Below are 57,671 nucleotides of genomic sequence, written 5' to 3' on the forward strand. Positions count from 1 at the left end.
TGTTCGCGAACGCGCGGCGCCTCGCCGAACGTCTCACGGCACGGCTGAACGAGATCTACTCCGAGCGGATCGGCGTCGACCTTCCGAGTCCCGCGGTCCCCGCCGCCATGATGGCGCAGGCGGGGGCGACTGCGGGCGCCGACCCGGTGCTGGCCAAGGCGCACCACGGTTCGGTGTCGAAGGAGCAGCGAGCCCAGGTCGAGGACGAGCTGAAGTCCGGCGTGCTGCGCTGCGTCGTGGCCACCAGCAGCCTCGAGCTCGGCATCGACATGGGTGCTGTCGACCTCGTCATCCAGGTCGAGTCGCCGCCTTCGGCCGCGTCGGGGCTGCAGCGCGTCGGCCGCGCCGGGCACCAGGTCGGCGAGATCAGCAAGGCGGCGCTGTTTCCGAAGCACCGGGGCGACGTGCTGCACACGGCGGTGGTCACCGAGCGCATGCTGGGCGGCAAGATCGAGGCCATCGCAGTGCCGCAGAACCCGCTCGACATCCTCGCGCAGCAGACCGTCGCCGCCTGCGCGCTCGGCCCCGTCGACGTCGAGGGCTGGTTCGAGACCGTCAAGAGATCCGCGCCGTTCCGTTCGCTGCCGCGCTCGGCCTACGAGGCGACACTCGATCTGCTCGCGGGCCGGTTTCCGTCCGACGCGTTCGCCGAGCTGCGACCCCGCGTGGTGTGGGACCGCGATCACGGCACCCTCACCGGGCGGCCGGGTGCGCAGCGCATCGCGGTCACGAGCGGCGGCACGATCCCCGACCGCGGCCTGTTCGGCGTCTTCGTCGCCGGAGAGACGACCGGTGCGCGGGTCGGCGAGCTCGACGAGGAGATGGTCTACGAGTCGCGCGTGGGCGACGTGTTCACGCTCGGCACGACCAGCTGGCGGATCGTCGAGATCACCCACGACCGGGTCAACGTCCTGCCCGCGTACGGGCAGCCGGGCAAGCTCCCGTTCTGGCACGGCGACGGCCTGGGGCGTCCGGCCGAGCTCGGCGAGGCGCTCGGCAGGTTCTCGCGCGAGATAGCGGCATCCACCCCCGACACAGCCCGCGACCGCTTGCGCGAGTCGGGGCTCGACGACAACGCGATCGAGAATCTGCTCGCGTACCTCGCCGAGCAGCGCGAGGCGACCGGCAGCCTGCCGACCGACAAGACCCTCACCGTCGAGCGGTCGCGCGACGAGGTCGGCGACTGGCGCGTCATCCTGCATTCCCCGTACGGCATGCACGTGCATGCGCCGTGGGCGCTGGCCGTGAACGCCCGGGTGCGCGAGCGCCTCGGGGTCGAGGGATCGGCGGTGGCCAGCGACGACGGGATCATCGTGCGGGTACCGGATGCCGAGGCTGAGCCCCCCGGCGCCGAGCTGTTCGTGTTCGACCCCGACGAGATCGACCAGCTCGTCACGAGCGAGGTCGGCGGCTCAGCGCTGTTCGCCTCGCGGTTCCGCGAATGCGCGGCGCGGGCGCTGCTGCTGCCCCGCCTCAACCCCAACAAGCGGTCGCCGCTGTGGCAGCAGCGGCAGAAGTCGGCGCAGCTGCTCGAGGTGGCACGCGAGCACCCGACGTTCCCGATCATCCTCGAGACGCTGCGCGAAGTGCTGCAGGACGTCTACGACCTTCCCGCGCTGCTGCGCATCACCCGGGCGATCGGCGACCGGCGGATCCGCCTCGTCGAGACGACCACGAGCCAGCCGTCGCCGTTCGCCCGCGACCTGCTGTTCGGATATGTCGGCGCATTCATGTACGAGGGCGACTCGCCGCTCGCGGAGCGCCGGGCGGCCGCGCTGTCGGTCGATCCGGCTCTGCTGAGCGAGCTGCTCGGCAAGGTCGAGATGCGCGAGCTGCTCGACGCCGATGTGATCGCCCAGCTCGAGCGCGAGGTGCAGCGCCTCGACCCCACCCGCAAGGTGAAGGGCGTCGAAGGCGTCGCCGACCTGCTGCGTCTGCTCGGGCCGCTCAGCATCGAGGAGGTCGCGGAGCGGCTGGCGGAGGACCGTGCCACGGACGTTGCCGCCGAGACGCGGAGCGAGGCGGCCGGCGCAGGAGCGCGGAGCGACGCCGCCGGCGACGAGGCGTCGAAGGGTGACGCCGGAGCGCGGAACCACGCCGCCGCGACGCTGCTCGGCGAACTGGTCGAGACCCGCCGGGCCGTGCGCGTCACGATCGCAGGGGCCGAACGGGTCGCGGCGATCGAAGACGCCGGACGCCTGCGTGACGCGCTGGGCATCGCGCTGCCGGTGGGCATTCCGACGGCGTTCCTCGAGCCGCTCGCCGATCCGCTCGGCGACCTCGTCGCCCGCTACGCACGCACGCACGGGCCGTTCCGGACGACCGCGGTCGCCGAGCGACTGGGCATCGGCGCGGCCGTCGCACGCCAGACCCTGCAGCGGCTCGAGGCGACCGGACGCCTGGCCAGCGGCTACTTCCTTCCCGACGCCCTGCCCGGTCCGATCGGTGGCGACGACCTCGAATGGTGCGACAGCGAGGTGCTGCGCCGCATCCGGCTGCGGTCCCTCGCGGCTATCCGCGGCAGCGTCGAGCCGGTCTCGCCCGAGGCGTTCGCCCGGTTCCTACCGGTCTGGCAGCATCTCGAGCGTCCGCTGGAGGGCATCGACGGGGTGCTCGCGGTCATCGAGCAGTTGGCCGGTGTGCCGCTGCCGGCCAGCGCGTGGGAGTCGTTGATCCTGCCGAGCCGCGTCGCCGGCTATACGCCCGCGCTGCTGGACGAGCTGACCTCCAGCGGCGAAGTGGTCTGGTCGGGCCACGGATCGCTGCCGGGTCGCGATGGGTGGATCGCCCTGCACCCTGCCGATGCGGCATCCCTCACCCTTGCCTTCCCCGAAGATGACGCCGACGAGCCCCAGAGCCCGCTGGAGCAGCGCATCCTCGATGCACTCGCGGGAGGCGGCGCGTTCTTCGCCGCCCAGCTGGTGCCGATGGCCGGGGCTGAGAACGAGCAGTCCGTCGTCGAGGCGCTGTGGAACCTGACGTGGACCGGACGGGTCACCAACGACACGTTCGCGCCCGTGCGTACGCTCCTGACCGGCGGCTCCCAGGCGCACCGCGTGGCGCGCCGGACTCCGCGGACACGGATGTTCCGGGGAATGCCGCTGGCCACGACCCCGCGTGCCGCCCCGCCCCGCCCGCCGATGGTCGGCGGTCGCTGGTCGCTGCTGCCCGCCCGCGACCCCGATGCGCTGGTGCGCGCCGCGGCCGCGGCGAGCCTGCTGCTCGAGAGGTACGGCGTCGTCACCCGCGGGTCGGTGCAATCCGAGGGGCTGCCGGGCGGCTTCGCGCAGGCCTACCGGGTGCTCGCCGGGTTCGAAGACGCCGGGCACTGCCGCCGCGGCTACTTCATCGAGAAGCTCGGCGCCGCCCAGTTCGCGACCTCCGCCACCGTCGACCGGCTCCGCGGGTTCGCCGGCCTGTCCGACCCCGTGCCGTTGAAGGCCATCACCCTCGCGGCCACCGACCCCGCCAACCCCTACGGGGCAGCACTGGGGTGGCCCGCGCTCGAAGGGGTCTCGCACCGGCCGGGGCGCAAGGCGGGAGGCCTCGTCGTGCTCGTCGACGGCACCCTCGTGCTGTACCTCGAGCGCGGCGGTCGGTCGGCACTCGCGTTCACCGAGAACGAGGAGATGCTCGCCGCCGCCGCCCGCAGCCTCGTCGACACCGCCCGTGCGCGACGCCTCGACACCCTCACGATCGAGAAGGTCGGCGGCGAGTTCGTCTACAACACCACCGTCGGACGAGCGCTGCGCACGGCGGGCTTCGTCGAGTCCACGCGGGGACTCACCCTGCGCAAGGTGACGGCCGGGTCGCGTGCCTGAGGGCGACACCGTCTTCCGCACCGCGCAGCGGCTGCACGCGGCACTGGCCGGCGACGAGGTCACCCGGTTCGACATCCGGGTGCCCGGCAGTGCCACCGCCGACCTCACCGGCATCCACGTGCGTGAGGTCGTCGCGCGCGGCAAGCACCTGCTGATGCGCATCGGCGAGAGCACCCTGCACTCGCACCTGAAGATGGAGGGCGAGTGGCACGTCTATCGCGCGGACCAGCGGTGGCGCAAGCCCGGGTTCGCCGCGCGCGCGATCGTAGGCACGCGCCGAGTGGATGCCGTGGGCTTCGACCTCGCGCTGGTCGAGGTCTTGCCGACAGGCGACGAAGAGCGCGTCGTCGGGCACCTCGGCCCTGACCTGCTCGGACCGGACTGGGACGCCGCCGAAGCCGCGCGCCGGCTGGGCGCCGACGACCGGGCGATCCACGTCGCGGTGCAGGACCAGCGCAACCTCGCCGGCCTCGGCAACGAGTACGCGAACGAACTGCTCTTCGTCCGCGGCATCCTGCCGACCACTCCCGCGTCGGAGGTCGATGCCGTCGCGCTCGTGGACACTGCGTCGCGGATGATCGGGGCGAACCGCGATCGCCCGCAGCGGACCTTCACCGGTGACACCCGCCGGGGCCGGCAGAACTGGGTGTACCGTCGCGCCGGCAAGCCGTGCCTGCGGTGCGGCACGCTCATCGAGGGGTCGCAGCTCGGCGCGAGCCCGACCGCCGAGCGCATCGTGTTCTGGTGCCCGACCTGCCAGCGCTGAGGTCTTCTGCGCTGGGGCCCCGTAACCGAGCGCGCTGGATGCCGCGTCCCGAGACGCGAGACCTCCGACACAGTTGGCGCTCCGGCCTGGAATGACGCGGACGTTCCCGGCGTACGCGCCAAGTGTGTGCTGATCAGATCGGTAAAACGCGTGTCAGACAGGGGTGGGCAACTCCCACGCGCGCGTCAGCGCCCGATGTAGCGCCCCGGGCGGTGGTTGAGTGCCAGCACGAGGTTCAGCAGCACCGCGCCGGCGGCGCTCATCAGCACGTTCGGCCACGGGACGACCAGCAGGGCGAGCAGGATGATCACGACGTCGAACATCATCAGCGTCCACCCGGCGCGGAACCCTGTGCGCTCCTGGATCACGAGCCCCACCACGTGGATGCCGCCCACGCTCGAGCGGTGCCGGAACAGGATCAGCATGCCGATTCCGGCGAGTAGGTTGCCGGCCAGCGTGCCGTACAGCGGCTGCAGCTCGGCGATCACGAAGTACTGCTCGTGCAGGACCGAGAATCCCGAGACCAGCGCGATCGAGATGACCGTGCGAATCGTGAAGTTCCAGCCCTTCTTCCACACCGCCAGCACCGCGAACGGGATGTTGATCACCGCGAACAGCACCCAGAACGGCCACCCGGTCGCGTAGCCGAGCAGCAGCGAGAGTCCGGCCGTGCCGCCGGTGACCGCCTCCGAGGCGTTCAGCAGATGAAGGCCGAGGGATGCCGCGAAGGTGCCGGTCAGGATCCCGAGCACATCATCGGCGAGCGTGTGCGGCGCCGCCCGCTCTTCGAAGACGAGTGATGACGACGCCTCGGATCCGCTCTCGGACTCGGGTTCGGGCTCGGGGTCGGGCTCGGGTGAAGACACCGCGCCATCTTCGCAGAACGACCCGCACCGGGCCACGTCCATGCCGGGGAATGAATGACGAGGAAGCCGCGTTGTCACTGTTTCAGGGAGGAAAAGTGGGCAAGAACTACATCGACATCGAAGACGACCACGGCGACGTGCTGCGCTACCGCAAGCACGCCAATGGCCGCGGCCTGATCGCGCACGGAGCCAAGGTGCATGCCACCGCGCTCGTCGAGCAAGGTGCGTATGTCGAACCCGGCGTACAGGTCGCCGCGGGAGCCCACATCGGCCGCGGCGTCTGGATCGAGCCGGATGCCGTGATCGGACCCAACGCCGAGATCGCCCCTCACGCCCACATCGGCCCGGGTGCCGCGATCGGACCGAAGGCCAAGATCGGCGTCCGCGCGTACATCGGCGCCCACGCGAAGGTCGCCGGCGGGTCGCTCATCGGCGACGATGTGAGTGTTCCCGAGGGCGAGCGCATCGCGACCGACCGCCGCGGGCTGCGCCTGGCCGCCTGACCCGCCCGAGTGATGCGCAACGCGCTCACGTAGGGTGCCTCGGTGAGTATGCACGGAGCGCCGGTGACCGCGAACCGAGCGCCGGTGAGTATGCACGGAGCGCCGGTGACCGCGCGGGCGGGGGCCGGAGCGCGCGGACGACCCCGGCTACGCTGAACCCATGGCGGGCCGAGCGAAGCAGGGAAAGTCGCGCGACGCGCACGGCGGCCGTGGCGCGGGGAGCAGGTCGGCACCTGGCGCAGCCAAGAAGCCGGCCCCCGGCACCGCCGGCAAGGGAAAGAAACCGGCATCCGCCGCCGCCAAGAAGACGTCCGACGCGAAGGCACCGGCATCCACGCACCGGACGAAGAACGCTCCGGTGCCACCCGCGCCGCCGGCCGGACCCTTTCGCCTCGGGGCGATCGCCGGCGCGACGCCGGGCAAGTGGATCGACACGTGGCATGAGCGGATGCCGGGTGTGGAGCTGCGGCTGATCCCCCTGGCCGGCCACGAGCAGGCCGATGCCCTCATCGCCGACGAGGTGGATGCCGCTCTCGTGCGCCTGCCCGTCGACCCGGACGGGCTGCACACGATCGTGCTGTACGACGAGGTGCCGGTCGTGGTGTGTTCCGCGGACTCCCATCTGACGGCCGCCGATGAACTCGTGCTCGCAGACCTCGCGGGCGAGATCGTGATCACCCCCCGCGACGACGTGCTGCACACCGACGTTGCGGGGGCGCTGGCGCCGAAGTTCGACGCCCCCGAGACGACCGAGGACGCCGTGGCGACGGTTGCGGCGGGTGTCGGCGTCGTGATCGTGCCCATGTCGCTCGCCCGCCTGCATCACCGCAAGGATGTCGCGCACCGTCCGCTCACCGATGGTCCCCTGTCGACGGTCGCGCTGGCGTGGCCGAGCGCACGGTCGAACGCACACGTGGAGGCGTTCATCGGCATCGTGCGCGGACGCACGGCGAACTCGTCGCGGGCCTGACGACCACGGCGCGGGCGTGATGCCGGCCTGACACGGTCCGGCCGGTCCCCGGGCTCCTCCCCAGAAGCCCGGGACCGTGACCCCTCCCCAGAGGTCCGGACCGGGGCCGGTGGCGTCCCCACGATCCACCGACCCCTTCGGACCGGCCTGCACCCCCCGGTGGCCGTCCGCAGTAGAACAGCGGCCACACTGCCCCAGCCAGGCGACCCCCAATAACGTGACCTCCCACCCGATCTTCCGAGTGGAGTGCCGTTCTATGTGTCAAGAGCGCACCCCGGGCAGGGTGATACATGCCAGATGAAGAACTTCTCAGAATCCGGCGCCGTGCACCTGGAACGGGGCGACGATCCCGGTGCGCTCGGTCGCGTCGGCGAGCGCCTCGGCGGGAGATGTTCCCGCGGCAAGGCCTTCGTGCATCGCCCCCAGCAGCTCGCAGGCATCGTCGTCGGCGACGACAACGGGCGCGGCGATGACGCAGCGCGCGCCGGCGTGCAACCACGCCCGTGTCATGCCGATCGCCTCTTCACCCCACCGCACCGCGGATCGGCCGACCTCGCACGCCGACAGCACGACGGTGGTGGGCACGCGCGGCATGCGATCGATGTCGTAGCCGAACAGCACGCCGTCGGCCAGTTCGAGACCCGAGAAGAGCGGGTTGTCGGCGGTGTGGCGACCGTGGGCTGAGATGTGCAGGACATCGACCGCGCCGACCATGCCGGTGACGCCGTCGATCGTCGAGTCGGCTCCGTGCCGGATCTCCGGCTGGGTCCTCTGCCAGGCGGATGCTGCGGTCGTGACTTCCTCGATGCCGCGGGCTACGCGCGGGCCGACCGCGAAGCCTGCTGTGCGGAGCGTGAGAGGTGTGCGCCGGCGCGCCCAGCGCGACGCCGAGACAGCGTGGGTGGTGACTCGGCCCCGCAGATCCGGCAGCATGCTCCATGGCACGCCGGCGAGGACGCCGGGGGTCGTGATCAGCAGCCGCCGGGCGGCCGTGCGAGCGGTGACCGGCTCGAGGAGGAGACGCGACAGCGACGCGAGGCGGGCGTCGAGCGAGCGGCGGATGACGTCGGCCATCGGTCCGGAGCGCACCGATGCCGAGAGGTCGAGGTCCGAGCGGAGCCCGGGCAGGAGCGTGTGCGCCTCGGACCAGCCCGGCAGGTCCACCACCTCGGCGCACCCCGCGCCGGCGACCACGCATCGCATTCCGTGCGGACTGAACACGAACGACAGGGCGGCCGTGTCGGCGTCGAGCAGCCGCTGCAGCCCGGACAGGTCGACGCGGTCTCCCCCGTCGGGAGCGTCGGTCGCCGCGACGCTCGCCCACTGCCGCTCGCGCACGAGTTCGCCCAGCTCGGCAGCGCGCGGATCGCTGAGCCATGAGTCGGCGGGCAGTTCGGCGCGCAGCGTGCGCAGCTCGGCGAGCCGCCGGGCGAGCTCGGGGTCGGGCGGTGGGCGCAGCGGCACCACCTGCTGGCTGAGCAGACGCGCCCGCTCGGACCACTCGAACATCGCGGCGGGATCGCCGGTGTCGACCGCGGCGGCCAGTCCCGCGCCGAGCAGGCCGTTGCCGTGCATCGCGAGAGAGGTCTGCAGGTCGAGACTGCCGAACGAATGCGACCACGTGGTGAGTTCATCGAGGCCGCGGGCGGCGGCACGGCGCGCCTGGGTGGGGGTCGCGGCACGTGCGGCGCGGACCTCGTAAGCCAGCAGACGCACCTCGAGCGGGGCAGATCGCCGCAGCCGTGGGAGCGGTGTGCCATCGTCGCGGCCGTGGCGCACCCGCCACAGGATGTGGGTCAGGCGCAGTGCCATCGCATCGCCCCAGAGTCCGTGGCCATCGAGCTCGGCGGCCAGGCCCCCGACGGTGTCGGCGTCGGGCACGCGTCGCGCGGCGGGGGTCACGCGACCCGAGCGGTCGACTGTCCCTCCCGCCAGCAGCGCCCGGGCCCGGATGCCGGCGGCGCGTGCGCGCCACAACGCGCCTTCCAGCTGCGAGAACCGCCGTTCGGCCGCCGCAGCGACCTTCGCGGCACGTGCAGGGTCGTGACGCAGCAGGGACCGGGCCAAGTTGAGCTCGGACTCGGCCTGGGCCTGCCGCATCCGCCGCGCGCCGAAGACGTGGATGGCCGCCTCCAGCAGGCGCTCGGCCTCGGTGGTGAGCCCGGCGTCGCGCAGCACCTCGGCACGGTCGACGTCGCCTATCGCGGTGTGGACGTCGGACTCGCCGGCCATGACCTTGCGCGCGCTGACCATGTGCCCGAGTGCCCCGACCAGGTCGCCCTCGAGCAGCAGGATGTAGCCGAGATTGTGCTCGGCGACCGCGGCGGAGTCGGGGTCGGCATCTTCCTCGTAGTCGGCGATCGCGCGGTCGAGATCGCCGCGGGCGGCCGCGAGCTCGCCCAGCTGCATGTGGGCGACGCTGCGGTTCAGGTACATGCGGGCCCGACGACCCGAGGACTCGGGCATGGCGTCGATGCCACTGGTGAGGCTGCTGACCGCCCCGGAGGGATTGCCTCGGTTCAGTGCGATCAGTCCCAGCTGGCCTTGGAGGATGGCCGTCGTCTGAGCGGAGATGCCGTCGAGTGCGAGTGCGTCGCGGCACAGCGATTCGGCGCTGTCGGGTGCGCCGTCGTGTGAGGCGAGGAAGGCCCGCGTTCCCGCGATGCGCGCCCGGAGGTCAGGGTCGACGGCCCGCGCAGCGCCGGACGTGAGCGCACGCCGGGCGGCGCCGAAGCGTCCGGCGTTGACGTGCTCGAGGCCACGAGTGTAGAGCTCCTCGGCCGATAGGGTCACCCATACAGCATGCCGTGCCGCGCGACCCGATGGGCGCATCACTGCTCACCGGTTCTCCGCGGTGCCTTCGTGGCCGCGGAGACCGCTGCAGCGGACTGGTCGACTCAGACGGCCGGGAGCACCTCCTCCGCCACCGCCGCCGTCACCGCGGCGTCGACCTCGTCGACGTTCGAGATGATCGCGCGGCCCTCTTCGACGTGCGGGCGCAGGCGCGCGGCGACCCGTCCGGCGACCAGCGGCGCGGCGAACGAGGTGCCGCTCCACACCGCGAACCCGCCGCGGTAGTCGTCGGGGTCGATCGTCTGCCGCAGCAGGCCGTATTCATCGTGCCGGGCTGTGGCCTGCACGCCGCCCAGGAAGTCGGGCATCGTGCTGACGATCCCCGCCCCGGTCGCGTAAGTCCCCACCCACGGGCCGACGTTCGAGAACAGCGCCGTCGAGCGGCGACTCGGATTGAGTGCGCCGACCGACAGGTGCCGCGCGTAGTCGTCGGGTTCGATGCCGTTCCCGGAGTCGGGCCATGCCCACAGCGAAGCCGGGAACGCGGGCCGGTCGATGGCGTCGTTTCCGGCCGAAGCGACCACGACGGTGCCCAGCGCACGCAGCGCCGTGAGCAGGTCGTGCAGATGCTTGCTGTAAAGGCCGTCCTCGGGCGTCTCGTGGTAGTAGCTGAGCGACAGACTCAGCACATCCACGGCCCGGCCGTCGTCCCGTCCCGAGCGGTAGCGGAAGACGAGGATCGCGAGGTCCTCGAGAATCTGCAGCAGGGAGGACTCGGTGACGATGCCGAGGCCATCGGCCACCCGGATCGCGAGCAGATCGGCATCCGGTGCCACCTGACGCACGATGCCGGCGATGAACGTGCCGTGCCCGGCCACCGGATCGATCTCACCGTCGAGCGGACCGTACAAGTCGGGGTAGAGCTCCGGGTTGGCGTCGTCGGTGAGCCCCAGTGGCCGGCCGTCGAGTTCGACGTGACGATCGACGATGTCGTCGGGCAGCCAGTCATGCACACCCGCACCGGTGTCGAGGATCGCCACCACCGGACGACGCTCGCCCTTGCGCAGCGGTGTGCGCAGGGGCGCGGGCCCCACCCACGCCACCGGCTGCCGTCCGCCGCACCCGGCCTGGCCGTACTCGCTGACCGGGTTCGACTTCGTGTAGGGATTGGACTTCGTATACGGGTTGGACTTCGTATACGGGTTGCTCTGGGTGAAGGGGTTCGTCTGCGTGAACGGGTTCACCCCGATCGGGTCGATCGACACGATGTGGTCGAGCCCGATGCGGTCGACGCCGGCCTTGCGGAGTGCGGTGCCCACATCTTCTCGGCGCAGACCACGGATGTCGGATCCGAGCGCTTCGCGCCGTATGCGCTGCAGGACCCGCCACGCGTCGGGCAGTGCCGGCGACTCCGTCGACGCCGAGTCCTCGGGGATCAGCTCGACGCGCAGCACGGGAGCGGCGCCGGGCACGATGTCCTGGTCGAGCTCGGACTCGTCCTTGGGGTCGAGTCGGGCGCCGCTCAGCCGCTCACGTTCGATGCCCCAGCCGAACGACCGCGCCGCCTCCTTGATGCGCTCGACGTTGTCGTGCAGGCGCACGGCGCTGTGCGTGCCGTCCTCGCCCGCTCCCGAGACGAGCAGCCGGTTCGGCACATAGGCCGTCGGGAACACCCGCATCGGGCCGAGCGGATCGGTATCGGGATCGAGCACCACCCCGGTGGTGACCGAGCCACGTGCCCGGTCCTTCCACGACCATCCCTCCGGCTGCGGCATCGCCTTCCCGCCACCCACTACGGCCATCGTCTTCTCCCCTTTCGGCCGCGCGGTGCGGCCTGTCCGTCATCGCGCGCCCGTCAGGGCGTCGGCGTCACACTTCGAAGTGCGGTGTCACCAGATCGCCGGCGGCACCGGCATCCGTCGTCGCATCGAGCACGACACGCAACCGCACGAGCCCCTTGGCGACATCCTCGAACGCGAACCGTCCACCGTCGCAGACCACCGTCTGCTCGCCGTCTTCGCGGATGAGCACGACCGACGTCGCCGGTCCGTCCACCCAGCCGTCGATGCGATGGCCCCCGGCCTCGCTCTCGGTGAGATGGATCAGCACGTTCGTGGTGCCGTCGCTGAACTGCAGCGTGAGCGTGTCGGCATCGCCGCGGACGGCGGCACCGGCATCCACCTCGACCAGCGTCAGCAGGGCGTACTCCTGGGCGAGATCGTCCGCGGCGACGGCGGCGACCATGCGGTCGACCAGGTCGACGGGCAGCGGATCGACCGTCTCCCAGGTGTGCCGCAGGGCACGGAACAGTGCGGCGTCCGATGCCGGACTCTCAGCGATCATCAGTCTCGTCCTTCCAGCCTTCAGCGGCGAGCGCGGTGCGCAGCTTGCCGAGGCAGCGCCCTCGGGTCGGCCCGATCGACCCGACCGGCATGGCCAGGTCCGTCGCGATCCGGGCATAGTCCGGACGTTCTTCGAACGCGATCACCCGCAGCAGCCGGCGGCAGCGTTCGTCGAGGGTTCCGACGGCCCCCCACAGGCGCCGGTCGCGGTCGGCCAGTTCGGCCCGCGATTCGGCGGAGTCGTCCGTCGGCAGATGCGGTTCGAGGGACTCGTGCTCGACGGGGATGGCGCGCTGGTGGGCGCGCGCGACGCGCCACGCCTCGCGGCGCGCGCACGTGGTCAGCCAGCCGGCGACCGCACGCTCTTCGGTGATCGAATCGTGGCGGCGCACCAGGGTGAGCCAGGTCGTCTGGACGACGTCCTCGGCGAGCCCCCGCTCGAGTCCGTACGCGCGCACGACATGCCAGAGCACCGGCGTCAGCAGCCGCACGAGGGCGTCCATGGCGCGCGTGTCACCCTCGCGCCAACGCGCGAAGTGGTCGGCCGCCTGCACCCAGATCGAGGCATCGCCGACGCCCCCGTCGTCGCCCTGGTCGTCCCGGAGCGGCGCAGGGTCGGCTTCTGTCATAACGCCCATTGTGGCCACAGTTGAAGGAGTACTGCCACCTGGGGCCTGATACATCGTTCTCCGGAGAATGTGACACCGGCTCCCGCGCCGGAATCGGGACCCCGACGTAGACTCAGCGCATGGCCCCGCTCGTCTACGTCTGCGCACGTCCGCAACCAGATGCCGCAGCCGCCGAGTACGAGTCGTTCCGCACCAGCGCACGCGTCGGCACCGACGAGATGGAGCGCCTGGACCTCGTCCACGACGACCTGCCCGATGACGCCTTCGAGCGCTGGCGCGGCTTCGTCGTGGGCGGCAGCCCGTTCAACGCGACCGACCCCGAGTCGACCAAGACCGGCGATCAGCTGCGGCTGGAAGCCTCACTCGCGCGCATCGCACGGGCGGCGGCGGCCGCCGAGACGGCGGCGCTGTTCACGTGCTTCGGTATCGGCGTGGCCGCGCGGGCGCTCGGCGGCGAGGTGAGCCGCGGGTATCCCGAGAACACCGGGCCGACCACGATCACGCTGACGGCCGAAGCCGACCGCGACCCGGTGTTCGGCGGGCTGGCGCACACGTTCTCCGCTCTGACCGCGCACAAGGAGGGCACCGCCCGGCTGCCCGACGGGGCTGTACTGCTGGCCACCAACGAGGCATGCCCCGTGCAGGCGTTCCGCATCGGCGACCGGCTGTACGCCACCCAGTTCCACCCCGAGCCGACCGCGCAGGCGTTCGTCGACCGCATGGCGGTGTACCGCAACGACGGCTATTTCGACGCGGGGCACTTCGATCAGATCTCGGGGCGCGTGCTCGCGGCATCCCTCAGCGAACCTGCTCGGATTCTGCAGGCGTTCGCGCGGAACTTCTGAACCCGGTGGAGTGGATGCCGGTGATGCGCATCACCAGCGGCACGACGACCACGATCGCCGCGGCGATCCATGCGGTCACGGCGACAGGCGTCGAGTCGGGTTCGTCGGTTGTGCGTGCGACGCCGATCCACACGAGCCCCCACGCCATCGCCAGTCCGGGGGCGAGCCGGCCGCGGGTGCCCCACGCGATCGCGACGCCGAGGAGGGCGACAACTACGAGCACGGCGATGCCCCACGCGTCGGACGCCGCCTCGGACTGCGCGGGCACGACCTCGGCGGCCAGCCACGCCGTCACATTCGCGACCGTCGCCAGTGACACCCAGCCCAGGTGCAGGCCGACGGTGGCGTCCGCGAAGACGATGTCGGTCCAGCGCCCGGAAGGGTGCACCACCAGGATGCGGATCGTCACGGACAGCGCCGCCACCAGCAGCACGATCACGACGACGGTGGCCGGCAGGTTCAAGAACTGCGCGGCCAGCAGCCAGCACCCGTTGAGGACGGCCGTCACGGCGATCCACCAGCCGGCCGCGCGCTGACGCTCACGGGCGCGCTGGCCGGGGAGCGCCTGCCACACTGCGTAGGCGATCATGAGCACGTAGATGAGGCTCCAGATGCTGAACGCCTGACGGCCGGGCGAGAGCACGGTGGAGTCGGCGTCGAGCGCACCGCCCTGCAGCTCACGGACGTTCGTGCCGCCGAACAGGCCCACCCCCACCATGGCGGCGATGATCATGAACACGACCGCCGCGATGACGACGATCTGACGGGCAAGGTCGCGCGGTTCAGCTCTCATGGTCTCCGACGGTATCGGCGCGACGGGTGGGCTTGCAGGGGGTTGACACGCCGCGGCGGGTGCGACACGCGGTGCCTCCCGCCGCCGAGGTGGCCGTTCCCCCTCTTTGCCGAGATGGCCGTTCCCACGCCGAGATGGCCGTTCCCCCTCTTTGCCGAGATGGCCGTTCCCACGCCGAGATGGCCGTTCCCACGCCGAGGTGGCCGGCCACCTCGCGGCAAGAGTGGCCACCTCGCGGTAGGAGCGGCCACCTCGCGGTAAGAGCGGCCACCTCGCGGTAAGAGCGGCCACCTCGCGGTAAGAGCGGCCACCTCGCGGTAAGAGTGGCCACCTGGGCGCAAGAGCGGCCACCTCGCGGTAGGAGTGGCCACCTCGGCGCAAGAGTGGCCACCTCGGCGCCCGGGCGGCTCAGCGGGGCGGGCCGGTGACCAGGGCCGCGTCGGGCGGAATGACCCAGGTGCCGCCGACCCGGCCGGGCTCGGCGGTCGCGATCCAGACCTCCTCGCCGGGGCGCGCTGCGACGTGCCACGGCTCGGCCGACAGATTCACGAGCACGCGCGCGGCGCCGCGGTCGAGTTCGAAGCGCCGCCCGCCGGGGGCCTCTGCGGCTGCCGCCCCCCGCTGCCCATGGCGCGGGTCGGTCAGCTCGGGGCGTTCCCGGCGCAGCGCCGCGAGCCGGCGGTGGAGGTCGAGCAGTCGCGCGTGGTCCCCGGCATCCACTTCGTCCCAGTCCAGCTTCGATCGCTCGAACGTCGCCGGGTCGTTCGGGTCGGGGACGAGCGATCCATCCCATCCCATGCGCGCGAACTCCGCCTTGCGGCCGTTCGCGGTCGCGGCGGCCAGCTCGGGCTCGGGATGCGAGGTGAAGAACTGCCAGGGGGTGGATGCGCCCCATTCCTCGCCCATGAAGAGCATCGGCGTGCCCGGAGCGGTGAGGGTGAGGACGGCCGCGATCGCGAGACGGTCGTAGGACAGGGTCGCGCTCAGCCGGTCGCCGGCGGCGCGGTTACCGATCTGGTCGTGGTCCTGGGCGAAGGTGATCAGCTGCCAGCTGGGCACCTCGGGCGGCAGAGGGATGCCGTGGTCGCGGCCCCGGAAGGACGAGCGGGTGCCATCGTGGAAGAACCCGCCGGTCCACACCTTGGGCAGCGCCACGAGTTCGGCGAAGTCGGCGTAGTAGCCGGCCGTCTCGCCGGTGAGCGCGACGTGGACGGCGTGGTGCCAGTCGTCCGACCACTGCGCGGTCAGGCCGTAGCCGCCGGCGGTGCGCGGCAGGATCATGACCGGGTCGTTGAGGTCGCTCTCGGCGATGAGGGTGAGCGGGCGCCCGAGGTGCGCGCTGAGCGCGTCGACGCGTTCGGCGAGCTCGGCCAGGATGTGCTGCGGCTGATCTCCGGACTCGTGCAGGGCGTGGACGGCGTCGAGGCGCAGGCCGTCGACGTGGAAGTCGCCCAGCCACATCAGCGCGTTGTCCACGATGTAGTCGCGGACGGCGCGCTCGTCGAGGTTCACGCTGTCACCCCAGGTGTTGCGGTGCCCGTCGCGCAGGTAGGGGCCGAACTCGGGCAGGTAGTTGCCGGACGGGCCGAGGTGGTTGTAGACGACGTCCTGGATGACGGCGAGGCCACGGCCATGGGCGGCATCGACGAAACGCCGGTAGGCGGCCGGGCCGCCGTACGGTTCGTGCACGGCGTACCAGAGGACGCCGTCATAGCCCCAGTTGTGGGTGCCGTTGAAGGCGTTGACCGGCAGCAGCTCGACGTGTGTGACGCCGAGGTCGACGAGGTGGTCGAGCCTGCCGATGGCGGCGTCGAGGGTGCCCTCGGGGGTGAACGTGCCGATGTGGAGCTCGTAGATGAGGCCCCCGGCGAGCGGGCGACCGTGCCACTGCGCGTCGGTCCAGGCGAAGGATGCCGGATCGACATGCGCGGAGGGGCCGTGGACACCCGCAGGCTGACGGCGCGACCGGGGGTCGGGGCGCAGCTGGTCTGCCTCGCCGAGCACGAACCCGTACTCGTCGCCGTCGGCGAGCGCGACGGGTGATCGCCACCATCCGTCGTCTCCCGTCGCCGTCAGGTCGGCGTCGGGCAGGTCTGGTCGGCGCAGCCGCACGCGCGTGGCATAGGGAGCCCACACCTCGATCATCGGACTCCTTCGGTCAGCAGCGCCACGGGGTAGAGGGACAGCAGGTCGGCCAGCGGGATCTCCGATCCGGTGAACGTGCGGCCGGTCAGCGCATCGACCGTCGGCCCGGCATGTCGCAGCAGCACGGTGTCACCCCAGCCGCCGCGAGCCGCCAGGCCCACCGGCAGGCGAGTCGCCACGGTCAGCGCCCCGCCCCGGTCGAACGCCACCGCGTGGGCGGCAGCCTCACCGACGACCGTCATCGGGGTGTACCGGGTGAACAGCCCCGGCCGGTCGCGGCGCAGCCGCAGCGCGCGCGAGGTGACGAGCAGCTTCGCGGCGCCGGTGTCATCCACCGGGGGCAGCGTGCCGCCGTCGAGGTCGGCGAGCAGGCGTCGCCGCCGCGCGAAGTCCACGGGACGCCGGTTGTCGGGGTCGACGAGCGAGAAGTCCCACAGCTCGCTGCCCTGGTACACGTCGGGCACGCCCGGACCGGTCAGCTGCAGCAGCTTCGCCGCGAGCGAGTTCGACCAGCCGGCCGCCCGGATGTCGCCGGCGAACCCGTTCACGATCGCCACCGCCCGGCCGTGCGCGGCGACGACCACGTCGTGCACGCACTCTTCGAACTCGGCGTCGGGCGCTGCCCACCCGGTGCGCTCGCCCGCCTCGCGCGCGGCCTTGATCGCGTAGGCGTGCAGCCGCCCGGGCGCCGCCGGCCACGCCCCGACGATCGCCTGCCAGAGCAGGCTGTCGAAGGGCCCGTGCCCGGTCGAGGCGATCTCGCGCAGCTGCCCGAGCACGTCGGCCCACCGGCCCGGCACCTCGGCGAGCACGTGCAGCCGGGCGCGGACGTCCTCGCTGCGCTTCGTGTCGTGGGTCGTGAGCGCGGTCATCGCCGCAGGCCACGCGGACTGCCGTCGTGAGAACGCGGCGTGCAGACCGGCGACGTCGAGCGCGAACTCGGACGGGTCGCCGCCGACCTCGTTCAGCGACGTGAGTCGTGTCGATCGGTAGAACGCGGCATCCTCCACGCCCTTCGCCATCACCGGGCCGGTCGTCTGCATGAACCGGCGGGAGAACTCGAGCCCGCCGTCGGCGACCAGCCGCGCGAGCGTGGTCAGCGCATCGGCGAGATCGGGCCGCCGGGCGGTGGCGTCGGCCACCGCGTGGGCGATGTGCTGGTGCCCGGCGGGCAGATACGAGCGGTAGACGGGGAAGGATGCCAGCAGCTCCGCCAGCGCGTCAGCGGCGACACCACCGCCCAGCCCGTCGCGCACAACTGGTGGCAGGCACCGCACGAGTCGCGCGACCTCCGCCGCCTGCGCCGTGGTGGCGACCTCGCGCTTGGTCTCGTGGATGAGGTTCTGCCACCCGGGGAAGACCGGCAGCCCGGTCTCGCGCCGCAGCGCCGCGTCGAGCTCGTCCAGCCGCGCCGCGCCGTCCGGGTCGACGAGCACGCGATCGATCTCGGCGAGCGCGTCGTACCCGGTCGTGCCCTCGGTGGCCCACCACCCCGGCAGCTCTTCACCGCGCTCGAGGATCTTCTCGACCACGACATACGGCGCATCGCCGGGCACCGCCGCTTCGAGCTCCGCCAGGTATCCGCCCGGGTCGGCCAGCCCGTCGGGGTGGTCGATCCGCACCCCGTCGACGAGCCCCTCGCGGAACCAGCGCAGGACCTCGGCGTGGCTCGCCGCTAACACGACCGGGTCTTCGACCCGGACGCCGGCGAGCGTGGTGATCGTGAAGAACCGGCGGTAGTTCAGCACGGCCGCCTCGTCCTGCCAGAACGCGAGCCGCCAGTGCTGACGTTCCAGCACGTCGTGCACGACGGCCGGGTCATCGGTCGATGCGGCCGGCGCCGTCCCCTCCGCGAGCGGCAGCACGAGGTCGTAGTAGCGGGCATGCCCGAACGGCGCAGCGGCGTCCACCCCCGCATCGATCCCCGGCGGCACCACCCGCACTTCGCGCGCGGCGAGGACGTCGTCCAGCGGCATCCCGAGCACCGGCATCCCGATCCCCCCGCCGCCGAAGTCCCAGTCGATGTCGAACGTCCGCGCCCACCGCGACGCGCGACCGCGGGTGAGCACGTCCCACCACCACGGGTTCTCCATCGGGACCGCTACGCCGACGTGGTTCGGCACGATGTCGACCAGCACACCCAGGCCCGCTCGCCGGGCCGCGGCCGCGAACCGCGCCAGCGCCTCGGGCCCGCCGCGCGCGGCATCCACGCGTGTCGGGTCGACGACGTCGTAGCCGTGCTCCGACCCGGTCGCCGCCTGCAGGATCGGCGACAGGTAGGCCCAGCCGACGCCGAGATCGCTCAGGTAGCCGGCGAGGTGAGCGGCGGCATCCAGATCGAACCCTGGACGGATCTGCAATCGGTACGTGGATGCCGGTCGGCCGGCCATCGGTCCTCCTCCATGCCCCGCGCGTCAACGCCGCGCGTCACGCTCCGCCGGGCAGCGTGGGCGTGATCGTGTCGACCGGTCCGGTGCGTGCGGCCAGTGACGCGGCGACCGAGTGGTCGACCTCGGGCTCGTTCTCCTCGTGGTCGCGCAGGACCACGAGCGACTTGGCCGCCAGCGTGAGGATCTCGCCGCCGGCGAACGGCTCGTGGTCGGTGTCCTCGCCGGAGGTGTCGATGATGACCTCCCAGCGCGGGCTCGGCTCCACGCCGGGGATGGTGAAGTCCACGGCATCCGTCCCCGCGTTGAAGAGGATCACGAAGTGCCGGTCGTGGATCTCCTGCCCGCGCCGGTCACGCTCGCGGATGCCGTCGCCGTTGAGGAAGACCCCGATCGCGCGCCCGAAACCGGAGTCCCAGTCCTCGGGTTGCATCGCGGTGCCGTCGGGGCGGATCCAGCCGATGTCGGGCACCGGCGCGCCCTCGTCGCGCCGCACCGGACGACCGTCGAAGAAGCGGCTGCGCCGGAATGTGGGATGGTCGCGGCGCAGCCCCGCGACTGCGGCGGTGAACTCGATCAAGGGCTTGTCGGCGCTGTCCCAGTGCACCCAGGTCAGCTCGTTGTCCTGCGCGTAACCGTTGTTGTTGCCCTGCTGCGTGCGGCCGAGCTCGTCGCCGTGCGACAGCATCGGCACGCCCTGGCTCAGCAGCAGCGTCGCGAGGAAGTTGCGCTGCTGCCGCGCGCGCACCGTGAGGATCTCGGGGTCGTCGGTGGGTCCTTCGACGCCGTGGTTGTCGGAGCGGTTGTGCGACTCGCCGTCGCGGCCCTCCTCGCCGTTCGCGTCGTTGTGCTTCTCGTTGTACGAGACGAGGTCGCGCAGCGTGAATCCGTCGTGGGCGGTCACGAAGTTGACGGATGCCACGGGACGTCGCCCGGAGTGCTCGTACAGGTCGGCGGAGCCCGTGATGCGCGACGCGAATTCGCCCAGCGTCGCGGGCTCGCCGCGCCACAGGTCGCGGACGGTGTCACGGTACTTCCCGTTCCACTCCGCCCACTGCGGTGGGAAGTTGCCGACCTGGTAGCCGCCGGGGCCGATGTCCCACGGCTCGGCGATGAGCTTGACCTGCGAGACCACCGGGTCCTGCTGCACGAGCTCGAAGAACGTGGCGAGGCGATCGACCTCGTAGAACTCTCGGGCGAGGGTGGCGGCCAGGTCGAAGCGGAACCCGTCGACGTGCATGTCGAGCACCCAGTAGCGCAGCGAGTCCATGATCAGCTGGAGCGTGTGCGGGCTGCCGACGTTGAGGCTGTTGCCGGTGCCGGTGTAGTCGGTGTAGTACCGCTTGTCGTCGTCTTCGAGCCGGTAGTAGGCGATGTTGTCGATGCCCTTCATCGACAGCATCGGGCCGAGGTGGTTGCCTTCGGCGGTGTGGTTGTAGACGACGTCGAGGATGACCTCGATCCCGGCGGCGTGCAGCGAGCGCACCATGCCCTTGAACTCGTGCACCTGCTGGCCGCGGCGGGTGCCCATCGCGTAGGTGTTCTGCGGGGCGAGGAAGGCGATCGTGTTGTAGCCCCAGTAGTTCGACAGCCCCTTCTCCTGCAGGGTCGAATCGTTGATGAACTGGTGCACCGGCATGAGCTCGATCGCGGTGACGCCGAGCTTCCGGAGGTGCTCGATGATCACCGGATGCCCGATCGCGCTGTACGTGCCGCGGATCTCTTCGGGGATGTCGGGGTGCAACTGGGTGAGCCCCTTCACGTGCGCCTCGTAGATGAGGGTCTCCGACAGCGGCGTCTTCGGCGCACGATCGCCCGCCCAGTCGAAGTACGGGTTGACGACCACGCCCTTCATCATGTGCGCGGCCGAGTCGTCGTCGTTGCGCGTGTCGGGGTCGCCGAACTGGTAGCCGAAGACCTCCTGGCCCCACTCCACTTGCCCGTCGACGGCCTTCGCGTACGGGTCGAGGAGCAGCTTGTTCGGATTGAACCGCAGCCCCTGGGCGGGGTCGTGCGGCCCGTGCACCCGGTAGCCGTAGCGCTGCCCGGGCTGAACCGTCGGCAGGTACGCGTGCCACACGTACGCGTCGACGTCGCGCAGGTCGACCCGTGTCTCGACGCCGTCGCCGTCGAACAGGCACAGCTCGACGCGCTCGGCTCCCTCGCTGAACAGCGCGAAGTTGGTGCCGTTGCCGTCGAAAGTCGCACCCAGCGGGTACGCGGTTCCCGGCCATTCCAGCATGCGGACCTCCCGTGCTCTGGAGTCAGACTACTGCCCGCCGCCGTCAGCGAAGGGCGAGCTGCTCGTCCAGGTAGTCGGCCAGCGGACGGGTGCCGCCGGCGGTGTTCCAGCGCACGTGCGGCACCCCGGCGACGATCAGGAGGGGGTCGGATGCCGCTGCGGCAGCCACCGCGGACAGGTCGAGTTCCCGCCACCCGACGTGGACCGTCTCACCCTCGGCGAACCCGCCCCGGTGTGCGGCGGCGGCACGATCGGAGCGTTCGCGCTGCGACTGGGCCGTGAACCCGCGGATCGCATCGTGCCGCGCCCGCAGCACCTCGCCGGTGGCGAAGACCTGCTCGTCGCCGATCAGCAGCACCCCGAGATGCCAGGCCTCGCCGACCGGGACGATGCGCGGCGCCCGCCCGATGCCGAACACGCGCCGCGACTCGACGAGCTCGCCCAGCCGCACGCGCGGCGACCCCGCCAGCCGCGTGCGTGCGGCAGCGATGAGAGTCGAGGCACCGGCATCCATCACCGGACCATTGTCCGGCTCACGCGTGGTCGTCGGCGAGTTCCGCCGACGTCGAGCGTTCGCCGCGCAGCGACATCGCGATGAGGGGGAACAGCAGCACCGACAGCATGCCGGCACCGACGAGCACCGATGCGGCGGCGCTGGAGAGCAGCCCCTCGTCGACGCCGATGGCGGTGACGGCGACGATGATCGGCAGGCCGGTCGCGCCCAGGAGCATGATCGACAGCCGGTCGCGGCCGGTCGACCCTTCGGGGGCGGCGAGCATCGAGGGCAGGCCGCGGACCACCAGCAGCACGATCAAGACGACCGGGACCATCGCGAGCAGGATCGGGTCGTCCAGCAGCGACTTCAGATCGAACGTGACGCCGGTGTAGATGAAGAACAGCGGCACGAGGAAGCCGAACGCGAGCGCCTCGACCTTACTCTCGACCACCTCCTGCGCATCGGCGTCGGCGTCGCGCATGAGCAGGCGCCAGACGATGCCGGCCGCGAATGCGCCGAGCAGGATGTCGAGGTCGAGCACGGCGCTGAGCCCCACGAGGGCGATGAGGATCAGCATCACGACCCGGACGGCGAACTGCCCGGAGGTGTGCAGCGTCGCGGTCACGAACGCGTGCAGGCGGCCCTGCGGTGCCTTGAGCGCGTACCAGATCGCGGCGGCGGCGATCACGAGGAAACCGGCGAGCACGAGGGTTGCGACGCCGGGGTTGCGCCCGCCCAGCAGCACCGAGATGGCCACCAGCGGACCGAACTCGCCGACCGCGCCCAGGGCGCCGACGGCGCGGCCGAATGGAGTGCGCATCTCGCCGGCGTCGCGCAGAATCGGCAGGAGCGTGCCGAGCGCGGTGGATGCCAGGGCGACGCCGATGACGATCGCTCCTTCGCCCGGGACGAGGACCCAGCCCAGCGCCGTGCCGGCCACGATGCTGATGAGCCAGCCGCCGATCGCGCGGCCGCCGGTGCGTCCCCGCAGGGCGGAGAACTCGATCTCGGTGCCGGCCACGAAGAACAGCATCGCCAGGCCGAGCTCTGAGAGCAGGTCGATGAACTCGGAGGGCTGCGCCCAGCCCAGCAGGCTCGGGCCGACGACGATGCCCAGCACGAGCTCGAACACCACGACCGGAATGCGCAACCACGGGCCGATCGCGCGGGCCGCCAGCGGAGCGAGCACGGCCAGCAGCGGGATCAGTACGAACGTGCTGGAGAAGTGTTCCACGCCGAAAGACTAGACCGCGGGCGGTGCGGCGCGCGGGCGGTGCGGCGCGCGGGTTGGTGCGGCGCGCGGGTTGGTGCGGGCGGTGCGGCGCACGGGCGGTGCGGGCGGTGCGGCGCGCGGGCGGTGCGGCGCGCGGGCGGTGCGGGTCGCGGGTTCGCCGGCACCTCGGCCCGGCGGGCGTCAGGACGTGGCGAGGACGCGAGCGGCCTGGCGCGCGGCGCCCAGCGCCACGTACTCGGCCGGCGCGGGCACCTCGACCGGAACGCCCAGCACCTGCGGGGCGATCTCCCGGACGGCATCGGACTGCGCGCCGCCGCCGATCAGCAGCGCACGCTCGATCGGCACACCGAGCTCGCGCACCGCGTCGAGCCCCGCGGCGAGTCCGGACAGCATGCCCTCGACGGCCGCGCGGGCGAGATTCTCTCGGGTGGTGGATGCCAGGGTCATGCCGGTCAGCTCGGCCGTGGCGTCGGGCAGGTTCGGGGTGCGTTCGCCCTCGAAGTACGGGACGAGCGTCAGCCCGCCGGCACCGGGCTGCGCGGCGAGCGCGAGCCGGCTGAGTTCGGTATGGCCGACGCCGAGCAGGCGACCGATCGCGTCGAGCACGCGGGCGGCGTTGAGGGTCGCGACGAGCGGAAGGAAGTGGCCGTCGGCCGACGCGAAGCCCGCGACGCTGCCGGTCGGGTCGATCGTGCGGTGCTCGCTGACGGCGAAGACGGTGCCGCTCGTGCCGATCGACACGACGACGTCACCGGGGCCCGCGCCCACTCCCAGGGCGGCGGCGGCGTTGTCGCCCGCGCCAGGACCGACGCGGCGTCCGGCCTCGTCGAGCACGAACTCGTCGGGGCCGAGCACGCGCGGGAGACCCGCATCGTGGCCGAGCGCGGCGATCAGCAGATCGCGGTCGTAGTCGCCGGTCTCGGGGTTCCAGTACCCGGTGCCCGAGGCGTCGGACCGGTCGGTCACCAGCTCGTCGAGGCCCGGGCTCTCTGCGCCGCCGGGCGCCACCGGGCCGAACCCGCGCATCCGCCAGGTGAGCCAGTCGTGCGGCAGCGCGACGGCCGCGACGCGCGCCGCATTCTCGGGCTCGTTGTCGCGCAGCCAGCGCAGTTTGGTGATGGTGAAGGATGCCACGGGCACGACGCCGCTGCGCTGCGCGAGCTGCTCCGCACCGAACTCGGCGATGAGGTCGGCCGCCGCACCGGCCGAGCGGGTGTCGTTCCACAGCAGCGCGTCACGGATGACCCGGCCGTCGACGTCGAGCGCCACCATGCCGTGCTGCTGACCCCCGATCGCCCACGCGTCCACGTCGTCGAGGCCACCGGCATCCACGATCGCGTCTTGCAGCGCCGTCCACCATGCTTCGGGGTCGACCGAGGTGCCGTCGGGGTGCGTGGCACGGCCGGTGCGCACGATCTCGCCGGTCTCGGCGTCGTAGACGACGACCTTGCACGACTGCGTCGACGAGTCGACGCCCATCACGAGTGCCATGCCGGCATCCTCTCTCTCATTCCTCCACGCCCCTCCCCCCGCGCCCCTCCCCCGCGCCCCTCCCCCCACGATCCTTCCCCGCGAGAGAACAACGGGCGGACGAGAGAACGGTTGTTACCCGTTCTCTCGGCCGCGAGTTGTTCTCTCGCCGACGAGGGCGGCCGACGAGGGTGGGCGACGACGGCGGGCGACGTGGGGGGCGGCGGCGATGTCAGCGGGTCGGGTCAGCCGCGGGCGCCGAGCAGGTGCTCGGTGGCCAGCTGCTGCAGCCGCACGAAGCCGAAGCCCTTGCCGCCGAAGTAGGCGTTCGGATCGAAGTCCTCGTACGCCGACCGGTCGGCGAGGAAGTCGTCGTAGCTCTCGCCCTCGGCCAGGGTCGGGGTCGACAGCTCGTCGACGCGGGCGGCTGCCAGGGCCTCCTGCACCTCGGGGTCGGCGCGGAACGCCGCGGCCCGCTCCTTGAGCAGCAGGTAGGTGCGCATGTTGGCGGCGGCCGAGTCCCAGACACCCTTCTCGTCCTCGGTGCGGCTGGGCTTGTAGTCGAAGTGGCGGGGGCCCTCGTAGGCCGGAACGCCGCCGGGGCCGCCGTTCTCGAGCAGGTCGACGAGGGCGAACGCGTTGTGCAGGTCGCCGTGGCCGAACACGAGGTCCTGGTCGTACTTGATGCCGCGCTGACCGTTGAGGTCGATGTGGAAGAGCTTGCCGTGGTACAGCGCCTGCGCGATGCCGGCGGCGAAGTTCAGGCCCGCCATCTGCTCGTGGCCGACCTCGGGGTTCAGGCCCACCAGTTCGGGGCGCTCGAGCGAGTCGATGAACGCGATCGCGTGGCCGAGCGTGGGCAGCAGGATGTCGCCGCGGGGCTCGTTGGGCTTCGGCTCGATCGCGAAGCGGATGTCGTAGCCGCGGTCGGTGACGTAGTCGCCGAGCAGGTTCACGGCCTCGCGGTAGCGTTCGAGAGCGGCGCGGATGTCCTTGGCCGAGTCGTACTCGGCGCCTTCGCGGCCACCCCACATGACGAAGGTCTTGGCACCGAGCTCGGCGCCGAGGTCGAGCTGGCGGAACACCTTGCGCAGCGCGAACCGGCGCACATCGCGGTCGTTCGAGGTGAAGCCGCCGTCCTTGAAGACCGGGGCCGAGAAGAGGTTCGTGGTGACCATCGGCACGATCAGGCCGGTGTCGGCCAGCGCGCCTTTGAGGCGGTCGATCTGCGTCTGGCGCTGGGCATCGGTCGAGCCGAAGGCGAACAGGTCGTCGTCGTGGAAGGTGAGGCCGTAGGCGCCGAGCTCTGCGAGCTTCTCGACGGCGTGCACGACGTCGAGCGCGGGGCGGGTAGGGCCGCCGAACGGGTCGGCGCCGTTGTAGCCGACGGTCCAGAGGCCGAACGAGAACTTGTCTGCGGGGGTGGGGGTGGGCATGACGCTCCTTAACGCGGGCTCCGGAGAATTGTTGTTGGACACAACCTATATCATCCGCGGCGATCCGTCCACTCTGGAATCTCGCTCAGGGAGCGACTCGCAGTGTGACGTGATCGACGTCGACCACACCGTCGCCGACCGCCATGACACCGATCCAGCTGCCCACGAACATGCTCGGCCGCCCCGACGCCAGCGGGCGCAGATCGACCTCGCCGAGGTGGGTGTCGCCGATCGTGAGACGAGCCGTCAGCCCGTCGACGTCGATCGCGAGGTCGATCCCTTCCGTATGGATGCCGGAGACCTCACCCACGGTCATCTCGACCCCGTCGTCGGCGAGCACGGCTCTGCCCACCCCGCGGCGATCGACCGTGAGCTCGAGGTAGGCGGACTCGGAGGTGCGCAGGAGGAGCCCCCCGCGCACGGCACCGGCGAGTTCGATGCGCGCGGCCGCGTGCGTCCGGTGATCGGGCAGGCGGCGGCCGAGAAACGCGAGCGGCCCCAGACCCGAAGGCTCGGTCGGCGTCGCGGTCAGCCGCACGTACCCGGGGCGCGCCACGGTGTCGGCGAACGTGTCGGGCAGGATGCGTGGCGCCGTCCATGCCGGGTCGAGGACGGGTGCGTCGAAGTCGTCGCGGTACTCGGTCGGAGCCGGCTGCTGGTCGGGCACCCCCTCGGCCGCCATGGCCGGCTCCACCCGCCCGGACCCGGGAGCGAACAGGGGCTGCCGGTGTTCCCACTCGACCGGCACGAGATGCGTCTGCCGGCCGAGCAGGCCGTTCTCTCCGTCGATCGTCTGGATGCCGAGCATCGTCGACCACCAGCGCCCGTCCGGCGCTTCGACCAGGTCGGCGTGCCCGACGTCGGCGATGGGCACACGGTCGCCGAGGTCGCGGTGGGTGAGCCGCGGGTTGCCCGGGTCGCCGACGTAGGGGCCGGCGATGTCGTCAGCGTAGGCGACGCAGACCGCGTGATTGCGATTGGTGCCACCCTCGGCGGCCACGAGCATCCACCCGCCGCCCGGCCGCGCGATGATGTGCGGCCCCTCGGCCCAGACGGCGCGGGCGGACGCACCGCGCCAGATCTCGCGCACCTCGCCGATGGGCGCGAGGGTCGCGGGGTCGAGCTCGGTCAGCCAGATGTCGGTCTGCCCGGGCCAGAGGCCGGGCTGCGCGAGCCGGTTGCCGCACAGCCAGACCCGGTCGCCGTCGAACGTCAGCGACGGGTCGATGCCGTCGAAGCCCTCGAACCATGTCGGCTCCGACCACGGCCCCTCCGGCTCGGTCGCGGTGACGACGAAGTGCCCCGCCCGGCCGGGCCACGACGGCTCTCCGTCGACGACCGGCGACACCACGGTGCACACGACGTAGAACGTGCCGTCGTGGTGGCGGATGGTCGGCGCGTAGAGGCCCTTCGACGAGGGGATGCCGGACAGGTCGAGCTGACCGGGACGGTGGATAGCGTGCCCGATCGGCACCCAGTCGACGAGGTTCGTCGAGCGGTGGATCGGCAGTCCGGGAAGGTACTCGAACGTCGACGTGACGAGGTAGTAGTAGTCCCCGACGCGGCAGATGCTCGGGTCGGGGTGGCAGCCGGGCAGGATCGGGTTGCGATAGCGGTACGACGCGGCGCCCGTGGTGACCGAGCCATTCTCGGACTGGACGCTCAGCGGCGACTTCCCTGCGGGACGGCCCGCGTGGGAAGCGGCCGGCGCGCGGTTCGTCGAAGACATCGAACCGTTCGAGCAGCGCAAGCTCCTGCTCCTGAACGGCGGGCACCTGCAGCTCGCCTTCCACGGCCTGACGCGCGGGCTCGCCACGATCGCCGACGCCGTCGCCGATCCGGTGTGCCGGCGTGCGCTCGAGCAGTTCTGGGACGAGGCCGTCCGCACCGTCGGACCGGAGGTGGATGCCGTGCCGTACTGCGCGGCACTGCTCGACCGGTTCCGCAATCCGCGGATCGCGCATCGGCTCGACCAGATCGCCGTGGACACCGTGACGAAGCTCCGGCTGAGGGTGCTTCCGGTCGTTCGACGCGAGCTGACGGCGGGGCGGGATGCCGGGGGTGCGCTCTCGGTGATCCGCGCGTGGCGGCAGGTCCTCGAGCAGGGAGTGCTGGCCGATGGACCCGCGACAGCCGCGCCCGAGGAGGCACTGACGTCGCTCGTCTCGGGTGTCTCCGGCGAGCATGCCGCAGTGATCCGCGGCGCGGCGAGCCGGATGCCGTCAACATCGACGGCCTGACCGCGCACCTGCGTACACTTGCTCGAAAGTTCTCGAGGAGCGTCTGCAAGACGGGATCGAAAGTATCGTCGTGCTGGACGAAACTCGTGCCATAATCAGGACGTCGCGCTGAACCGGCGCGCCGACACCAGCCCCACGGAGTCACTGCATGACGCCCACGACCAGGGTCACCCTTGCCGAGATCGCGGCGGAAGCCGGCGTCTCGCTCGCCACGATGTCGAAGGTCCTCAACGGCCGCACCGACGTCGCACCGGCGACTCGCGCGCGGCTCGAGGAGCACCTGAACCGCCACGGCTACACGCGGCGCAACTCTGCACAGCGCTCGGAAACGCTCGAACTCGTCTTCCACGAGCTCGAGTCGAGCTGGTCGATGGAGGTCATCGCGGGCGTCGAGACTGCGGTGCACGCCGCAGGCCTGTCGGTCGTGCTGACCGTCAGCGGCGACCGGCACGCCCCCTCGCCCGACTGGATCGACGGCGTGCTGCGGCGACGCCCTGTCGGCGTCGTGCTCGTGTTCTCGGACCTCGCCCGCGCACATCGCGAGAAGCTGCGTTCCCGCGGCGTCCCCTTCGCGATCGTCGACCCGGCCGGAGACCCGGCGCCGGATGTGCCGTCGGTGGGCTCGGCGAACTGGTCGGGCGGCGTCATGGCGACCCGCCACCTCATCGAACTCGGACACCGTCGCATCGCGGCCATCACGGGGCCGGAGGACATGATGTGCTCGCTCGCGCGAGTGGACGGCTACCGCTCGGCGATGAACGCGGCGAACCTCCCGATCGATCCGCGCTGGATCCGCTTCGGCGACTTCCACCCCACCGGCGGCGAGACGCACGGCCGCGACCTGCTAGCCGGACCCGACCGCCCGACGGCGATCTTCGCAGGCAGCGACCTGCAGGCGCTCGGGGTCATCGCCGCGGCGCGGGCGGCCGGCCTGAGCGTGCCGGGGGACCTCTCGGTGGTCGGGTACGACGACATCGCGCTCGCACGATGGCTGAGCCCGCAGCTCACGACGGTGCACCAGCCGCTGCGCCGCATGGGCGAGGAAGCCGCGCGACTGGTGCTCCGGCTCGCGGAGGGCGAGACCGTCGACACGCTCCGGATGGATCTCGCCACACACCTCGTGGTTCGCGGCAGCACCGCACCCGTTCCCGCCTGATCCCCGCGCACCTCGGACGTCGTCTCCGGTGCACGGTGGCCACCTCGAGCGCTCCGTGGCCACCTCGAGTTGCATGTGGCCGCCTCGAGTTACATGTGGCCACCTCGAGTTGCGCGTGGCCACCTCGAGTTGCATGTGGCCACCTCGAGTGCGCGATGGCCACCTCGAGTGCGCTCGAGAGGCGGTCACGCGCGCGGGCGAAACTTGCGGCTGAGTTTCGTAACAGTTGCGTAACGGCCTACGTCGTTGTCAACGTTTTCAGATTAGTTTTCGAAGACGACAAATACTCGCGCAAAGGAGCGCCTCCGTGAGAACCCGAACGTCCCGCGTCCTCTCCGCCCTCATCGCCGCGACGGCGCTCGCACTCGCTCCGGTCGTGGCGCCGGCCGCCGTCGCAGCACCGGCGCCTTCTGAGCCGCCCGTTCCCGAGGGGCACGCCGTCGTCTCGTGGAGCGATTTCGAGGGCGCCGGCGTCGACCCGTGGACGGTGCGAGGCTCCGGCACGCTCGCCCTCGACGCCGATGCGCACTCCGGTGCGCAGGCGCTGAAGATCACCGGGCGTACGGCGAGCTGGAACGGCCCGGCGCTCCCCGGCTCGCTTCTGGCAGAAGGCACCTATCACGTCTCCGGCTGGGTCAAGCTCGCCGCCGGTCAGACCCCCGCCGAGCTCAATTTCGGCGTCAACCAGCCCGGTGCCGGCAACGAGTACCCCTGGGTCGGTTCGCGCACCGCGGTGACCGACGCAGAGTGGGTCGAGCTGGCCGGCGACTTCACCGTCGACCCCGACCATCTGCCCACTGCGCTGTATCTCGAGTCCACGAGCGCGACCGCCGAGTTCCTGGTCGACGACGTGCTCATCAGCCAAGCGGCCCCCGAGACCTGCGAGCCGACCGTGACACCGGTCGTCAGCGCCGACTTCACCGACGCCGCACTGCCCGCCGAGCTCCGTCAGAGCGGCGGTGGCGCGGGCACGCTCACCTTTGCCGACGGGGCGCTCATGGTCAACGACCGCGACGCCGACTACGTGGGGATCGAAACGGTGCCGGGGCTCCTCGAGACCGGGACGGAGTACACGGTCAGCGCCAAAGTGAAGCTCGCGCCCGAGACGCCGGCGACGCAAGCACGGTGGATCGGCTTCCCCGGCTACAACTGGGTCGGAAACGCCGACGTGACCGCCGGCGATTGGACGACGATCACCGGGACCTGGGTCTCCCCCACCGCCGACGATCCCTCGACGATCCGGTTCTACATCGGCACGCAGGACATCACCGGCGTCGCCGCCTACACCTACCTCGTCGACGACGTCCTCATCACCGCCACGGTCGACGAGTGCGACGAAGGCCCGGCGCAGGAGCCCGGCACGGTCCTCATCGACGAGGACTTCGAGGACGAGGACCTCGGCGGCTGGTTCGCCCGCCAGGGTGGCGATTCCACGAACCCGACGGTGAGCGTCGTCGCCGGCGGCGCTGCCGGCACCGGCTTCGCGGCGCAGGTCTCCGACCGCACCCACGAGGGCGACGGCGTTCAGTTCGACGTCAAGGACGTGCTGCTTCCCGGTGAGACCTACGAGCTCGAGGCCTACGTGCGGTTCGCACCCGGCGCGGAGGTCGGCCGCGGCCTGACCGTCTCGATGCGCACCGTCACCGGCACCTCGCAGGCCTTCGGCAACCTGATCCAGGTCGAAGACGCGACCGCGACGGGCTGGACGAAGGTCGCCGGCCGGTTCACGGTGCCGAGCTACGACACGAACGCGGAGCTGTACGTCGAAGCGCGCTACAACAGCGGCAACACGTCCACCTTCCTCGTCGATGAGATCACGGTGCGGGTGCCCGAGCCCGACCTGGTCGACACGAGCCTGGTGCCCGTGAAGGACACCGTGGACTTCCCCGCCGGCGTCGCGATCGACTCCCGCGAGACCACCGGAGCGGCCGCCGAGCTGCTGCTGCACCACTTCGACCAGATCACTCCCGAGAACCACATGAAGGTCGAGGCCTGGTATGACGCGGACGGCGACTTCCAGCGTCACGCCGAGGCCACGGCCCTGCTCGACTTCGCGCAGGCCAACGAGCTCGGTCTCTACGGGCACGTGCTGGTGTGGCATTCGCAGACACCGGACTGGTTCTTCCAGGACGACACCGGCCGCGAGCTGACGGCGTCCGACGCCGACAAGCAGCTCCTGCGCGACCGCCTGGCCCGGCACATCGACGACATCGCGAGCTCCATCGCCGCTGAGTACGGCCCGTACGGCTCGGACACCAACCCGATCATCGGCTGGGACGTCGTCAACGAGGTCGTCGCCGACCAGACCACCTCCGACGGACTCCGCACGAGCCGCTGGTACCAGGTGCTCGGCGAGGAGTACATCCACCTGGCGTTCGAGCTGGCCGACGCGGCCTTCAACGAGACATATGCCGCAGACGGCATTGACCGTCCGGTGAAGCTGTTCATCAACGACTACAACACCGAGCAGGATCGCAAGGGCGCGCAGTACGAAGCGCTCGTGAAGAGGCTGCTGGATGCCGGGGTCCCCCTCGACGGGGTCGGCCACCAGTTCCACGTGTCGATCAACACCGCCATCGCCTCGCTCGACGCGGCGCTGGACCGCTTCGAGGGTCTCGGACTGCTGCAGGAGGTCACCGAGCTCGACGTCACGATCAATCCGGCGACCGAGCCCAACCTCATCCGCCAGGGTCACTTCTACCGCGACGTGTTCACCCTGCTGCGCGACTACGACGCGTCCGCACCGGCGGAAGAGAAGATCTTCGCCGCGACGGTGTGGGGACTCACCGACACCCGCTCGTGGCGCGCCGAGCAGCAGCCGCTCCTGTTCACCGGCGACCTGCAGGCCAAGCCCGCCTACTTCGGCGCGGTCGATGACGCCGACGGGCTGCCGGCCCTGGTGACGACCGCGAACGTGTTCGGCGGCGACGTCGCGCTGGAAGACGGCTTCACCGACGCGATCGAGTGGAAGAACCTCCCCGAGAACCCGCTGACCTCGGATGCCGGGGGCTTCCAGACCCGCTGGAACGACGATCACCTGACGGTGCTCGTGCGCACCACGGCGGACCCCGAGCGGATCGAGTTCACCTACGGTGACCAGGAGCTCTTCTACGAGGAGGGGGTCGCCGGCTCGGTCGCCGGCATCCACTCCGCCGTCGGCGGACAGCACTTCATCGCGGTGCACCTGCCGCACGAGGGCGCCGCCGTCGGGTCATCCACCACGTTCGACGTGCGGGTGATCGCCGCGGGCGTGGTCGCCGGGGCGTGGAACTCACCCGGCGCGACCGGTCGGCTCACGTTCCTCGAGCCGCTGTCGTTCCTGGAGATCCCGCAGCTGCCGGCGCCGACCGTCGACGGGACCGTCGACGACGCATGGGCCGATGCGGCGGTCGTCACCACCGCGCGGACCGTGGAGGGCAGCGCCGAGGGCGCGAAGGCGCAGGTGCGCACGCTCTGGGACGACCAGCGGCTGTACGTCCTGTTCGACGTGACCGACCCCGTCATCGACAGCAGCAACAGCGACCCCTGGAACCAGGACTCGGTCGAGCTGTTCCTCGACCTGGGCAACTCGAAGTCGGGCCCCTACGGTCCGAACGACACGCAGATCCGCGTGACGCTCGACGGCGCCCTGTCGTTCGGGACGGGGGATGCCGCGGCGCAGGCCGCGCGGGTCGCCGAGCGCGCCACGGCGCTGACCGATACCGGATACGTCGTCGAGCTGGCGGTCGAGCTGGTCGGCCAGTCCGGCGGCCAGAGCGATGTGCCGCTGGGCGGGCTCGACACCTTCCACGGCATCGACTTCCAGGTCAACGACGGTCGAGACGGTGCACGGTACGCCGTGCATACCTGGGCCGAGCCGACGGGCACGGGCTACCAGAACACCGCACGGTGGGGTGCCGCGCAGCTCGTGGCCGCGGACGACGGTGAGCCTGGGGAACCGGGCGAACCCGGAGAACCTGGCGAGCCCGGTGAGCCCGGCGAGCCCGGCGAGCCCGGTGAGCCCGGTGAGCCCGGTCAACCTGGCGAGCCCGGGGAACCGGGAGAAACCGGGGCCGCGTGGGCCACGGTCGACGTCGGCACGGGTCGCGTCGAACAGGGCGGCACGCTGCCCGTGACCCTCACCGGCCTGGAGCCGGGTCAGCAGGTCTCGGCCACGCTGTTCAGCGACCCGATCGTGATCACCGGCATCCCGGCCGCGGACGCCACTGGGCGGACCGCGTTCACCGTGGCGATCCCGGCGGATCTGCCGCTGGGCACGCATACCCTCGTGATCGAGTCGGGCGATCTCGACGCGATCAGCGTCACCGTCACCGTCGTCGCCCCCGGTCAGCTGGCGGTCACCGGGGCCCAGGTGCCGTGGGGCATCGCGCTCGCGGCTGCCGTGCTGCTCACGCTCGGCGGCCTGCTGGTGTACCTCCGCCCCCGCAGCCGGATGAGCTGACCCGAACAGCTCATCCTCGGGGCCCGCGGCACAGCGCCGCGGGCCCCTTCGGACGTGTGCGCGGCGTCGCGCCCGGCAACGTTGGTTCAGGCGGGACCACATCCCGGCATCCAATTACACCGGCGATCACGCGCTCAGCAGTCGCTTCGGAACAGTCCGCTGGGCGCACACTGTGCGCAACCGACTGGCGAACCGGGCACACCGAACCCGGGGCACACCGAACCGGGGCACACCGAACCCTCGGCACACGCAGAAGGGCCGGGAGCGAAGATACTCCCGGCCCTGTCAAACCGCGGCCCCCGCTAGACGGAGGTCACCGCCACCGTGGGCGCGAGCGCACGGGTGTGGTCGACCACTCGCGTGTCGCCCACCACCCGGAGCGTGACGGTCGAGGCGAGATCTCCGCTGGAACGTCCTGCACTGAGGACGATCTCGCCGGCATCGACGATGCGCTCCATCGCACGTCCCGTGTACGCGAACAGGTCGGCCGACACACCGAAGCGCACCTCGACCGTGTCCCCTGCCGCCAGCGGTACGCGCACGTAGCCGATCAGGCGCTGCACCGGACGCGGGGTCTGGGCGACCGGATCGTGCACATACAGCTGCACGACATCGACCCCGTCACGGTCCCCCGTGTTCGTAACGCGCAGCGACACCGTGACGGTGCCGTCGGTCGCGATCTCCGAGACATCGGCCTCGAGGTCGGTGTGGGAGAACGTCGTGTACGTGAGACCGTGCCCGAAGGGGAAGGCGGCCGACGGGTCGATGTTCGAGACGCCGCTCTTTCGTGCCAGCGGCACGGCCAGGTAGGTCGACGGTTGCGCGCCGGCGCTGGCCGGAACGCTTACCGGGAGACGTCCGCTCGGGTTGATCCGGCCGGACAGCACGCCGGCCAGGGCGGGTGTGCCCTCCTCGCCGGCGAAGAAGGCCTCGACGATCGCCGCGGCATCCGTCACCGCACTGCCCAGCGCGTAGGGGCGCCCGGCGAGCAGCGTGACGACCGTCGGCGTGCCGGCAGCCACCACCGCGTCCATCAACTCCTGCTGGGCTCCGGGCAGTGTGAGGTCGGCGACATCGCAGCCTTCGCCGCTCGTGCCGCGACCGAACAGCCCCGCACGATCGCCCAGCGCGAGGATGACCACATCGGCCTCCCGCGCGGCTGCCAGCGCCTCGTCGAAGTCGCGCTCTCCGCCGTCGACGCTCGTGCCCTGCGCGTACGTGATCTCGGCGTCCGGAAACTCCCTGCGCAGTGAGTCGAGCAGGGTCGGCAGGGCGATCCCGGCCCCGAACTCGGGGTGATGGATGCCGACGTGCAGCGGGAAGGAATAGCAGCCCAGCACGGCATAAGGGTCATCGCCGTTGGGTCCGATGACCGCGATGCGCCGGGGCGAGCGCAGCGGCAGGGTGCCGTCGTTGTGCAGCAGCACGATGGCCTGCTCGGCGAGGCGGCGCGCGAGCGCGCGGTTGGAGGCCGGGTCGAGGTCGACCGTTCCGCGGACCTCGTCGGCACCGGCATCCATTCGCCCGGCGAGCACGGCGGGAACATACCCGGCGTCGCCGTCGAGGAGGCCGAGCTCGATCTTCTGCGCCAGCACGCGCCGCAGGGCCCGGTCGATGAGCGCTTCGGGGACCACACCCTCGCGCACGGCGGCGACCAGATCGGGGCCGAACGTCTTGCGGCCGGGGAGCTCGACGTCGATGCCGGCCTTCAGCGCCTGATGCGCGGCATCGGTCCAATCCTCGGCGACACCGTGCTGGGTCAGCAGGAACGCGATGGCGAAGTAGTCGGCCACGACGGTGCCGTCAAAGCCCCACGTGTCACGCAGCAGACCGGTCAGCAGCGATTCGTCGGCGGCCGAGGGCACGCCGTCGAGGTCGGTGTAGGAGTTCATGACGCTGCGCACGCCGCTCTCGCGGATGGCCATCTCGAACGGCGGCAGGATCACGTCGTTCAGCTCACGACGCCCGATCGACACGGGCGCGAGGTTGCGCCCGGCCTTGGACGCGGAGTACCCCGCGAAGTGCTTGAGCGTCGCGACCACACCGGCCGATTCGATGCCCTTCACATAGGCCGTCGCGATCGTGCCGACCAGCAGCGGGTCTTCGCCGATGGTCTCTTCGACCCGGCCCCAGCGCGCGTCGCGCACGACGTCGAGCACGGGCGCGAGGCCCTGGTGCACGCCCATCTTGCGCATGTCGGCGCCGATCCGCTCCCCCATCTCCTGCACGATCTCGGGCGACCACGAGGCGCCCCACGACAGTGGCACCGGGTAGGCGGTGGCGCCCCAGGCCGCGAAGCCCGCGAGACACTCCTCGTGCGCGAGGGCCGGAATGCCCAGCCGCGATTCGGCGACGATGCGCTGCTGCGTGCGCAGGAGCGAGACGGCGCCGGCGGCGGGGTCGACCGGGACCGTCCCGTACGTGCGGGTGAGCTGGCCCAGACCCAGCGGCGCGATGGTGTCGAGGTCGACGTCCTCGGTCATCTCGTTCTGGTTCGGTGCGACCTCTGCGCCGTCGTTGGACGCGGCGATCCAGATGCCGTACAGCTGGGCGATCTTCTCCTCGAGCGTGAGCTCGGCCACGAGGGCGTCGACCCGTTCGGCGGCCGGCCGCTCGGCGTCGCGCCACGGCGCGGCGGCTGAGGTTTCGTGCACCGGCATCCCTTCATTCGTAGAGGTATCGGACACTGTCATCCCTTCACCGCTCCCGTCAGGCCACCCACGATGCGCTTTTCGGCGACGAGGAAGAACGCCAGCGCCGGGAGCATGGCCAGCGAGGTGTACGCCAGCACGGCGCCGGTGTCTTGCGAGTACTGCGTCGAGAACTGCTGCACTCCCAGCGGCAGTGTCCACAGCTCCTGCGGCAGGCCTCCGGCGGCCATCACCAGCAGCGGCAGCAGGTAGGCGTTCCAGCTGCCGATGAACGCGAGCACCCCGACGGTGATGAGGCCCGGCATCGACAGCGGAAGCATGATCCGCCAGAAGAAGCCGATGCGGCTCGTGCCGTCGATGGATGCCGCCTCTTCGAGCTCGGCGGGAATCGCCTTCAGGAACGGCACCAGGATGATGATCGTGGTCGGCAGGGCGAACGCGATCTGCGGGATGATGACGCCCGCGAACGAACCCTGGAGCCCGATGTAGCGCAGCAGGATGCTCAGCGGCAGCGCGGCGACCGTCAGCGGGAACATGAGCCCGGCGGCGAACAGCGAATACAGCCCTGCCCGGCCACGGAACTCGTACCGGGCCAGGACGAAGGCCGCCATGATGCCGAGCACGACGACGCCCAGCGTGGTGAGGATGCCGACGAAAGACGATGAGAACAGCGAGCCCCAGAAGCGCGGAGACGTCAGCACGTTGACGTAGCTGTCGAAGGTCCACGGGTTCGGCCAGCCGGCCGGGTTCGCGTTGAGGTCGGCGGTCGTGCGGAAGCCGCTGATCCAGACGTAGAGCACCGGCACGACCGACACGATCACGGTGACGAACGCGACGAGGTAGACCCAGGGCTGCCCCCAGTCGAAGCCCTTGGAAGGCCTGGCGATGGTTGAAGTTGCGGTGGCCATGTCAGCGCACTCCGCTCGTGATGGCGCCGGCGAGATCGCGGCGCATGATGAATCGCTGATACAGCAGGGCGACGATGAGCGAGATCACGAAGAGGATCACGGCGATCGCGCTTCCGTACCCGGGCTGGCCCTGGCCGTACTGGATCATGTAGACGGCCATGGTGTTGGTCGCTCCGACCGGTCCGCCCTTGGTGGTCACCCACACCATGTCGAACAGCTGGAGCGAGCCGATCATCGACAGGAACACCCAGATGCGGATGGTGGGTCCCAGCAGCGGGAGAGTGATGTGCCACTGGATCTGCCACCAGCTCGCGCCGTCGATCTGCGCGGCTTCCTGCAGCTCTTCGGGCACTCCCTGGAGCCCGGCGAGCATGAGCAGGATCGCGAAGCCGGCGTACTTCCAGGTCAGAATGCCGAACATCACCCACAGCGCGATGTCGGGGTTGGCCAGCCACGGCTGGGTGAATTCGCCGAGGCCGACGGCCTCGAGCAGGGCGTTCACACCGCCGCGCGGCGACAGGAGGAGCTTCCAGCTCAGACCCGCGATGACTTCGGCCAGCACGTAGGGCACGAAGATCGCGGCACGTATGAAGGTGCGGCCGCGCAGCTTGCGGTTCAGCAGGAGCGCGATCGCGATCGCCAGCGGACCCTGCACGAGGATCGAGGCGAAGAGGATGGTGAAGTTGTTGCCGATGGCGCCCAGGAACAGCGAGTCGGTGAGGGCGCGGACGTAGTTGTCGAAGCCGATGAACCGCTCGAGCGGTGTGAGGCCGTTCCAGTTGAAGAAGCTGTAGACGGCCGCGAGCACGATCGGCAGGATCACGAACGTGAGGAACACGATCAGCGCGGGACCGGCGAACAGGCCGATCTCCAGCCACTTGCGGCGCGACCTCGAACGGCGGGTCTGGTGGGGACGTGTGGGGGCGGGGCCCGCGCTGAGCGCGGGCCCCGCCTGAGTAGTGCTGGTCATGGAATTACAGCGCTGCCGCCGTCTGCTCCAGCGTCATGACGATGTCCTCGGGCGTGCCGGTGCCCGCCATGAGGTTGACGATGGCCTGGTTCAGCGGGGTGCCGAACGTCGGGCCGAGGTCGCTGTCCAGCCACAGCTGGACATACGACGATTCGGCCAGGGCCTCGGCGATGAGCTTGAGGCTCGGGTCGGTGACCGCGTCGATCGCGCCCGGGTGGGTCGGGATGCCGGCGCCGGTGGCTGCGTAGCGGGTCTGCACGTCCTCGCTGAGGATGTACTTGAGCAGCTCGACGGCCTCGTCGGGGGCGTCGGCGCTCACACCGAAGCCGTCTCCGCCACCCATGGTGATGGTGGGGTCGCCGGCGGCGCCGGGGACGCTCACGAACGGGAACCAGCCCAGGAACTCGGGAACCTCAGCGTCGGGGGTAAGCGAACCGATCTGCCCCGCGTTCCAGTGCCCCATCAGCTCCATCGCCGCGTTGCCGTTGGCGACCATGCCGGCCGAGCTGTCGGCACCCTGCTGGCCCGACGTGGCGAGGAAGCCCTCGTTGAACGGCTCGGTGGCGACGAAGTCCTCGAGCATCTCGCCCGCCTCGACCCAGCACGGGTCGGTGAAGTCGAGCTCGGGGATGGCGGACTGCAGGGTGTCGGTCGAGCAGGCGGCGAGCGCGAACTGGTACCACCAGTGCGCGGCGGGCCAGAGGTCGGCCGCGCCGACGGCGATGGGCGCGGTACCGATCGCCTTGAGCTTCTCGTTCGCCTCTTCGAGCTCAGGAAGCGTCTCGGGAAGCGCTTCGATGCCGGCCTCGGCGAAGAGGTCCTTGTTGTACCAGAAGCCCTCGATGCCGAAGGTGTAGGGCAGTGCGAACTGCTTGCCGTCGACCTGCCACGGCTTCACGGTGGCGCCGAGCTCGCCCGCCGTGTCGGCGGTCAGTTCGGTCAGATCCTTGAGATGCCCCGCTTCGGCCTGGGCGCGGACCTCGCCGCCCGGCCACACCATGAACACGTCCGGGGCGTCGCCGCTCTGCAGCGCGTTGGGGATCAGGGTGCGCTGCAGGTCTTCGTTCTGATAGCCGGTGACCTCGACGGTGACACCCGGGTTGGCGTCTTCGAACTCGGCCGCGATGTCTTCCCACAGCCCCTTCTGCGGGTCGGTGGTGGCGTTGTGCCACCACGTGATCGTGACATCGTCGCCGGAGCTGCCGTTGTCGGTGGGTGCCGGGTCGCCGCCGCCGGTGCAGCCGGCCAGGGCGCCGATTCCGAGACCTGCGACCGCGATCACCGCGGACAGCCTCGTCATGCTGCGTCTGTTCATCTTCGAACCTTTCGAAACTTTCGACCGGGTTGTCGAAATGTGATTGGGCGCCTTCAGGATACGGGTCGCGCCTTTTGAGGTCAAGCCCAACAAATATGGCTCAACCGCTAGAGTTGTCCGGGTGAGTCAGCAGGTACGCACCGTCGAGTCCGTTCGCCGCACCAACCTCGCGCATCTGCTGCGCACGGTGCACCTTCACGGGCCGCAATCGCGTGCCGCACTCACCGAGCAGACCGGGCTCAACCGCTCCACGATCGCCGACCTGGTCGCCGAACTCGGGCGGCTCGGCTACGTCGAAGAGCACAGTCCCGGGCCGTCCGGACTGGTCGGGCGGCCCTCCCCCGTCGTGGCCATCGATCCGCGGGTGGTCGCCATCGCGGTCAACCCCGAAGTCGATGCGCTCGAGATCGCCGCCGTGGGCCTCGACCGCGGCATCCGCGTCGCCGAACGCCTCAGGCAGGACGACCTGCTCACTCCCGCCGAGACCGCCCGCCTGGTCGCCGAGTGCATCGGCCGGTGGCGGGGCGGCGTCCTCAGCGAGGCGCGCATCGTCGCCGTCGGACTCGCCGTCCCGGGTCTGGTGCGCGCCGCCGACGGCATGGTGCGCAACGCCCCGCACCTGAAGTGGATCGACGAACCGCTGCACGACGTGGTGGCCGATGCCACCGGCCTGCCGGTCGTCATCGGCAACGACGCGTCGCTCGGCGCGCTGGCCGAGCATCTGTTCGGCGCGGCGCGCGGGCACGACGACGTCATCTACCTCAACGGCGGTGCGAGCGGCATCGGCGGTGGGCTGATCGTGAACGGGATGCCGGTGGGCGGCGTCGGCGGCTACGCCGGCGAGTTCGGGCAGAACCGTCCCGGCATCGCCACGTTCGCCGACCGCCGTGCACGCGACGGCGTGCTCGAGGACGAGGTGAGCCGTTCGCGGCTGTTGTCGGCGGTGGGCCTCACCCGCGCCGACGACCGCGAACTCGCCGCCGCCCTGGCCGCCGCCACCGCACCGGACGCGACGGCTGAGATCGCGCGGGAGCGCTCGATCCTGGCGACGGCACTCGCGAATGCGGTCAATGTGCTCAACCCCTCGGTCGTCGTGCTCGGCGGATTCCTCGGCATCCTCGCCGAGCTCGACGTGGACGGGCTCGCGCAGGCGGTCGCAGCGCATTCGATGCCGGCGTGCGCGGAAGACCTGCAGATCCGGTCGGCAGAGCTGGCCGGAGACCGGCTGCTGATCGGCGCGGCCGAAGCGGCGTTCGAAGCCGCACTGTCGGACCCGGCCGGGTTCAGCGCGGACCCGGGCGGGTTCAGCGCGGACCCGGGCGCACCGTCAGATCGCTGATGACCGCATCGCGGGGCAGGTCGAGCGCGGTCAGGATGCCGGTGGCGACCGACTCCGCGTCGATGTACGCCGACGGGTCGTAGTCGCGTCCCTCCTGCTCGTGCACCTTCGCCTGCATCGGCGTCGCCGTGCGGCCCGGGTAGACGGTCGTGACCCGCACGCCGTGCGGCGCCTCCTCGCCGCGCAGCGCATCGGCGAGCGCCTTGAGCCCGTGCTTGGACGCGCCGTACGCCGCCCACTCGGGGTGGGCGTTGAGGCCTGCGCCGGAGTTGACGAACAGCACCTGGCCGCGTGCCGCGCGGACGCGCGGCAGCACGACGCGGGTCAGCTCGGCGGGGGCGACGAGGTTGACGGTGAGCTGGCTCGTCCAGGCCTCGAGCGGAAGGTCGGCGACGGTGCCGAGGTCGACGATCCCGGCGGCGTGGATCACCGAGTCGATCGCATCGGGCAGGCCGGCCGCGGCCACGGCATCCACTATCGCATCAGGGTTTCCCAGGTCGGCGACCACCGGGATCGATCCGGGGAATCCTGCGGTGAGCTCGGCGGCGCGGGCGGTGTCGCGGGCGACCAGGATGAGCCGGTCGCCGCGGGCGGACAGGCGCTGCGCGACCGCGTGGCCGATGCCTGAGCCGGCGCCGGTGAGCAAGTGGATCTGGGTCATGCTGCCATCCTCTCAATCCCCGGGCGGGGGCGGGACCGTCGGCGGGCCACCGCTGCCGCTCAGCAGTCGCTTGATGCCAATGCACTACGGCCGAACTGTGCTCAGGCGACTGCCGGATGTCGGCGCCCGGGCGTAGCCTGCGCGGGTGACGACGATCGGAGCACTGCCGGCGCCGTGCCGGCTGTGCGGGTGCACCGACGGCGTGCGGCGGTCAGACGGCTGGCGCTGCGCGGTGTGCGAGTGGCGCGTGGGCGACGTCCCCGATCCCGAGCTGCCCCTGCCGCGCGTGGACGTCGTGTACTACCTGCGCTACGCAGCGCGCGTGAAGATCGGCACCTCGACGAACCCCCGGCAGCGCCTGGGCGCGATCTGGCACGACGAGCTGCTCGCCTTCGAGCCGGGCGGGCGCGCCCTCGAGCACGAGCGCCATCAGCAGTTCGCCGACCTGCGTGAGGGTGGCGAATGGTTCCGCGCCGCGCCCGAGCTGCTCGCGCACGCGGCGACGCTGGCGAACGGCGTGGACCCGTGGCACACCTACGCGCGGTGGTTCAGCGCCGCATTGAGCCGATGACCCGGCGAGCGATCACTCCCTGCTACGGGATGCGGGTCTCGTGCACCGCAGAGGTCAGCGACGTGCCGTTCAGATCGACGTACAGCGTGCGCTCGGTCACCGAGACCGTGGCCGTGTTGCGACGCTCCAGGGCGGGCACGGCCGCGTCGATGAACCCGGGGTCGAAGCTGTACACCGCGATGTCGTCAGCGCGGTGGATCGTCTTGCTGGCCCACGCCGCGACCACCTTGAGCGGGTCTCGGTGCGTGTAGACGACGGTGCGGTCGGCGAGCTTGCTGCCGTAGTGCAGCCGGGTCGCATCGGGTGCGCCCACCTCGATCCATGCGGTGACGCGGCCGGTCAGGTCGCGCACCAGCACGGCCGGCTCGTCGGTCGACGAGATCCCGCCGCTGAAGCCGATCCCCTCCTCGTACTCGAGGCAGTACGCGAGGACCCGCGTCAGCATGTACGCATCGGTCTCGGATGGATGCCGGGCGACCCGCAGCATGAGCTCGTCGTAGACCCCGCGATCGACGTCCGCCAGCTGGATCGCGAACGTGTGGATCTGCGCACCGGTGGCCATGACGATCGAGCCTACGCGGCTTCGCCGTGCCCACTGGCGCCCCGCTACCTCAGCCGCGCGAGCGCCTCCCCGACCGACTCCCAGAACCGGTCGACGTCGAGGTCCGTCGCCACCCACGCGTTCGGCTCACGGTCGAGCACCCCGTCGAGGTCGACGCTGGTCGCACCGACGGTCTCGACGCCGGTGAGTTCGACGTCCAGCCGGGTGCGCACCCGTCGCACGACAGTGGGCTCGGCCACTGCGGCGACGGCCACGGGATCGTGCAACGGGCCATCGGGCAGGCCGAACACCTCGCCGTTTGTCCGGCAGAAGAAGTCGAGCAGCTCGTCGCCGAATGCCGCCGTCGCGGTGCCGGCGGCAGCGAGCTGCTCGCGCACGGCGGGCGTGACGAGGGCGGCGTGCGTCACGTTGAGTCCGATCATCGTGAAGTGGATGCCGGTCTCGAGCACGACCGCGAGAGCATCGGGGTCGACCCACGCGTTGAACTCCGCGTAGGGCGTCACGTTGCCCCGTTCGGTCGAGCCGCCCATCCACACGATCTCGCGGATCAGCGGCCAGGCTTCTGCGTGGTCGCGCAGCAGGATCGCGACATTGGTCAGCGGACCGGTCGCGATGACGGTGACCGGTTCGCCGGCCTCGCGCAGCACGTCCATCATCAGCTCGGTCGCGGTGCGCGGGTCGAGCGGCACGGTCGGCTCGGGCAGCTCCGGCCCGCCGAGGCCGTTCTCGCCGTGGATCCACTCGGCCGTCTGCAGTGCGCGCCCGAGCGGTCCGACGGCACCGGCCGCGACCGGCACATCCTCGACGCCCGCGACGCTCAGCGCGATGCGCGCATTGCGACTCGTGTGCTCCAGCGGCACGTTGCCGCCCACCGTGGTCACCGCCCGCAGGTCGAGTGCGGGGTGGCCCGCGGCGAGCCACAGCGCGAAGACGTCGTCGTGCCCCGGGTCGCAGTCGATGATGATCGGGATGCCGGTGCTCATGACTCCATCATGGCCCGCACACCCGGCAATGTGACCTCGGGCTATCGCCGCGGGCGCGCACCCCGGCCGGCAGGCTTCCCGCCGGCCGCGACGGTGCCCTCGCTCCCCGCGCGCTCCGCCGAATCGTCGTCGTGGTCGATGATGAGCTGTCCCTCGCTGATCGCATCGGGGGCGATATCGCGCTCGATGGTGGTCTTCAGCGGCACCTCGCGGATGAAGCAGAACAGGATGAGGCCGATGATCGCGAGCGGCGCCATCCACAGGAACAGCGGGGTGAGCGCGTCGTTGTAGCCGTGGACCAGGATGGAGTGCAGCTCATCGGGCAGGTCGAGCAGGCTGTGCGGGGTGAGCGAGCCGATATCGCCCACCTGTGCTGCCGCACCCTCGGGCAGGCGTTCGCCGAGGATGCTGATGAGCCGCACGGTGAACAGGCTGCCGATGACGGCGCTGCCCAGCGACGCGCCGATCTGCCGGAAGAAGTTGTTCGCCGCGGTGGCGGTGCCCACCATGCGGCCCGGGAACGAGTTCTGCACGATGAGCACGAGGATCTGCATGTTGGCGCCGAGGCCCATGCCCATTACGGCGATGTAGCAGCAGAACTGCCACAGCGGCGTCTCGGGGGTGATGGTCCCCAACAGCACCAGCGCGATCGCGAGGGCGGCGGCGCCGGCGATCGGCATCCACTTGTACCGGCCGTATCTGCTGACGAGCCAGCCCGTCCCGAGCGACGAGAGGAGCATCGCCCCCATCATCGGCACCATCAGCAGTCCGGCGACGGTCGCGTCGGCGCCGAAGGTCATCTGCAGGTGGGTGGGGAGGTAGCCGATGACGCCGAACATCGTCACGCCCACGAGCAGACCGCCGAAGGTCGCGAGATTGAAGTTGCGGTCGCGGAACAGCGCCGGCGGGATGATCGGCTCGGCGGCACGGCGCTCGGCGAACACGAACAGCACCGACAGCACGATGGTCGCGGCGATCAGGCCCAGGATGACGGGCGAATTCCAGGCGTAGTCGTTGCCGCCCCACGACGCCACGAGGATGAGACTCGCGGTCGCACCGGCGAGGGTCATCATGCCGAACACGTCGATCTTCGGCCGGGAGGTGCCCTTCGGCAGGTGCAGCAGAGTGATCGCGGCGATGAGGGCGACGATGCCCAGCGGAACGTTCATCCAGAACGTCCAGCGCCAGTCGACCTGCTCGGTGAGCCATCCGCCCAACAGGGGCCCGGCGACCGACGACACCGCGAACACCGCGCCCATGATGCCCATGTACTTGCCGCGCTCGCGGGCGGGGACGACATCGGCGATGATCGCCTGCGACAGGATGATCAGGCCGCCGCCGCCGAGCCCTTGCACGACGCGGGCAGCGATCAGCACGCCCATGTCGGGGGCGAGGGCGCCGATGACCGACCCGGCGATGAACAGCAGGATCGCCGCGATGAGCGGCGTCTTGCGCCCGATGAGGTCGCTCATCTTGCCGTAGATCGGCATCATGATCGTCGAGGCCAGGATGTAGGCCGTCATGACCCACAGCATCTGGTCGACGCCGCCGAGCTCTCCCACCATCGTCGGCATGGCTGCGCTGAGCACCGTCTGGCTGAGCGAAGCGAGGAGCATCGCGAGGATCAGGCCGATGAACAGGAGAATGATCCCGCGGCGGGTCTCGTGGGACTGCGGGCGTGGCGACGTGGCGGTCATGGCAGGGTGCGGAGGACCTCTCGGAGCGTGTGCAGGCTCTCGTCGAGCCTGCTGAGGACATCGGCGGGCTGGCCGCCGTGTTCGATGGTCTTGCGGATGCTGAGGCGCAGCGCGCCGGAGCAGGTCATCACGAGGATCTCGGCAGCCGCGTCGATGTCGTCGAGGTGGCTGAAGTCGCCGGCGGTGCGCATCCGCTCGGCCACCGCCGTGGCAGTGCGCTGCTCGACGCCGTGCATCCGCACCCACTGCCGCTGGATCAGGTAGGGATACTGCACGATCAGCGACCGGCGCTGTGCCACCAGGTCGTCGTCGTCGGGTGTGTAGACGCCCAGCAGCAGTCGCGACAGGTCGCTGATCAGATCGCCGGATGCCGCGGTGCGGAACTCGTCGAGCTCGGCGTCGCTGGGCAGGCCCTCGTGGAGCCCGACGATCGCGTCTTCTTTGGTCGGGTAGTAGTTGAAGAAGGTGCGCACCGAGATGTCGGCCCGGTCGCTGATCGCGGCGACGGTGGCTCCGTCGGGGCCGTGTTCGAGAGCGAGGTCGACGGCGGCGCGGTGGATGGCGTTGCGCGTCTCGCGCTGCTTGCGTGCCCGCAGTCCCTCGTTCTCCCTCGCGCCCGCACTCATCCGGCAATTATTGCACGTCATGCATTTCTGCACGACTGCAAATAGTCGCGCCCGAGATGCTCGCGGTCACCCAGACCCTGCAGAGCCGGCCATGATCACCGCTCCTGGACGATCATCCAGCGGTGACCGCTCGGGTCGATGATCGTCCCGACGAGACGGTCGTCGTCGGGGTCCGGCTCCCGCGTCACCGTCGCGCCGGCCGCGCGCACACGCGCCAGCGCGGCCGCACAGTCATCCACCTCGATGACCAGCGACATGGGCGCCCCTCGTCCGGCAGCCGGCGGTTCGACGCCGTAATCCGGGTAGCTCTCCGACAGGAAGACGAGGCTCTCGCCGATCGCGAACTCGGCGTGGCCGATCCGGCCATCGCTGTCCACCCACGGATCACCGCGCATCTCCGCGCCCAGCGCCTCGACGTACCAGGCGAGTGCCGCACGCCCATCCGCCACACAGAGATACGGGGTGACCGACTGCTCAGTCATGGCGCTCAGGGTACGCCGGTTCAGCCACGGCATCCACACCCGGTGACTGTGAGCGTCCAGAGCCCCGCACAGTCCGGCATCCACTATTCGGTCTTGCTAGGTACCGGTACTCGGTGTTACCGTCTACCGGTAATCAGTATCACCGAGTAGATGGGCGTCGCCATGGGCAATCAGATGACTGAGATGCTCAAGGGCACCCTCGAGGGCATCGTGCTCGCACTGCTGTCCGTGCGTCCCGCGTACGGGTACGAGATCACGGCGCACCTGCGCGACAAGGGGTTCTCGGACATCGTCGAGGGCACCGTCTACGCGCTGCTCGTCCGCCTCGAGCAGCGCGGCCTGGCCGACGTGGAGAAGGTCCCGTCCGAGAAGGGGCCGCCGCGCAAGGTGTACTCGCTCAACGCGCAGGGGCGCCGGCAGCTCGACGAATTCTGGGAGACGTGGGGCTTCCTCGCCGACCGCATCGCGCAGCTGCACACCGAACACTCCGAACACACAGAGGAAGGCAACTGACATGGTCGCCAAATGGATCGAGATCCTCACCGGGTCGCTGGATCAGAAGAAGCAGTACCGCCAGTACAAGGCGCGCATCGAAGAACTCGCAGAGCCCCACCGCACGGCCGCGAAGGCGATCGAGCGGTACCTCATGTCCTCGGCGATGGTCACCGATGGAGACACCCTGGTCACGATGCTCGGTGACCTGGCCGACCTGTGGGAGCGCGCCGCCGTCGACGGCACTGCGGTGCGCGAGATCGTCGGCGACGACCCGGTCGAGTTCGCGGAGAACTTCGCCCGCGCATACAGCGGAAAGCAGTGGCTCGACAAGGAGCGCGCCCGCCTGAACAAGGCGATCGACGACGCCGAGCGAGGCGAGCCGACATGACCGCGGCCATCCGGGTGCGGAGTGTGGAGAAGTCGTTCACGGACGTCTCCGTGCTGCGCGGCGTCGACCTCGACGTGGCGCGCGGCAGCATCTTCGCCCTGCTCGGCGCGAACGGGGCGGGCAAGACGACGCTCGTGCGCATCCTGTCGACGCTCGTCGAGATGGATGCCGGCAGCGCCACCGTCAGCGGCTTCGACGTCGCCACGCAGGCGCAGTCCGTGCGCGAGTCGATCAGCCTCACCGGGCAGTTCGCCGCCGTCGACGAGGTCTTGACAGGCCGCGAGAACATCTCGCTCGTCGCCCGGCTGCGGCACCTTCCCGATCCCGCCGCCATCGCCGATGACCTGCTGGCCAGGTTCTCGCTGATGGATGCCGGTGCGCGGCGCGCGGCGACTTACTCGGGCGGCATGCGGCGCCGCCTCGACATCGCGATGAGCCTCGTGGGTGACCCCGCGGTCATCTTCCTCGACGAGCCGACCACGGGCCTGGACCCCCAGTCGCGCATCGAAGTCTGGCAGACCGTGCGCACCCTCGCGGGCGCCGGCACGACGGTGCTGCTCACCACGCAGTACCTCGATGAGGCCGAGCATCTCGCCGACCGCATCGCGATCCTCCACGACGGGCGGATCATCGTCGAGGGCACTCTGGCCGAACTGAAGCAGGTGCTTCCGCCGGCGCAGGTCGAGTACGTCGAGAAGCAGCCCACCCTCGAGGAGGTCTTCCTCGCCCTCACCGCCAGGGAGCGATCATGAGCGCCACGCACTTCGTGAGCGACACCGGCATCCTCGCCGGGCGCTCGCTGCGCCACATCTTGCGCAGCCCCGACACGATCATCACGACCGCCGTCACCCCGGTCGCGATCATGCTGCTCTTCGTCTTCGTGTTCGGGGGCGCGATCGACACCGGTTCGTCGTCGTACATCGACTACATGCTCCCCGGCATCCTGCTCATCACGATCGCCTCCGGCATCGCGTACACGGCGTACCGCCTGTTCATGGACATGCAGGGCGGCATCTTCGAGCGGTTCCAGTCGATGCCGATCGCGCGGTCGAGCGCGCTGTGGGCGCATGTGCTGACTTCGCTGGTGGCCAACATGGTCTCGCTCGTGATCGTCGTCGGCGTCGCGTTCGCGATGGGCTTCCGCACCGGCGCCGGTGTCGGCGCATGGCTGGGCGTCGCCGGCATCCTGATCCTGTTCACGCTCGCCCTCACGTGGCTCGCCGTGGTGGCGGGCCTCTCGGCCAAGACGGTCGACGGCGCGAGTGCGTTCTCGTACCCGCTCATCTTCCTGCCGTTCGTCAGCTCGGCGTTCGTCCCGACCGACACCATGCCGGCGCCGGTCGCCTGGTTCGCCGAGAACCAGCCGGTGACGCCGATCGTAAACACGATCCGCGCACTGTTCGCCGGGCAGCCGGTCGGTGGCGAGATCTGGATCGCGCTCGGGTGGTGCGCCGGCATCCTCGCCGGGGCGTTCCTGCTCTCGATGGCGGTCTACCGGCGCAAGATCAGGTGACTCTCGGGAGGCGGTACTGAGTGTCATCTATACTGATCCTCAGTCTCACCCTCAAGGAGTTCTGATGGCCACGCCCCCGTACCAGCCGCCCGTCGCCGACTACACGTTCCTCTTCGGCGAGGCATTCGGGCTCGATCTCGTCGCCCGCGCGTCCGATGGCGAGCTGACGGCGATGGATGCCACGGAGATCGTCGCCGGCGCGGGTGAGTTCGCGGCATCCGTCCTCGCCCCCCTCGAAGCCGTCGGCGATCGCGAAGGCGCCCGGCTCGAAGACGGCCAGGTGCGCCTGCCCACCGGCTTCGCCGATGCCTATCGCGCGTTCGTCGACGCGGGCTGGATCACCGCCGAGGCCCCTGTCTCGGCCGGCGGCGACGGCCTGCCCGGCGCGGTGCGCGCGGGGCTCGGGGAGATCTGGAACGGCTCGAACGCCGCCTTCGCGCTGTGCTGGCTGCTGACGGCGGGGCAGATCCACGCGCTCGATGCCACGGCATCCGACGACCTGCGCGAGACCTACCTCACCAAGCTCGTCTCGGGCGAGTGGACCGGCACGATGAACCTCACCGAGCCGGCCGCCGGCACCGACCTCGGCGCGATCCGCACGATGGCGACGCCCCGCGACGACGGCAGCTGGGCGATCCGCGGGCAGAAGATCTTCATCACGTGGGGCGATCACGACGTCGCCGAGAACATCGTCCACCTGGTGCTGGCCCGCACCCCCGGCGCACCGGACGGCGCCCGCGGGCTCTCGCTGTTCGTCGCCCCGAAGGTGCTCGTGAACCCCGACGGCAGCCTCGGCGAGCGCAACGCGATCACCACGGTGGCCGTCGAGCACAAGCTCGGCATCCACGGCAGCCCGACCTGCGTGCTCGCGTACGAGGATGCGACCGGGTATCTCGTCGGCGATCTGCACGGGGGACTTGCCGGCATGTTCGTGATGATGAACTCGGCCCGCGCGGGCATGGGCTTCCAAGCCACCGGCATCTCGGACCGCGCCTACCAGCAGGCCGCGACGTACGCCGCCGAGCGTGTGCAGGGTCCGGTGCAGGGCCGCCCGGCCGGTGCGCCGGTCGCCGAGCACCCCGATGTGCGCCGGCTGCTGCTGTCGATGTCGAGCAAGATCTTCGCGATGCGGGCGCTCGGGGTCTACGCCGCCGACCTGCTCGATCGGGCCGATGCCGGCGGCGACGCCGCGCTGGCCGAGTTCTTCGTGCCGATCCTCAAGGGCTGGACGACCGAAGACGCCCAGCAGGTCACGAGCGATGCCATCCAGGTCCACGGCGGTATGGGGTTCATCGAAGAGACCGGCGTCGCCCAGCACTACCGCGATGCGCGCATCACCACGATCTACGAGGGTACGACGGCCATCCAGTCCAACGACCTCGTCGGCCGGAAGGTGCTGCGCAACGGCGGCGCCACCGTCGATGCGCTGCTCGCGCAGATCGACGAGACCCTCGCGCAGCTGCGCGGCGTCGACCACCCCGTCGCCGCGCGGACGGCAGACCGTCTGGACCGCGCCGTCGCCACCACGCGCCGTGCGACCGCGGACCTGCTCGCGTTCGCGTCGTCGCCCCGCGACGCGTACGCCGTCAGCGTGCCCTACCTCATGCTACTCGGCACCCTCGCCGGCGGCTGGATGCACGCGCTGGCCGTCGTCGCCGTGCTGCGGCACGAGACGCTGGATGAAGGGGATGCCGCGCGGCTGACGTCAGCGGACTTCTACGGCAGTCACCATCTGCCGCGCGTGCACGCCCTCGCCGACACGGTCGCCGGTGGGGAGATCGCGTAACCGCTGCCGAGGGATCGCCGGTTCAGGGGACGTCGTCGCCTGCGCGGGGGGCGGTGTCCTCGGGCGGCTCGGGCACGATGTGCAGTCCGCTCGGCGAGTTCGCCGTGACGGCCAGCGCTTCGATCCAGGCACGGTTGAGTGTCGGCGGACGGCTGCCGTAGTACTTGAACGAGATCGCCAGGCTGGGGCTGAGCCAGACCGACGTCCGCCCCTCCCCGACGCTCACATCGTCACGCCACGTGAACACGAAGCTCTCGCCCCGGCGGAGCTTGTTCGCGATCACGACCTGAAGGTGCGCGAGGACGCGGTCTTCGAGGTCGACTTTCGTACCGCTGTGGTAGGTGAGTTTGCCCATGTCGCGTCCATCCTGACACACGGCGAGGGACGCGCTGAGCACGCGGAAGGTTTAGTGTTTCGCACATGGGCACGATCTACTACGGCGGCTCGGCGACACCGATCCACATCGAGGACCGCATACTCGCGCATCTGAAGGTGGTCATCTCCACCAAGCTTCGCCGCGGCGAGAGCTTCACCGTGTCGTGGCAACACCCCGACGATCAGCCGCGCGGGCGCAGCACGATCTGGCTGCACCCCTCGATCCCCCTGCGGTTCGTCTTCGAGAACCCCGAGCCCCCGGCCCTCAGCCGCGAGTGGATCGCGAGTCTGGCCAACTCGGCGAGTTCGACCGGCGGCATCCAACTCGTCGCCGAGCATTTCGATCTGGATCAGGACGTGCCCGACAACAACGCGCCACAGGCGGTCGAAGTGTCGGACGACAACGACGGCACGGACTGATCGCGAGGTCAGCCGTCGACTCGTAGGCGGGCTTCTTCGGCGGCACGCTCGGCCTGCACCACCTCGTCGGCTGCGGCCGTGCGCTCCCCGTCGAGTTCTCCGGCCTCGGCGTGCGCTGACACGGCATCCTTCTCCACGCGTGCGAGCTCGGCCTCGAGCTTCTCGGCACGGTCGGACAGCTCTCGTGCCCGCTCCGCCGTTGCCTGCCACCTGCGGTCGACGTCGTCACGGCGGCGCATCGCGTCCTTGAGCCGGGACTCGGCCGATCGCAGGGCACGTTCGGCCTCTTTGCGCTCGCGGCGGGCGCGGACTTCATCGGCCGGCGGCGAGCTTCTCTCGGCCACCGCATCGATGTCACCGGCGAGGGCTCCCGCCAGGTCGACCGCGTCACTGCCCGATGCCTGAAGCGGCCGCACGAGCCGCCCCGAGGCCACGGCGGCCGCGGCCGCGCCGTCGAACATCGCGGCGTTCAGCGTCTCGACGACCGCTTCCAGCGTGCTCACGGTGATCCGTTCCCCGCGCTCGGCCGCGGCATCCCCGGCCTTCTTCGCGAGGCTGCGCACCAGCGCGCGACGCTCGCGGCTGAGCGTCGTGAGCGTGGCCGCGTCGAGGTCCGCCTGCGCCTCGCGCAGGGCCTCGGCCAGTTCCAGAGCTTCGGTGAGCTCGCCCGCGTGTTCGCGTGCGAACAGGTTCACGACCCACGCGGCCACGAGCGGCTTGCGGAGGGCGCGAATCTCGGCGGCGAATGCGGAATCCTCTGCCTCCTTCGCCCGGGCGTTGCGCGCCGCGGTGAACGCGTCCGGTGCCAGCGCATAGAGTTCGGCGGCGATGCCGTTGAGCTCCGGGGAGGTGGCCACCTGCCCATTGTGCCGCGCGCGGCATCCATCGGGCAGACTGCGACGCCGCCGGCCCGCCGGTGTGACATCGCGGAGTCGGGGAATCATCCCCCGGGGATGACGTCGCGTCAGCCGTGGAAGCGTTGGATGACGGTGACGTTACGCCGGCCGGCTGAGCAGCCGGGGGACCGGCGGGGTCTCGAGGTCATGGCTTCGACCTCCCCCGCCGGGTTCTCCGAACCCCCGCGGACGGCCCGCAACCTAGTACCGCAGGAACGCCTGCTGAATCGCAGCCGGTCCCAGGCCGCGCGCCAGGCAGAGCTGCAGCAGAACCCTGCTCTTCTGCGGATTGAGCTGGTCTGATGCCACCAGTCCGAGCCCGTCATCGTCCAGTTCGATGTTCCGGCCGACGTCGCCGCTCCCGACGCGCGAGCTGCGAACCACGGCCACACCGTCGCGGGCGACGTCCGCGAGAATCTCTGCCACCTCGGTGGACACGTTCCCATTCCCCATGCCGGCGATGACGATGCCCTGTGCGCCGAGGGATACGCTCGCACGCACGAGATCGGCGGGCATGTTCGCGTGCGCGTACATGATGTCGACGCGAGGCAGCGCGACGATGTCCGCCACGGTGAACTCGGTACTGCCGGTGTGCAGATGGGTCGGGCGACGGAAGTACCGGATGCGCCCGTAGCTCGCGGTACCCAGGAGCCCGGCGCCCGGCGAGACGAACGCCTGCACATCGGTGGTGCTGGACTTCGTGACGTCGCGCGCACTGTGGAGGTCGTCGTTGATGGCCACGATGACCCCGCGCCCCCGGGCATGCCGATCCGCCGCCACGCTGACCGCGTTGAACAGGTTGAGCGGGCCGTCTGCACTCAGCGCCGTGGCGGGGCGCATCGAGCCGGTCAGCACGACCGGACGTTCGGACCCGGTGACCAGATGGAGGAAGTATCCGGTCTCCTCGGCCGTGTCGGTGCCGTGCGTGATGACGATGCCGTCGGCCTCATCCGCCGCGAACACCGCGTCGACCCTCGCGGCGAGCCGGAGCCACAGCGCGTCGTTCATATCCTGGCTGCCCACTTGCGAGACCTGTTCGCCGGTCAACGTCGCCACATCGCCCAGACCGGGGACGCCGGCCATCAGCGCGTCGACGCTCAGTCCGCCCGAGCGATACCCCTGGGCGACCTGAGACGGCGCCGTGCCCGCGATCGTTCCGCCCGTCGCCAGAATGTGGACCCGGGTCATGGGCACCCCTTCCCACCGGCGGACGGCGAGCGCCGCGCATCAGGGCTCGATGGCATTCACGGTTCTTCGGTCGGAGTCGGGGTCGGCGTCGGAGACGGGCTTTCGGTGGGCTTCATCGACTCTTCACGCTCGGCGATCGCCTCGTGGAAGGCGGTGATGGTCGCGGCATCCACCGCTCCGGTCGGCTCGACGCCGAGCTCGGTCTGGAAGGCGACCACGGCGTCGGTCAGTGCCGGGGTCCACGCGCCGTCGACCGGGCCGTCCCAGAAGCCCAGGAGCTTCAGGGTCTGCTGGACCGCCGCTGTCGTCGCCAGTTCCTCCTGCGCCTCCGCTCCGCCCACAGCCAGCAGTTCGGCCTGCAGCGCGGCGGCCGTCGCGTTGTCGACGGTCCCGGTGACCGGCAGCCCATGCGCTTCTTGCAGGGCCTCGACGGCGCCGACGGTCTCCGGGCCGTAGACCCCGTCGACAGCCCCGCTGAAGTACCCGGCGTCTGCGAGATCCTGCTGCAGCGCCGCCACATACGCCGCCACGGCCGCTTCGGCCTGCACGGCCTGCTCGTCGGTGAGGCAGCCGGCGTCGGCGAACAGGCGCAGCCACGCCCACTCGAGGCCGACGGCGGCACTGTTGAACTGCTCCGATGCGACCGACAGTGGTGTCTCGTCGGTGACCGCTTCTTGAGCCGCGGCGAAGTCTGATTCGGCCAGCCTGACCCGGTCGACGGTGGCAGCCGGGGCAAGGGGGGTGGATGCCGGTGGCGTCCCGGTCACATCACCGGGAGCATCCGTGGCGCCCGCCTGAGCCAGCTCCAATTGCGCCTGCGCGTCGGCGAGCTCCTGCTCTGCGACGGCAAGACCCTGCTGCGCCTCCAGGGCCGCGTCGGCTCCCTCGAACGCGTCTTCGCGGGGATCGACGAGCTCCGCACCCGCCGCCCGGACGTCGCCGACGGTGGGAGCGGTGTCGTTCAGCACGTCGCCGTAGCGGTCGAGGGCCACGATGTACGTCTTGCTCGCTTCGCAGAACATGTCCGAGGCCGCGGCGAGATCGTCCTGGGCTGCGGCCACGGCCTTCTCTTTGGCGGTCACCTTCGCCTCGGCGCGGTCCACGCTGCTGACCTCGCCGGCGCACCCTGCCAGCGCGACCACGGCGAGCATTGCCAGCGCCGTGACCGTCGCGCGAGCGGCCCGGGCAGAGTGTTCGGTCACGAGCGTTCTCCCGCCGTGATGCGTCTCATCGTTGCCCCCTCCGGCATCGTGCGACGCCTCACGCGTCGACCCACGATCGACGCTATGAGCGGGCTGCGCTCTCGCGAATCATCCGTCGAGTGTGATTGTCGGTGCTCGGCGATCCGCAGCGGCTAGGGCAGCGCGACGACCTCGTCGTCACCGGCGCGCGGGGTCACGTCCTGCAGCGCCGGAGCGGTCTCCTTCATCGTCACGACGGCGGTGAACGTGATGACGCCGAGGGCGAGGAGGACGATGGCGGGTGCCAGCAGCGACTGGGTCGTCTCGACCAGCCACGTCAGCAGCACGGGGCCGAGGCCCCCCGCGATCGCGATCGCGGGGGCCGACCCGACGGCGAGGCCGCTGTAGCGGACCGCGGTGGGGAAGAGCTCGGCGAGCGCGGCCGACCCCGCACCCGCGAACGGCGCGAGCACGAGCCCGAGCAGCGCACCGCCGACGAGAGCGGCCGGCGCGTCGCCGCTGGTGAGGAGCAGGAACACCGGGAAGGCCGCCACGATCGCGGTGATGGGGGTGCACAGCATCACCGCCTTGCGCCCGACGATGTCCGACAGCGCGCCCAGGAACGGACAGAGCACGAGGATCACGAGCAGTCCCGCCATGCTCACGGACAGCGCCCGGATCGAGCTGACCCCTCCGACCTGCACCAGGATCGCCGGCACGAAGGCGGTCACCATGAGCATGGTGGTCGTCGTGGTGACCACGATCCCCGCGACCTGCAGCAGCTCGATGCTGTGGTCGGTCAGGGTCGCCCACAGCGGCATGCGTACGACGCGCTGAGACCGTTCGAGGGCGGCGAAGCTCGGGGTCTCGGTGGCTGCGAGTCGCAGGTACAGACCGATCAACCCGATCGGCAGGGCGACGAGGAAGGGGATCCGCCATGCCCACTCGGCCATCGCCGCACTGCCGAGGATCGAGGTCATGGCGGTGACCAGCGCCGCGGCCGCGATGGTGCCGAGTATCTGCGTGAAGAACACCCAGCTTCCGTATCGGCCCCGGCGCCGCGGGGTCGCATGCTCGGTCACGTACGCGATCGCGCCGCCGAGCTCACCGCCCGCCGAGAATCCCTGGAGCATGCGCGCGATCAGCAGCAGAACCGGCGCGACCAGGCCCAATGTCTCGAACGACGGCAGGAGTCCGATGGCGACGGTGCTCACCGACATCAGGAGGATGACGGCAGACAGTGCGCGGCGACGCCCCGTCCGATCGCCCAGATGCCCGAACATCAGCGCCCCGAGCGGACGGGTGATGAACGCGACGCCGAACACGGCGAAGGCCGCCATCAGACCGGCCCCGGGGCTCATGGACGGGAAGAACTGCGTCGCGATGATGGGTGCCAGGAAGCCGTAGACGCCGAAGTCGTACCACTCGACGAAGTTGCCCGCGGACGCGGCGATGACGGCACGACGCCGACCGTGCGGCTCAGGTGCGCGCGGCGCCGGGTCCGTCGCCTGCGGATGCCGATCAGGTGTCCCCACGAGCTCACACTACGACCGCACGCACCCGGGGCGGAAGAGAGCGTGGTCGATCCGTCGCCGATGCAAGCCGCTCGCCGACTGGCTGAGCAGGCTCGCGAACGCCCGGCTCACGCGGCTGACGTGGCGGGCGATGATCAGTCGGTGACGGTCAGTCGTGCGCGCGCGATGTTCTGGACGCGTGCGTGCGGGCTGATCGGGTCGGCCTCGGTCTGCGCCGCCACGCGTGCCGAGAGGAGGTAGGTTCCCGGTTCATCGAGGACGAGTTGCTGGTCGATGGCGAGCGATGGTGCGGGCTCGAGCGCGATGGGGTCGCCCAGTCGGCCGCTCCCGGTGAAGTCTGGCCGCACTTCGACCACGATGCCGCCTGCAGGTGCCTCGACGTCGAGATGGATGTCGAAGGACTCGCCGGTCCGGACGATCGCGTGGTTCCGCCCGTTGATCGTGAGCGTGGCGACGGGTTGCACGCCGCCACGCGCCTCGACGGAGGCCGGCAGCACGATCTGGCCGTCGGAGACGCGGTAGACCGAGGTCGGTGTCGGGTCTTCGTCGCGCTCGACCCACGCGACGAGTTGCCGCAGTGCTGTCTCGAGCGCACCCAGGTATGCGACGGTGCGGTCAGGGAACTCCTGCGGGTCGTCGTCACCGTGCAGGGCGTTGTCGATGAACCACAGCCGGAACCGGTCGTCCACGGTCGCTCGGAGGTGCTCCTGAACGCGAGCGCGATACCAGTAGGCCTGCCACGGGAACGCCTCGCGATCCAACAGGCAGGAGACGACGATCATCTTCCCGGAGATTCGTCCGGTCGGCAGCGTCCCTGCCGCCCCCTGAGTGAACAGCGGCCCGAGGAGCACGGGTCGCTGGGGGTAGAGGGGGGCGCCATCCTCGTCACGGAACTGGTCCCACACTGCGTACTCGGGTCCGGAAACCTGGTGACGGTCCCCGCAGCCTTCAGCGTCGCGCTGGGGCTCAAGGATCTGTCTCTGGTCCAGGCCGCCGCCGCCGAGACGTCCGCAGCACTGCCGACCGCCGGCATCCTCCAGGGGATCTTCGAAGACACCCTCGCCGACTCGGAGCTGTCCGAACTCGACTGGTCTGCGATGGCCGAGATCACGCGGCGACGCGAAGGCTGACGCCGCGCACTACGGGTCACCGACCAGCTCGGCGCTGATCCGACGCAGGTCCGCCAGCAGCGATCCGATGAGGATCCAGTGAGCGGATGCCGGCGGCCTCACCTCCAAGGGAGCGGCGTGCCCAGCGCGGCGACCCGGACTGTCCCCGTGTCGCGCCACACGATCTGCGCCACTCAGCCGCATCGCTGGCTGCGAGCGCCGGAGCGAACGTGAAGACAGTCCAGCGGATGCTCGGCCATGCCAGCGCAGCGATGACCCTCGACACGTCCAGCGACCTGTTCGACGACGATCTCGACGCCGTCTCAGACATTCTCGACCGTGCCCGTTCCCGCTCGATCTGAGGGGGCGGTCTGACCGGTAGCCCTGTCAAGCACGAGAGTGTCAGCGCACACCCAACGGTCGGCTAGTTCGTGACTCGACCCTG

At 70.7% G+C, this 57,671-nt stretch carries 48 protein-coding genes and 1 pseudogene (2 of these 49 cut by a window edge); 18 read left to right on the top strand and 31 right to left on the bottom strand.

The window, feature by feature from the left end; all coding sequences use genetic code 11:
- Both BKA10_RS10070 and BKA10_RS10075 read left to right on the top strand, forming a co-directional pair.
- Nucleotides 1-3,821 carry the 3' portion of a DNA glycosylase AlkZ-like family protein gene (locus tag BKA10_RS10070; protein WP_183499772.1) on the top strand. 937 nt of this gene lie to the left of the window's left edge, so the window shows 3,821 of its 4,758 coding nt (coding positions 938-4,758); its start codon lies off the left edge, out of view; the stop codon is at nt 3,819-3,821.
- On the top strand, nt 3,814-4,587 hold the full coding sequence (locus BKA10_RS10075) for an Fpg/Nei family DNA glycosylase (protein ID WP_183499773.1): 774 nt from the start codon (nt 3,814-3,816) through the stop codon (nt 4,585-4,587). The genes BKA10_RS10070 and BKA10_RS10075 overlap by 8 nt, the downstream gene beginning before the upstream one ends.
- A gap of 185 nt (nt 4,588-4,772) precedes the next feature.
- Here the strand turns inward: BKA10_RS10075 and BKA10_RS10080 are convergent, their stop codons facing one another.
- On the bottom strand, nt 4,773-5,453 hold the full coding sequence (locus tag BKA10_RS10080) for a YitT family protein (protein WP_248199337.1): 681 nt from the start codon (nt 5,451-5,453) through the stop codon (nt 4,773-4,775).
- Between the two features lie 95 nt (nt 5,454-5,548).
- Here BKA10_RS10080 and BKA10_RS10085 point away from each other — a divergent pair, with 95 nt between their 5' ends.
- Both BKA10_RS10085 and BKA10_RS10090 read left to right on the top strand, forming a co-directional pair.
- Entirely contained in the window at nt 5,549-5,956 is a 408-nt protein-coding gene (locus BKA10_RS10085; protein WP_183501150.1) for a transferase, read from the top strand.
- A gap of 160 nt (nt 5,957-6,116) precedes the next feature.
- Nucleotides 6,117-6,926 (top strand): LysR family substrate-binding domain-containing protein, encoded by an 810-nt coding sequence (locus BKA10_RS10090; RefSeq protein WP_183499775.1) that lies wholly within the window; start codon nt 6,117-6,119, stop codon nt 6,924-6,926.
- Nucleotides 6,927-7,235: 309 nt separating this feature from the next.
- Here the strand turns inward: BKA10_RS10090 and BKA10_RS16920 are convergent, their stop codons facing one another.
- The 4 genes from BKA10_RS16920 to BKA10_RS10110 all read right to left on the bottom strand — a co-directional run bounded on the left by BKA10_RS16920 (nt 7,236) and on the right by BKA10_RS10110 (nt 12,690).
- Nucleotides 7,236-9,719: a CHAT domain-containing protein gene (locus BKA10_RS16920; RefSeq protein ID WP_248199335.1), complete on the bottom strand. Its 2,484-nt coding sequence runs from the start codon at nt 9,717-9,719 to the stop codon at nt 7,236-7,238.
- Between the two features lie 104 nt (nt 9,720-9,823).
- A complete protein-coding gene (locus BKA10_RS10100) occupies nt 9,824-11,521 on the bottom strand; it encodes a S8 family peptidase (RefSeq protein WP_241740241.1) in 1,698 nt (565 codons plus the stop codon).
- A 67-nt stretch (nt 11,522-11,588) separates the two neighbouring features.
- The gene (locus BKA10_RS10105; RefSeq protein ID WP_183499776.1) at nt 11,589-12,062 is read right to left on the bottom strand and encodes a hypothetical protein; all 474 of its coding nucleotides are present in this window, start codon (nt 12,060-12,062) and stop codon (nt 11,589-11,591) included.
- Nucleotides 12,052-12,690 (bottom strand): RNA polymerase sigma factor, encoded by a 639-nt coding sequence (locus BKA10_RS10110; RefSeq protein WP_183499777.1) that lies wholly within the window; start codon nt 12,688-12,690, stop codon nt 12,052-12,054. The genes BKA10_RS10105 and BKA10_RS10110 overlap by 11 nt, the downstream gene beginning before the upstream one ends.
- 119 nt (nt 12,691-12,809) lie before the next feature.
- Between BKA10_RS10110 and BKA10_RS10115 the strand changes: the two genes are divergently transcribed.
- Nucleotides 12,810-13,535 carry a glutamine amidotransferase-related protein gene (locus tag BKA10_RS10115; RefSeq protein ID WP_183499778.1) on the top strand — a complete coding sequence of 242 codons (726 nt, stop codon included), beginning with the start codon at nt 12,810-12,812 and terminating at the stop codon, nt 13,533-13,535.
- Here the strand turns inward: BKA10_RS10115 and BKA10_RS10120 are convergent.
- From BKA10_RS10120 to BKA10_RS10160, 9 genes are all read right to left on the bottom strand, one after another.
- The gene (locus BKA10_RS10120) at nt 13,489-14,328 is read right to left on the bottom strand and encodes a TspO-related membrane protein (RefSeq protein WP_183499779.1); all 840 of its coding nucleotides are present in this window, start codon (nt 14,326-14,328) and stop codon (nt 13,489-13,491) included. The two genes, BKA10_RS10115 and BKA10_RS10120, sit on opposite strands and share 47 nt — an antisense overlap.
- Before the next feature lie 408 nt (nt 14,329-14,736).
- Nucleotides 14,737-16,473 carry a malto-oligosyltrehalose trehalohydrolase gene (treZ, locus tag BKA10_RS10125; RefSeq protein ID WP_183499780.1) on the bottom strand — a complete coding sequence of 579 codons (1,737 nt, stop codon included), beginning with the start codon at nt 16,471-16,473 and terminating at the stop codon, nt 14,737-14,739.
- Nucleotides 16,470-18,863, bottom strand: coding sequence for a malto-oligosyltrehalose synthase (gene treY, locus BKA10_RS10130; RefSeq protein ID WP_183499781.1), 2,394 nt, complete (start codon nt 18,861-18,863; stop codon nt 16,470-16,472). Before treY ends, treZ begins: the two co-directional genes overlap by 4 nt.
- Nucleotides 18,864-18,900: 37 nt before the next feature.
- Nucleotides 18,901-21,102, bottom strand: a complete 2,202-nt coding sequence (gene glgX / locus BKA10_RS10135) for a glycogen debranching protein GlgX (RefSeq protein ID WP_183499782.1) — start codon at nt 21,100-21,102, stop codon at nt 18,901-18,903.
- A gap of 43 nt (nt 21,103-21,145) precedes the next feature.
- Nucleotides 21,146-21,616, bottom strand: a complete 471-nt coding sequence (locus BKA10_RS10140; RefSeq protein ID WP_183501153.1) for a glutaminase — start codon at nt 21,614-21,616, stop codon at nt 21,146-21,148.
- Between the two features lie 19 nt (nt 21,617-21,635).
- Complete coding sequence (locus BKA10_RS10145) at nt 21,636-22,832, bottom strand: cation:proton antiporter (RefSeq protein ID WP_183499783.1); 1,197 nt, start codon at nt 22,830-22,832, stop codon at nt 21,636-21,638.
- Between the two features lie 180 nt (nt 22,833-23,012).
- On the bottom strand, nt 23,013-24,323 hold the full coding sequence (xylB, locus tag BKA10_RS10150) for a xylulokinase (RefSeq protein ID WP_183499784.1): 1,311 nt from the start codon (nt 24,321-24,323) through the stop codon (nt 23,013-23,015).
- A gap of 224 nt (nt 24,324-24,547) precedes the next feature.
- Nucleotides 24,548-25,738: a xylose isomerase gene (xylA, locus tag BKA10_RS10155; protein WP_183499785.1), complete on the bottom strand. Its 1,191-nt coding sequence runs from the start codon at nt 25,736-25,738 to the stop codon at nt 24,548-24,550.
- A gap of 85 nt (nt 25,739-25,823) precedes the next feature.
- Nucleotides 25,824-27,467, bottom strand: a complete 1,644-nt coding sequence (locus tag BKA10_RS10160; RefSeq protein ID WP_183499786.1) for a glycoside hydrolase family 43 protein — start codon at nt 27,465-27,467, stop codon at nt 25,824-25,826.
- Between BKA10_RS10160 and BKA10_RS10165 the strand changes: the two genes are divergently transcribed.
- From BKA10_RS10165 to BKA10_RS10175, 3 genes are all read left to right on the top strand, one after another.
- Nucleotides 27,373-27,978 (top strand): mannitol dehydrogenase family protein, encoded by a 606-nt coding sequence (locus BKA10_RS10165; RefSeq protein ID WP_248199333.1) that lies wholly within the window; start codon nt 27,373-27,375, stop codon nt 27,976-27,978. The two genes, BKA10_RS10160 and BKA10_RS10165, sit on opposite strands and share 95 nt — an antisense overlap.
- A gap of 148 nt (nt 27,979-28,126) precedes the next feature.
- Entirely contained in the window at nt 28,127-29,134 is a 1,008-nt protein-coding gene (locus tag BKA10_RS10170; RefSeq protein WP_183499788.1) for a LacI family DNA-binding transcriptional regulator, read from the top strand.
- 307 nt (nt 29,135-29,441) lie between these two features.
- Nucleotides 29,442-33,575, top strand: a complete 4,134-nt coding sequence (locus BKA10_RS10175) for an endo-1,4-beta-xylanase (protein ID WP_183499789.1) — start codon at nt 29,442-29,444, stop codon at nt 33,573-33,575.
- A gap of 302 nt (nt 33,576-33,877) precedes the next feature.
- On the opposite strand, the gene BKA10_RS10180 is transcribed toward BKA10_RS10175, so the two are convergent.
- The 4 genes from BKA10_RS10180 to BKA10_RS10195 are packed head-to-tail and all read right to left on the bottom strand — an operon-like array spanning nt 33,878 to nt 39,404.
- On the bottom strand, nt 33,878-36,235 hold the full coding sequence (locus tag BKA10_RS10180; RefSeq protein WP_183499790.1) for a beta-xylosidase/alpha-l-arabinosidase: 2,358 nt from the start codon (nt 36,233-36,235) through the stop codon (nt 33,878-33,880).
- Nucleotides 36,236-36,264: 29 nt separating this feature from the next.
- The gene (locus tag BKA10_RS10185) at nt 36,265-37,134 is read right to left on the bottom strand and encodes a carbohydrate ABC transporter permease (RefSeq protein ID WP_183499791.1); all 870 of its coding nucleotides are present in this window, start codon (nt 37,132-37,134) and stop codon (nt 36,265-36,267) included.
- Between the two features lies 1 nt (nt 37,135).
- A complete protein-coding gene (locus BKA10_RS10190; protein ID WP_183499792.1) occupies nt 37,136-38,104 on the bottom strand; it encodes a carbohydrate ABC transporter permease in 969 nt (322 codons plus the stop codon).
- Nucleotides 38,105-38,108: 4 nt separating this feature from the next.
- Nucleotides 38,109-39,404 carry an ABC transporter substrate-binding protein gene (locus BKA10_RS10195; RefSeq protein ID WP_183499793.1) on the bottom strand — a complete coding sequence of 432 codons (1,296 nt, stop codon included), beginning with the start codon at nt 39,402-39,404 and terminating at the stop codon, nt 38,109-38,111.
- 136 nt (nt 39,405-39,540) lie between these two features.
- On the opposite strand from BKA10_RS10195, the gene BKA10_RS10200 reads away from it, so the two are divergent.
- Nucleotides 39,541-40,758, top strand: coding sequence for an ROK family protein (locus BKA10_RS10200; RefSeq protein WP_183499794.1), 1,218 nt, complete (start codon nt 39,541-39,543; stop codon nt 40,756-40,758).
- Here BKA10_RS10200 and BKA10_RS10205 read toward each other — a convergent pair.
- Nucleotides 40,724-41,419: an SDR family oxidoreductase gene (locus tag BKA10_RS10205; protein ID WP_183499795.1), complete on the bottom strand. Its 696-nt coding sequence runs from the start codon at nt 41,417-41,419 to the stop codon at nt 40,724-40,726. The two genes, BKA10_RS10200 and BKA10_RS10205, sit on opposite strands and share 35 nt — an antisense overlap.
- 145 nt (nt 41,420-41,564) lie before the next feature.
- Here BKA10_RS10205 and BKA10_RS10210 point away from each other — a divergent pair, with 145 nt between their 5' ends.
- Nucleotides 41,565-41,990 carry a GIY-YIG nuclease family protein gene (locus tag BKA10_RS10210; protein ID WP_248199330.1) on the top strand — a complete coding sequence of 142 codons (426 nt, stop codon included), beginning with the start codon at nt 41,565-41,567 and terminating at the stop codon, nt 41,988-41,990.
- 22 nt (nt 41,991-42,012) lie between these two features.
- On the opposite strand, the gene BKA10_RS10215 is transcribed toward BKA10_RS10210, so the two are convergent.
- The 5 genes from BKA10_RS10215 to BKA10_RS10235 form a co-directional block, all read right to left on the bottom strand.
- Entirely contained in the window at nt 42,013-42,552 is a 540-nt protein-coding gene (locus tag BKA10_RS10215; RefSeq protein WP_183499796.1) for a YaeQ family protein, read from the bottom strand.
- Nucleotides 42,553-42,596: 44 nt separating this feature from the next.
- Nucleotides 42,597-43,535: a nucleoside hydrolase gene (locus BKA10_RS10220; RefSeq protein WP_183499797.1), complete on the bottom strand. Its 939-nt coding sequence runs from the start codon at nt 43,533-43,535 to the stop codon at nt 42,597-42,599.
- A gap of 41 nt (nt 43,536-43,576) precedes the next feature.
- Nucleotides 43,577-45,232 carry an MDR family MFS transporter gene (locus BKA10_RS10225; RefSeq protein ID WP_183499798.1) on the bottom strand — a complete coding sequence of 552 codons (1,656 nt, stop codon included), beginning with the start codon at nt 45,230-45,232 and terminating at the stop codon, nt 43,577-43,579.
- Nucleotides 45,229-45,858 (bottom strand): TetR/AcrR family transcriptional regulator, encoded by a 630-nt coding sequence (locus BKA10_RS10230; RefSeq protein ID WP_183499799.1) that lies wholly within the window; start codon nt 45,856-45,858, stop codon nt 45,229-45,231. Before BKA10_RS10230 ends, BKA10_RS10225 begins: the two co-directional genes overlap by 4 nt.
- 95 nt (nt 45,859-45,953) lie before the next feature.
- Nucleotides 45,954-46,340, bottom strand: a complete 387-nt coding sequence (locus BKA10_RS10235; RefSeq protein WP_183499800.1) for a VOC family protein — start codon at nt 46,338-46,340, stop codon at nt 45,954-45,956.
- Nucleotides 46,341-46,502: 162 nt separating this feature from the next.
- Between BKA10_RS10235 and BKA10_RS10240 the strand changes: the two genes are divergently transcribed.
- The 5 genes from BKA10_RS10240 (at nt 46,503) to BKA10_RS10260 (ending at nt 50,522) form a co-directional block, all read left to right on the top strand.
- Complete coding sequence (locus BKA10_RS10240; RefSeq protein WP_183501155.1) at nt 46,503-46,853, top strand: PadR family transcriptional regulator; 351 nt, start codon at nt 46,503-46,505, stop codon at nt 46,851-46,853.
- Between the two features lies 1 nt (nt 46,854).
- Complete coding sequence (locus BKA10_RS10245) at nt 46,855-47,223, top strand: DUF1048 domain-containing protein (protein ID WP_183499801.1); 369 nt, start codon at nt 46,855-46,857, stop codon at nt 47,221-47,223.
- Nucleotides 47,220-47,975: an ABC transporter ATP-binding protein gene (locus BKA10_RS10250; protein ID WP_183499802.1), complete on the top strand. Its 756-nt coding sequence runs from the start codon at nt 47,220-47,222 to the stop codon at nt 47,973-47,975. Before BKA10_RS10245 ends, BKA10_RS10250 begins: the two co-directional genes overlap by 4 nt.
- Nucleotides 47,972-48,736: an ABC transporter permease gene (locus BKA10_RS10255; RefSeq protein WP_183499803.1), complete on the top strand. Its 765-nt coding sequence runs from the start codon at nt 47,972-47,974 to the stop codon at nt 48,734-48,736. Before BKA10_RS10250 ends, BKA10_RS10255 begins: the two co-directional genes overlap by 4 nt.
- Before the next feature lie 64 nt (nt 48,737-48,800).
- A complete protein-coding gene (locus BKA10_RS10260) occupies nt 48,801-50,522 on the top strand; it encodes an acyl-CoA dehydrogenase family protein (RefSeq protein ID WP_183499804.1) in 1,722 nt (573 codons plus the stop codon).
- Between the two features lie 22 nt (nt 50,523-50,544).
- Here the strand turns inward: BKA10_RS10260 and BKA10_RS10265 are convergent, their stop codons facing one another.
- On the bottom strand, nt 50,545-50,877 hold the full coding sequence (locus BKA10_RS10265) for a DUF7882 family protein (RefSeq protein WP_183499805.1): 333 nt from the start codon (nt 50,875-50,877) through the stop codon (nt 50,545-50,547).
- A gap of 65 nt (nt 50,878-50,942) precedes the next feature.
- Between BKA10_RS10265 and BKA10_RS10270 the strand changes: the two genes are divergently transcribed.
- On the top strand, nt 50,943-51,317 hold the full coding sequence (locus BKA10_RS10270) for a DUF7882 family protein (protein ID WP_183499806.1): 375 nt from the start codon (nt 50,943-50,945) through the stop codon (nt 51,315-51,317).
- 8 nt (nt 51,318-51,325) lie between these two features.
- Here BKA10_RS10270 and BKA10_RS10275 read toward each other — a convergent pair whose 3' ends face one another.
- The 5 genes from BKA10_RS10275 to BKA10_RS10295 form a co-directional block, all read right to left on the bottom strand.
- Nucleotides 51,326-52,174, bottom strand: a complete 849-nt coding sequence (locus BKA10_RS10275; RefSeq protein WP_183499807.1) for a transposase — start codon at nt 52,172-52,174, stop codon at nt 51,326-51,328.
- 240 nt (nt 52,175-52,414) lie between these two features.
- On the bottom strand, nt 52,415-53,401 hold the full coding sequence (locus BKA10_RS10280; RefSeq protein ID WP_183499808.1) for a type II asparaginase: 987 nt from the start codon (nt 53,399-53,401) through the stop codon (nt 52,415-52,417).
- A 56-nt stretch (nt 53,402-53,457) separates the two neighbouring features.
- Complete coding sequence (locus tag BKA10_RS10285; protein ID WP_248199328.1) at nt 53,458-54,603, bottom strand: peptidoglycan-binding protein; 1,146 nt, start codon at nt 54,601-54,603, stop codon at nt 53,458-53,460.
- 152 nt (nt 54,604-54,755) lie between these two features.
- The gene (locus BKA10_RS10290) at nt 54,756-56,117 is read right to left on the bottom strand and encodes an MFS transporter (RefSeq protein WP_183499809.1); all 1,362 of its coding nucleotides are present in this window, start codon (nt 56,115-56,117) and stop codon (nt 54,756-54,758) included.
- Between the two features lie 134 nt (nt 56,118-56,251).
- Complete coding sequence (locus BKA10_RS10295) at nt 56,252-56,899, bottom strand: hypothetical protein (RefSeq protein WP_183499810.1); 648 nt, start codon at nt 56,897-56,899, stop codon at nt 56,252-56,254.
- Nucleotides 56,900-57,046: 147 nt separating this feature from the next.
- Here BKA10_RS10295 and BKA10_RS10300 point away from each other — a divergent pair, with 147 nt between their 5' ends.
- Nucleotides 57,047-57,247: a hypothetical protein gene (locus BKA10_RS10300; protein WP_183499811.1), complete on the top strand. Its 201-nt coding sequence runs from the start codon at nt 57,047-57,049 to the stop codon at nt 57,245-57,247.
- A 137-nt stretch (nt 57,248-57,384) separates the two neighbouring features.
- A pseudogene (locus tag BKA10_RS10305) lies at nt 57,385-57,588 on the top strand (tyrosine-type recombinase/integrase); the annotation flags it as partial.
- Between the two features lie 62 nt (nt 57,589-57,650).
- Here BKA10_RS10305 and BKA10_RS10310 read toward each other — a convergent pair.
- Nucleotides 57,651-57,671 carry the end of an aquaporin gene (locus tag BKA10_RS10310; RefSeq protein ID WP_248199326.1) on the bottom strand. Its footprint extends 810 nt past the window's final position, so 21 of the gene's 831 nt are visible here — the last part of the coding sequence; the start codon falls outside the window, past its right edge; it ends in the stop codon at nt 57,651-57,653.

Origin of the sequence: Microbacterium invictum (genome assembly GCF_014197265.1) — a bacterium.
GTDB lineage: Bacteria > Actinomycetota > Actinomycetes > Actinomycetales > Microbacteriaceae > Microbacterium > Microbacterium invictum.

Bases quoted from the DNA above. Each gene is read 5' to 3' on its own strand.
- BKA10_RS10225 (WP_183499798.1), bottom strand. From the start codon at position 45,232: ATGACCGCCACGTCGCCACGCCCGCAGTCCCACGAGACCCGCCGCGGG.
- BKA10_RS10120 (WP_183499779.1), bottom strand. From the start codon at position 14,328: ATGAGAGCTGAACCGCGCGACCTTGCCCGTCAGATCGTCGTCATCGCG.
- BKA10_RS10235 (WP_183499800.1), bottom strand. From the start codon at position 46,340: ATGACTGAGCAGTCGGTCACCCCGTATCTCTGTGTGGCGGATGGGCGT.
- BKA10_RS10140 (WP_183501153.1), bottom strand. From the start codon at position 21,616: ATGGATGCCGGTGCCTCGACTCTCATCGCTGCCGCACGCACGCGGCTG.
- BKA10_RS10090 (WP_183499775.1), top strand. From the start codon at position 6,117: ATGGCGGGCCGAGCGAAGCAGGGAAAGTCGCGCGACGCGCACGGCGGC.
- BKA10_RS10215 (WP_183499796.1), bottom strand. From the start codon at position 42,552: ATGGCCACCGGTGCGCAGATCCACACGTTCGCGATCCAGCTGGCGGAC.
- BKA10_RS10160 (WP_183499786.1), bottom strand. From the start codon at position 27,467: ATGTCTTCGACGAACCGCGCGCCGGCCGCTTCCCACGCGGGCCGTCCC.
- BKA10_RS10190 (WP_183499792.1), bottom strand. From the start codon at position 38,104: ATGACCAGCACTACTCAGGCGGGGCCCGCGCTCAGCGCGGGCCCCGCC.
- BKA10_RS10240 (WP_183501155.1), top strand. From the start codon at position 46,503: ATGGGCAATCAGATGACTGAGATGCTCAAGGGCACCCTCGAGGGCATC.
- BKA10_RS10265 (WP_183499805.1), bottom strand. From the start codon at position 50,877: ATGGGCAAACTCACCTACCACAGCGGTACGAAAGTCGACCTCGAAGAC.
- BKA10_RS10100 (WP_241740241.1), bottom strand. From the start codon at position 11,521: ATGGCCGTAGTGGGTGGCGGGAAGGCGATGCCGCAGCCGGAGGGATGG.
- xylB (WP_183499784.1), bottom strand. From the start codon at position 24,323: ATGGCACTCGTGATGGGCGTCGACTCGTCGACGCAGTCGTGCAAGGTC.
- BKA10_RS10220 (WP_183499797.1), bottom strand. From the start codon at position 43,535: ATGAGCACCGGCATCCCGATCATCATCGACTGCGACCCGGGGCACGAC.
- BKA10_RS10270 (WP_183499806.1), top strand. From the start codon at position 50,943: ATGGGCACGATCTACTACGGCGGCTCGGCGACACCGATCCACATCGAG.
- BKA10_RS10255 (WP_183499803.1), top strand. From the start codon at position 47,972: ATGAGCGCCACGCACTTCGTGAGCGACACCGGCATCCTCGCCGGGCGC.
- BKA10_RS10115 (WP_183499778.1), top strand. From the start codon at position 12,810: ATGGCCCCGCTCGTCTACGTCTGCGCACGTCCGCAACCAGATGCCGCA.
- BKA10_RS10195 (WP_183499793.1), bottom strand. From the start codon at position 39,404: ATGACGAGGCTGTCCGCGGTGATCGCGGTCGCAGGTCTCGGAATCGGC.
- treZ (WP_183499780.1), bottom strand. From the start codon at position 16,473: ATGATCGAGGTGTGGGCTCCCTATGCCACGCGCGTGCGGCTGCGCCGA.
- BKA10_RS10170 (WP_183499788.1), top strand. From the start codon at position 28,127: ATGACGCCCACGACCAGGGTCACCCTTGCCGAGATCGCGGCGGAAGCC.
- BKA10_RS10105 (WP_183499776.1), bottom strand. From the start codon at position 12,062: ATGATCGCTGAGAGTCCGGCATCGGACGCCGCACTGTTCCGTGCCCTG.
- BKA10_RS10205 (WP_183499795.1), bottom strand. From the start codon at position 41,419: ATGACCCAGATCCACTTGCTCACCGGCGCCGGCTCAGGCATCGGCCAC.
- BKA10_RS10180 (WP_183499790.1), bottom strand. From the start codon at position 36,235: ATGCCGGTGCACGAAACCTCAGCCGCCGCGCCGTGGCGCGACGCCGAG.
- BKA10_RS10110 (WP_183499777.1), bottom strand. From the start codon at position 12,690: ATGACAGAAGCCGACCCTGCGCCGCTCCGGGACGACCAGGGCGACGAC.
- treY (WP_183499781.1), bottom strand. From the start codon at position 18,863: ATGGCCGGCCGACCGGCATCCACGTACCGATTGCAGATCCGTCCAGGG.
- BKA10_RS10250 (WP_183499802.1), top strand. From the start codon at position 47,220: ATGACCGCGGCCATCCGGGTGCGGAGTGTGGAGAAGTCGTTCACGGAC.
- BKA10_RS10260 (WP_183499804.1), top strand. From the start codon at position 48,801: ATGGCCACGCCCCCGTACCAGCCGCCCGTCGCCGACTACACGTTCCTC.
- xylA (WP_183499785.1), bottom strand. From the start codon at position 25,738: ATGCCCACCCCCACCCCCGCAGACAAGTTCTCGTTCGGCCTCTGGACC.
- BKA10_RS10245 (WP_183499801.1), top strand. From the start codon at position 46,855: ATGGTCGCCAAATGGATCGAGATCCTCACCGGGTCGCTGGATCAGAAG.
- BKA10_RS10280 (WP_183499808.1), bottom strand. From the start codon at position 53,401: ATGACCCGGGTCCACATTCTGGCGACGGGCGGAACGATCGCGGGCACG.
- BKA10_RS10230 (WP_183499799.1), bottom strand. From the start codon at position 45,858: ATGAGTGCGGGCGCGAGGGAGAACGAGGGACTGCGGGCACGCAAGCAG.
- BKA10_RS10295 (WP_183499810.1), bottom strand. From the start codon at position 56,899: ATGATCGTCGTCTCCTGCCTGTTGGATCGCGAGGCGTTCCCGTGGCAG.
- BKA10_RS10185 (WP_183499791.1), bottom strand. From the start codon at position 37,134: ATGGCCACCGCAACTTCAACCATCGCCAGGCCTTCCAAGGGCTTCGAC.
- glgX (WP_183499782.1), bottom strand. From the start codon at position 21,102: ATGCTGGAATGGCCGGGAACCGCGTACCCGCTGGGTGCGACTTTCGAC.